Raw genomic sequence first — 57671 nt, forward strand, 5'->3', positions numbered from 1 at the left:
TACCTGTGGCTCCTGTTCCCCCAGTCGCACCAGTAACTCCAGTGCTTCCCGTTACGCCGACTCCCGTGGCTCCGGTTGTACCTGTGGCTCCTGTCTCACCAGTCGCACCAGTAACTCCGGTGCTTCCCGTTATGCCAACTCCCGTGGCTCCGGTTACACCTGTAGCTCCTGTTTCACCAGTAATACCAGTTGCTCCAGTACTTCCCGTTATGCTAACTCCCGTGGCTCCGGTTGTACCTGTCGCTCCTGTTTCCCCAGTCGCACCAGTAACTCCGGTACTTCCCGTTACACCGACTCCCGTGGCTCCGGTTATACCTGTGGCTCCTGTTTCACCAGTCGCACCAGTAACTCCGGTACTTCCCGTTATGCTGACCCCCGTGGCTCCGGTTATACCTGTGGCTCCTGTTTCACCAGTCGCACCAGTAACTCCGGTACTTCCCGTTACGCCCACTCCCGTGGCTCCCGTTACACCTGTGGCTCCGGTTTCACCAGTAATACCAGTTGACCCGGTACTTCCCGTTACGCCGACTCCCGTGGCTCCCGTTATACCTGTCGCTCCGGTTTCCCCTGTGACACCAGTTACTCCAGTACTTCCCGTTATGCCGACTCCCGTTATACCTGTGGCTCCTGTTTCCCCCGTAACACCAGTTGCTCCGGTACTTCCCGTTATGCCGAGTCCTGTTGCTCCCGTTATACCTGTCGCTCCTGTTCCCCCAGTCGCACCAGTTGACCCGGTACTTCCCGTTACGCCAACTCCCGTGGCTCCGGTTTCACCAGTGATACCAGTTGCTCCGGTGGTCCCCGTTACGCCGACTCCTGTTGCTCCCGTTATACCTGTGGCTCCTGTTTCACCAGTGACACCAGTTGACCCGGTACTTCCCGTTACACCGACTCCCGTTGCTCCGGTTGTGCCTGTCGCTCCTGTTTCCCCAGTCGCACCAATTGGCCCGGTACTTCCCGTTATGCCGACTCCTGTTGCACCCGTCACACCTGTCGCTCCTGCTCCAGCGATCAACGTGTAATCTGGTGAAGTCCCCGGCGTTCCGGTTGGGGATGCCACATTCGCAATATACGTACTTCCGTTGAACGTTACAACTTGACCTGCTGGATACGTTGGAGCTACGGCTGGATCGAATGGTACAATGCCGCTCAAACCTACGCCTGTCGCTCCTGTTACGCCGGATGCTCCTGTGACTCCGGTACTTCCTGTCACTCCAACTCCAGTTGCACCCGTTGCTCCCGCGCCAGCAAGCAACGTGTAATCTGGTGAGGTGCCCGGTGTTCCCGTTGGTGATGCCACATTCGCAATATACGTACTGCCGTTGAACGTTACAACTTGACCTGCTGGATACGTTGGGGCTACAGCTGGATCGAATGGTACGATACCACTTAAACCTACGCCTGTCGCTCCTGTTACGCCCGATGTTCCTGTCGCTCCGGTACTTCCTGTCACTCCAACTCCAGTTGCACCCGTCACACCCGTTGCTCCTGCTCCAGCAAGCAACGTGTAATCCGGCGATGTGCCCGGCGTTCCGGTTGGCGAGGCTACATTCGCAATATACGTACTTCCGTTGAACGTTACAACTTGACCCGCTGGATACGTTGGGGCTACGGCTGGATCGAATGGTACAATGCCGCTCAAACCTACGCCTGTCGCTCCTGTTACGCCGGATGCTCCTGTGACTCCGGTACTTCCTGTCACTCCAACTCCAGTTGCACCCGTTGCTCCCGCGCCAGCAAGCAACGTGTAATCTGGTGAGGTGCCCGGTGTTCCCGTTGGTGATGCCACATTCGCAATATACGTACTTCCGTTGAACGTTACAACTTGACCTGCTGGATACGTTGGGGCTACGGCTGGATCGAATGGCACAATGCCGCTCAAACCTACGCCTGTCGCTCCTGTTACGCCGGATGCTCCTGTGACTCCAGTACTTCCTGTCACTCCAACTCCAGTTGCACCCGTAACTCCCGTTGCTCCTGCTCCAGCAAGCAACGTGTAATCCGGCGATGTGCCCGGCGTTCCGGTTGGCGAGGCTACATTCGCAATATACGTACTTCCGTTGAACGTTACAACTTGACCTGCTGGATACGTTGGAGCTACTGCTGGATCGAATGGCACAAGGCCCGACAATCCTGCCCCGGTTGCTCCCGTTACTCCAACGCCGGTCGCACCTGTAACTCCCGCTCCTGCTAACAATGTATAATCTGGCGAACTTCCTGGCGTACCAGTTGGCGAACCGACATTCGTAATGTAAGTACTGCCACCAAACGTGACGATCTGTCCAGCTGGATATGTTGGTGCTAATGCGGGATCGAATGGCACGATGCCACTTAATCCTGCACCTGTGGTTCCAGTTGCACCTGTGGCCCCCGCAGCAGCGATTAATGTGTAATCCGATGAAGATCCCGGTGTTCCTAGAGGACCAGCTACACTCGTAATGTAAGTACTACCGTTAAACGTAATTACTTGACCCGCAGGATAACCCGGGGCGAGCGCTGGATTAAATGCCACAGCTCCCGTCAAACCAGCTCCCGTTGCTCCAGTCGTTCCACCCGACAGCAAAAGGGTGTAGTCTGGAGAACTCCCAGGTGTACCCAAGGGACCGTTTACGTTGGCAACATAAAGACTACCCTCATAGCTTACTACCTGACCTTGAGCATAAGTTGGTCCAAGTGCAGGATCATATGCAGTAATATTGTTCAAGCCAATACCAGGTGCTCCTGCCGGACCCTGTGCTCCCTGTGGACCAACCGGTCCTACTGGTCCGATTCCTCCTGGAACACCAGGTACCCCCGGAACTCCTGGCACTCCCTGTGGGCCAGCTGGTCCGGTAATCCCCCCAGTTCCAAGAGTTGTCGTCGCCCGGCTTAGCGATATGGAGATCGATCGAATTAATCCCACAAGTTTATCTTTTTCTGAAGGAGGTACTTCCAGAAGCAGCGTCACACTTAACAAGTCATCCAGTAAGTTTTGTAAGTTTCCTGCAAGATTAATAAGAGGAACAGGGACAACCTCTGAACCTGCAATCGTCAATTCCAATACGGCTTGTAATTCTGCTTTTACCCCGGCACGAAATCCGGATTGATTTACAAAAGTAAGTAACTGGCGTAATGCGTTCTGCAAAGACAGTATATTAGCTGAAGTCGGCTGACTGATTGCAGCAGGAATAGCCACAGCCAAAGAACGCAGTATGGATTCAAACTGCTCCAGTTCTCTTGTGGTTATTGGAATAAATGGGGAGCCTGCTCTAAAGGATCTGCCTTCCAGAAAAGCTTTAATATTGACCCTTTTTCGATCATCGGACATGCTTAGCTCAATCCTCCTCTATCTTGCTTGCTTTTCAAGCTTATGTAACATAGGAAGGAAAATTATCTTGGACACTCTTTTTAGTCAAAAAAAGACCATTCATGTTCCACGTTGAACAAGATTAAACGGTAGTCTTCAACAAAAAACACCCTGCATAAGAGGGTGTTTCCGCACTTTTTGTATGAAATTCAGGCTATTTCGATGAATCCAAAGGAAATTGCAAAATAAACTCTGTTCCTTCGCCAAGCACACTATTGACGGTAATCATGCCTTGATGCGCATCAACAATATTTTTCACAATCGCTAAACCGAGCCCCGTACCTGCACTTTCTCCCCGAACACGAGCCTTATCTGCTTTGTAGAATCTTTCGAAAATAAATGGCAAGTCGGATGAAGGGATACCTACACCCTGATCCTTCACAGAAACTCTGACAAATGGAGCACGAAGATATGTGACCCGCTCGGCTGAGATCATTACATTTTTGCCAGTAGGCGTATGTCTGAACGCATTATCCAGCAAATTCGTAAATACTTGCTCAAGTCGATCCTCATCCGCCTGTTGAAGTTCAATGGTTGGCTGTTCAAACTCAAAGTGCAGTTGAATTCCCTGTTCTTTGGAACGCACCGAGAACTTCCGATATACACGTTCAAGTAGTTCTCCGAGGTCAACTTCCTTCATCACCATGTCCGTGTGTCCAGCTTCCATCCGGGCAAGATCAAGCAAGTCTTTAACCAATCTGCCCATCCGCAGGGACTCATCATGAATGACCTGGATCAGTTCCTCGCTCTCTTCCGGTGAGGTTGCCATGCCGTCCAAAAGGGCTTCACTGTAGCCTTGCATCATGGATAGCGGAGTTCGTATCTCATGAGATACGTTAGCCACGAAATCACGCCGCATTTTCTCCAGACGCACTTCTTCTGTTACATCTCTCAAGACAGCCACAGCCCCTCTGACAACACTGTCAGCATACAACGGTGCCATCTGAACAGACCAGACACCTTGCTGCACATGAACATTGGAGTTCTGGTCCCCACCTTGCTCCATCACCATTCTGAACAAAGGAAGAAGGGGCTCAGGTACATCACGTGAAGACTTGTCGGACTGCTCGGAATCTTGTCCTTCGTCCATTTTTACCCAATCGAGATCATACCATGTCTGCATGATCTTCTCCCCTGGCGGATTCGTCAGAATAACTTTGCCTTCACCATCAAATGTAACAACCGCATCGGTCATGCTGCGAAGCACACTCGCCAAATGTTCCTTCTCATGGTTAAGGTTTCGAATATTATCTTCCAGTTGGGCAGCCATATGATTAAATGTGTTGGCAAGTTCACCAATCTCATCACTCGTTACCAGGGAGAGACGTGTTCCGTAGTTCCCTTTGCGAATCGCATTGGCTGCCTGAATCAATTGCTGCATGGGCTGCGTTATTTTGGTGAATAGAAACAATGCAAAAAACGTGGTTAAACTGAATCCGATAATACAGATATAGGTGAACAACCGCTTAATATCTCTGGATTCGGATTCTGCAAAGTTCGTATCAATGTAGGGCAGCAAAAAAAGACCCAGCGCTATAAGTACACAACCCACAAGGCAGATAATAGTGATCCATAACTTCCCGACCAGTGATCTCCAGAAACTAAAACTACTTCGGTACTTCCAGTTTATAACCCACACCCCACACCGTCGTAATCATGGCCGCCGATTCAGGCGATACCTTGTTAAGTTTCTCGCGAAGACGCTTCACATGCGTATCCACGGTACGAAGATCGCCAAAGAATTCGTAATTCCATACATCTTTGAGCAATTCTTCTCTGGAGAAAACTTTGTCGGGAGATGTTGCCAGGTAGTGCAGCAATTCATATTCTTTTGGTGTAAGACTAATCTCTTCGCCACCAGCAGTTACCCGGTGGGCATCATGCTCAATAACCAGATGCGGGAACACGATGTTGTTACTTGAATTGCTCTCCTTGGAGAGATAAGCTGTCGCGGAAGATCGACGCAAAATCGCTTTGACGCGATAAATCACTTCACGCGGGCTGAATGGTTTTACAACATAGTCATCAGCCCCAACTTCGAAGCCTTGAACCCGATTAATCTCTTCACCTTTTGCAGTGAGCATCAAAACCGGCGTTGATTTTACCTGACGAAGACGGGTACACACTTCAACACCATCCATACCCGGCAACATCACATCAAGCAAAATCAGACCGTAGTCCCCTGCTGTTGCTTTACGCAGCGCGGTTTCCCCATCCTCGGCTTCATCGATTTCATAACCTTCTTTTTCAAGATACATTTTCAAAAGCCTGCGGATTCTCTCTTCGTCATCCACGACCAGTATTCGATTCTCATGTTCAGCCATGCCACTCCAGCCCCTTTGCAATAACTCCTCATCACTTCTATTATGTTCGATCTGGCGAACAATATTTGAATATCCTTCAATAAAAAGGTACGTTTGTGTTTCCCGCTTCTAAACTCAACCTTTGCAATACGAGTCTGTCCTAGTCAGCTCCAGCATAAGAATGTAATCCGGCAATGATCAGATTCACTCCAACCAGCGTAAACATGACCACCAGGAAGCCAAGTACTGCAAGCCATGCAGACTTCTGACCTTGCCAACCTCTGGATAAACGCAAATGCAGATACACACTATAATATAGCCATGTAATTAATGCCCACACCTCTTTGGGGTCCCAACCCCAAAAACGACTCCAGGCAATCTGAGCCCAGATCATGGCAAAGATTAATGCTCCCAGCGTAAATATCGGAAAACCGATGGCAATCGCACGATAACTTATCTCATCCAGATCATCAGCATCGATTCCATCCATCATTGGTTGTAACGCTTGTCCAAGTGGTCTGCGCACAAGAAGTCGTACAATTCCATACAGTATCAGACCTACAATAAGTGACCACACCACCGTATTCAGCTTACGCCCGGCATTTACCCCGTTCATCCAGGAAGGCGTCTCCAGTAAAGGTTTTTTCATGCCAAGAAACGGTGTCATGCTCTCCACTTCGCTATTATATGGTGCAAAAATCGGAGGCATGCGATAAATGACTTTCTCTATTGTACTATTTTCCTGTACCTCTGTGTCAATGCTGACCGTTTTCTGTACAAAAACCGCCTCGTAACCAGCTGAACGAAAGGCAAATACCGTTCCTATAAATCCGATGACTACAACGATCGTAACTAGGGTGAATTCAACCCATCCTCGTTGACGTCTTGAAGACTTGTCTTTACCACTGAAATCAACAGTACGGAGCAAATACATGAACCCTGCGGCAAAACCCACGGCGAAAAATGCTTCACCAAGCGCGGCCAACGTCACGTGAATTTTCAACCAAATGGACTGAAGCGCCGGGATTAATGGTTGTACCTCCTGAGGAAATACAGCGGCGTACGCCATAATAATAATGGTAAGTGGTAAAGCAAACAAACCCAGTAATGACTTACGGTATATAGCATATACAACAATAAATGCAACCATGATCATCATGGACAGAAAAGACATGAACTCATACATGTTACTAACCGGGATATGACCTGCCCCAGCCCATCGGGTTACAAAAAATACGATATGTGCCGCCAAGGCGACAGTCGAAGCGATGAAAGCTCTTTTGCCCCAACGATTCATATGGTTCAGAGGATCACGATTACTCCATTTTTTGCCCATGACCGCGACAGCATATAACAAGAATGCAGCACAATAGAGAAAGAAAGATACGATAAATGCGTCGCTGCTGAAATCCAATAAATTCATGCCTGGTTCCCCCCGTTATCCAACGACTTCTCTTCCACTTCCAGATTCATCTGTTTCAAGACGGCCGCAACTTCACGCCTGAAGCCAAACCAGTTTTTGTTGGTATGTCCACCCAAGGTGAGCTGTTTATCATCAAAACGAATCCAGATGCGGCGATGATGCCAATAAAAACCCATGACCAGACCCAACATAACAATACCGGCTCCTACCCACACAAAAGGCATTGCCTTATCCACTCTTATATTGAGATAACTTACGGACTGAATAATATCGACCTTGTCCATGCTGTCTACTTCCAGCTGTAAAGGAATATCAGCTCCAATCAACTGTTGGTTAATCGCATCCTGTTGAAACCGTTGTTTATCAATCTGCTTCGCAAAGTATAGATATTGTATCCCCTCTTCGGGCAGATCCGGTCCCTTGATGAGAAAGAGAAAAGCAGGTGCATTAGGTGAAGGCGATTTTGATTTGGGTTGACCATTCTCATCCAATCCAAAGTCCATAAACTTTTCTTTTACCGTGAGGTTATAAGGACCAGCTTCAAATGTTCTTTGGGTATCTACCATATCAATCTTAATTGCCCCGTATACTTCACCCGTCTTTGTATTGACCAGATCAGGCGTTACGGACCGAATGGTGGGTGTTAGATCATAATCAAACTGATAGGCTTTCAGACCGTTATAATTCAATGGATGATTCACGCGTACATCATGTCTGGCCACCTCAGCTAACTGAGGTTTCTTCGAGAGATCCGAACAATCTGCTGTACATTCATACAAAACAACTTTTGTTTCGAACAGTTTCGGAACGGTCTTATTGAGGTTACGGAATTGCTCAGGTACTTCTTCCTCACTGTAGAATTCAACATTAAATTGTTCGTTTTGCAGATACATCGACGTGTTCGGGATCTTTTTGATCTCACCTTCAGGAAAAGCAACGTGCTCGTCCAGATTCAGGCCAGGTAGCCCTCGTGCCAGCACCGCCAGCAGAAAAATAATGAGTCCAATATGGATGACATAAGGACCCCATCGACTGAATCGCTGTTTCTCGGCGAGTAATGCATCCCCCTGGGTGTGCACGCGGTATCCTTTCTTTTTCAACGGGGTAACCGCTTTCTTAATCCAGTCTTCTGGTGCCTCTTCGATCGTGCCTTGGTACACCAGACGCTGTCTTGTCAAAAATTGCGTATGTTTACGTATTCTCTGTTTATTCAGTGCTTTGTAGAGCGGTAGGACGCGATCCAGACTGCATATCACCAATGATGCCCCAATCAGCACCAGCAGTAGGATAAACCACCAGGATTCGTATGTATGGGATAAACCCAACAGATAATAGATATGACCCAACTGACCGTAAGTTTCTTTGTAATACACGGAAGGATCAATATTCAAGAATGTACTTTCTTGCGGATAGATTGTACCAAGCATAGAACCTACAAGCGTAAAAACAATCATATAGACGGCAATTTTGACGGATGAAAAAAAGTTCCATATGCGGTCAATGATGTTGGGATTACTACGCTGTGAACGGCGCGCCATGCCATCATAACGCATTTCCAGCACTTCATCCGATTTAGCTTCAGACTCCAGCAGCGGTTTCCCACATGCTTCACATAGTACAGTGCCTACCGGATTCTGGTGTCCGCACTCACATTTGGTATTTTGGAACACGAATAGACCTCCTGTCAGGGCTGCTTCGCCAGTTGCGAAATTTGAGCGTCAAGTGTGTCCAAATCAAGTTGCCCGATATGAATGGTAGAGATTTTGCCCGTGTCGGAAACAAAGAATGTCGTTGGCATCGGAGAGATTCCGAAATCACGAACCGAGTTTTTCTCCCGGTCAAGCATGATTGGAAACGTAACCCCAACCTGCCGCACAAAATTATCCACGGTCATCTGGTCTTCTCCAACATTAATTCCGACAAATTGTACTCCCTGGTCCTTCCATTTGTCAGCTTGCGCCTGAAGTGCAGGCATTTCTTTAACACAAGGTTCACACCACGTGCCCCAGAAATTGATCACCATTGCTTTTCCTTTGTACTCATCAGACGTATGAACTTGACCATCCAGGCCCAGCAGTTCAAAAGAAGGAGACTTGTCCCCTTCCTTTGGCTTGCCATTCGAGCCGGATACCGATGTGGTAATCGCATATCCGCCCAACACCAGGATCAATAACAAAATGACGATTTGCACCGTTCTTCTTGATTTCCCCATGTGCTGCTCCCCTTTTAAGTGACTGTAACACTCGCATATCATTGCTCTATGACAACTGTGAACATCCTATGAACAATTATAGCGAATTTCGTCACAAAACTGCGGCGGTTTTATGAAAATTATGTGTCCTCACATTACCTTTTTTTCATTTTTTTGGCTGGTTCTGATTGTGCGAGGGTAATCAGGTTGTTGACTTCCTCTTTGGTCAGATTGCGTGTCAGACCACGTTTCAGGTTTTGTAGCAAAATACCACCAAACGAAATCCGTTTCAAACGGGTTACTGGATGGTTGATTGCCTCGAACATACGTCTAACCTGACGGTTACGTCCTTCATAGATGGTAATGGAAATGACCGACTCATTGGCCGCTGTATCCACATCTTTGTACTCCACCTCTGCAGGAGCAGTCATGCCGTCATCCAGCATAATGCCTGTCTTTAATTTCTCCAGAGCTGTACCATGCGGCACACCTTTAACCGTTGCATGATACGTTTTGGGTACGTGATGCTTCGGATGCGTCAGCAAATGTGCAAACTCACCATCATTGGTAAGGATCAATAAGCCCTCTGTGTCATAATCCAGACGACCCACAGGATATACGCGTTCCTTAACACCTTTCAGGTAGTCGGATACAATTTTCCGACCTTCCGGGTCAGATGCACTTGTGATTACGCCTTTTGGCTTGTTCAACATCAAGTACACTTTTTTCTCACTGCGGATTGGTTTTCCATTAACCGTAATCATATCCTCTTCGGGGTTCGCTTTTGTACCCAGTTCGGTTACGACCTCCCCGTTAACTTCTACTTTGCCGGACAGGATCAGTTCCTCGCTCTTGCGGCGGGATGCAATGCCTGCCTGTGCGATAATTTTTTGTAATCTTTCCATGTTTGTCATGTCACCTCACACTAATGATACCCATCACGCAGGGAAATCACAAGGATAATCCAAGGATTTTGTAAACTGGCGACACGAATATGCATTTTAGGCTACCTTCCCCCTTGAGATTGACGCAAAAAAAGCCTGCCTTTACACGACCTGTTGAACACAGATGACGTAAAGATAAGCCTTTTTCTCAAATCATTTAATTGGAAACTTTGCCGGCAACTGCAACCTGTTTGTTGGCAGGTTTAGTGCTCTCTTTAATGAAAGTCTGCAATGTTTTGGAAGTAATATAATAGGTACGTCCACCGTACACAAATGTCATCATACCAATGACCCGGTTGTTCTGATCCAGAACAGGGCCACCTGAATTACCTTGTGCCATGGATTTCACAATACTGCCGATTCCCTTTTTACCTGGAACATCCAAAGCTTGGGAACTGAACACTCTGCTTTTGGCTATCGTATTGTAGGTTGAAGGAAAATCTTCATCCAGGATGACAAGATCACCAGCAGGATTTTTGGGGAAACCAATCGTATAGACAACCTGGTTATCCCTTGCATTTGCAAATGTGACCGGTTGGGCGTCTATTTCCTTGTCCAGCTTCAGCAGCGCCATGTCTGTCACAGGATCTGTCTTAATAATCTTTGCCTTTACAGGCTTACCTAAGGAACCCGGGCTAGCAACAGTCAATGTGCCTTCATCACCATCAGACAGTTCAGCAAAACTCTGAACGACATGGTAATTCGTGAGTACTTCATCCTTCGAGATCAGTATCGAGGTACCAACATCATAATATACCATATCGGGTTCATCCTGCTTGACCAAACGTACATTCACGACTGGAAAAGAATCCGCTGTGAATGCCATTTGTGCACGCAGCTGTTTGTCGAAGTAACCTGTAAAATGTATCGTCTGAACGGCCTGAGCCGCCGCCAGCCCCGTTGACCCTGCAAGCATTGCAATGGCAAGCACACCTGACATTCCGACACGGAGCATTCGTTTCCAACTCTTCTGCATGTCTCACTCTCCTCCGCTATTATTCTAGCATATCTAATATATCGGAAGGAAAGGAGATATCTTTTAACCAAATACGAGCAAACATATGGCGAGGGCAGCAATAAAACCAACGACATCGGAAAACAACCCCACTTTGAGCGCGTACCGACCGTTACGTATGCCTACAGCCCCAAAATAGACGGTCAGCACGTATAACGTGGTATCTGTACTTCCCTGAACTGTAGATGCCATACGTCCGATCATGGAGTCAGGGCCATGAGTTTTGATCAGATCGGTTGTAAACGCAAGGGAGCCTGTCCCGGTCAACGGACGCAGAATCCCGAGTGGTAACACTTCTCCTGGCACACCCATCCATGATACAAGCGGAGCGAATAGACTAATCACAAAATCCAGTGCACCCGAGGCACGAAATACGCTGATTGCGACCATCATGCCCACGAGATGTGGAATGATACTGATTGCAGTAGAGAATCCATCCTTGGCCCCATCAACAAAGGATTCGTAAACCGGGACCTTTTTGGTAAACGCATATAATGGAACAAACGCGATAATAACCGGGATGGCCCAGACGGAGATCCAGTTGATGAAGGTTAACAAAGGTGCTCATCCTTTCATGCCGGGATTGCCACTTTTCGGTATGCGCGGCGGTTTGTGTAAAGCCCTGTTCCGATACCAGCGATCGGCGATTATAGCAGCAAGTGTAGCGATAATGGTAGCCATCAATGTTGTTCCCACAATCTCTGTTGCATTGGCAGAATGATAGTTTAAGCGGATGGCGATCAGCGTTGTCGGAATAATGGTAATACTAGCCGTATTCAGAGCCAATAAGGTGCACATTGCAGGAGAAGCTGTTTGTTTATCTGGATTAAGCTCTTGCAGTTGTTGCATGGCTTTGATTCCCATCGGAGTAGCCGCATTTCCAAGCCCCAGCAGATTCGCACTCATATTGGAGAGAATATAACCCATCGCCGGATGATTTTTGGGCACATCAGGGAACAGAAAGCCAACAACCGGACCGAGCAGCTTGGCAATCCGGGCCAGGAGACCGGCATCCTCGGCCATTTTCATCATGCCCATCCAGAATACGAGCACACTGATCAGTCCAAAACAGACCGTGACTCCCGTTGCCGCTCCATCAAAAGCGGCTTGCGTGACCACTTCGATATTGCCATTAATGGCTGCAAAAGCAAATCCGATTAAAATCATGAGCAGCCAAATTAGATTAATCATGGATTATATCCTCCCTTCAATGGCGATTTAGCTACGGAGACAACAGGTGGCTTAACACGGCACGCCATGCAGCCGCCCAGGAAGAAGCGTCTCCGATCCCACCCAGCGTTGCCTCGGCTGTCTTCGGTTCCGGAGGAATAAAACTACCTTTGCGATACACCGGAATCGAGCCCACAAGTTTGCCATCCAACTGCATGTCAATGCGACCTGCCAATCCAAACGTAGGGTCTGTCGATTGTTTATTGCCTTCCGTTTCCGACTGGGCGCGATTTTCATGCAGAATCAACTTTTTAGTCAATGAACTTTTCTCACTCTCAGCGAGTGGATACCAAAATCCCCGGCCTGTAACGACATCTGTATTTTGCACAGGCTGTTCTTGCTTCGCGATCTCTACCAATGGGAAGTATTCAAACCCGAAATCAAGCATCCGAGCATGATCGTTCCAATCGTTTCCATCATTCAGCGTTACCGCGGCGAGTTGCTGTCCATCGCGTGTAGCAGAGCTGACCAAACATCTGAAAGCTTTCTTTGTATAGCCGGTTTTTACTCCATCCGCACCTTCATACATCCGCAGCATTTTATTTTTGTTGTGCCAGGAGTATTCCCAGCTTTCATTGGGATTCGGTGCGGATTTGTCCTCCGTGGCTACAATGCGTTTGAACACCGGATTGTGCAATGCATATGCCGTTAATCGGGCCAAGTCATTGGCTGTAGAATAGTGACCTTCTGCATCCAGTCCATGAGGGTTCATAAAGTGGGAATGCGTCAGACCGATTTGCTCCGCCTTTTTGTTCATTAACAGAACAAAACCCTCTTCCGAACCCCCCACATGCTCCGCGATCGCAGAAGCCGCGTCATTGCCTGAACGGAGCATTAGCCCGTACAACATGTTTTCGAGTGTCATCTCTTCACCTAACTTCAGATAGAGAGACGATCCTTCTTTGGCAAAAGCCGAGGGAGACACTTTCACTTTTTCATCCAGTTTGCTGTGTTCGATCGCTACGATCGCTGTCATGATTTTGGTCAAGCTGGCAATTCGCAGTTCCTTATCCCCATCCTTGCTGTATAAGATCCGGCCTGATGTGACATCAATGAGAGCAGCGCTTTGCGCATGTGTAGACGGACCTTGAATTGTTGCCTGGGCTTGAGTACCCCCTAATGAAGACAGCAAGAAGACAGGGATAAGCATGCATGCAAGAACTTTCGTTATTTTTCGCATCAATTCATTCCTCCGGGTCACTTGGAATCTTGTACTATCTTATGTTCGGACAACTTGGAGTATGTCCCATAGGGCAAAAACAGCAAAAATCCCTCACGCTTGGATGCGGGAGGGACGTTAAGTATGAGACGTTATATAAGATATGAAGGGCTGTGACGACGCTCACGCCTGACCCGGTTTATCCAGCATTTTAGCTACTTTTCGCATAATTCTAGAGACTCTCATCTGGCTAATGTCTTCCATATCTGCGGTCTGGGTTTGATTAAATCCGTCTACACGATGCTTTAGTACAGTCACTTCTTTCTCACTAAGCTTGCGCTTGACCGAATCAATAACCGCATCAACGTATAACTTGTCCAAAATACCTTCTTCAATGTTCTCCCCACTATAGATGGTATCCATCAACGTCACGGATTGAGTTTGTTGATCATCAGCACCTACAGGCTCGTCCAGGTACTTCACGCCTTTACCCACTTGAAGTGCTTTGTTGATCTTCTCTTCTTCCTCATCCAGCAGCAATGCGATTTCATGTGCTGGTGGCAAGTAGCCCATATCGTGCTCAAGTCGATTGATTCGGATGATTAATTCCGTAGCTGTGCGAGTTGGACGAATAATGCTTGCGCTATCTCTCAGAAAACATCGGATTTCTCTGACAATCGCAGTGACAGCAAACGAACTAAATTTCACGCCACGCCCCGTATCAAATGCCCTAATCGCTTTGATGAATCCCAGACGGCCCAGTTGGAGAATATCATCCTTCTCCACACAATGATTCTTAATTATCATTTCGGGCTTTCCAATATACTTATGAACGGAATGCCAAATCAGGTTCTCATTGACCAGAATACAATCCCCGAGGAAATATTCATCGAGCTTACAACGTTCAATATTTTCTACGTCATCCATTGTGTAATGCTTCTTGTCTACTTTTAAATTCGTGCTAATATGTTCTGGAAATTTTCCCATTTGGATCTCCCTATGTAAAATTGATAAACGATAATATAGTATTCAAAATCTATTGTTAACTGATGTTTATTTGCTTTTTTTGATTATTTCAAGCATCTTGTTATGGTGTTCCTTCACTTGATTGTAGTACCAGGGGCGAGCCTTTCCCTTATCTACATTGCCCTCCCCCTGATTGTACGCAATGGTTGCTGTACGAAGATTTCCGTCGTACTTATCCATAAGATATTTTAAGTATATAATGCTTGTCCTGATATTCGTTTCAGGCTGATGTAGCTCCTGTTTGCTCACTCCAAACGATTTCGCTGTGCTAGGAAGAATCTGAAGTAAACCAATTGCTCCATGGGATGATACACTTTCCTCTAACATCCGGCTCTCTTGCCACATCATAGCCAGAATCCAGACGGAATCGATATCCGTATCCTTCGTATATTGGGCTACCCACTTCACATACTTCAGCAGTTTTTCCCGGCTCACTGTTTTCTCATGATGGAGTTCTATATACTGCTCAAGCATATCCGTCATTTGTATGTGCTCAGAAGCAACCGATTTAACTTGTTTCTGTTGTTTCTGTTGTTTCTGTTGTTTCTGTTGTTTTTCTTGCTTCATTGGTTTTACTGGCTTTACCTGCTCTGCTTCCGTTGCCTGTTTTAATCTCTTGGAGTCAACTATTTTTTCGTCGACCCGTTTGTAATTTCCTGATGCCGATAGACTCCCGTATTGCGAAGCTAATACCACCACCGCAATAACAATACCTATTACTCTTTCTAAAATGAGCAACAGATTCGCCCACCTCCTTACTGAAAGCCTCTATATTATAGAAGGAATAATCTCATACATACGTTAGGATTGGTCTTGTTCACTTGGCTGATATACGATGATTGCTGCAAATTCCAACGTGCTGCTGGATGGATCAACGGTGGAGGTAAACTCCAGTCCGGTAACGAACGTGTGTGGCTTGGATAACATCCATGCGTTGATCAATTCTTCCACACCTGCAGCGCTAGTGGACACAAACGTTTTTACCGCTAAATCCGAGGCGTAGTTTAACGCCTTCATTGCTCTTCACCAAATGTGTCTTGTTCCTCTTCCTTTTTCTCTTCAATGAGTTGATTAAACTCCTCTTCGGTCAGTTCATGAATCTCCAATTCGTAAGCACTTGTCAGAATATAACCCATACCATCCGTTAAATGAACGTTATAAAATGTTTGTGGTTCTTCATGAAAGGTACCCTCTTCGTAGTTGAATCCAATAACGGCTTTTTCGTAACCAGCTACACTACCAGCAAACCATACGTTAGCCTGGGTTGTAGCTCCGGTTGGCGTCTGGACCTCATGCATATTGGTCGGCGCATGGACATACTTGCCAATCATACTTGCTACGATTTCTTCCGTTAATTTATCTTCTTTTGCTTTGATCAGATGTGTCATTGATTTATTCCTCCATTAGTTAAAGTCTAGCGAATATTCTTGCCCTTACATTCTCTATACGTGTTATCGGAGCGGCAGTTAAATTGGAGCCGCAGATGAAGTACTTGTTCCGCTGCTTAGGAGCATATAGTTCGTCCTCATATGGAGTACAGCCGTGTCCAGATCAGTCACTCGTTTGGATACAAATTCTTCAATCACAGGCTCCAACTGCGTGAAGCCTACGCCCAAGATCGGTTTTTTATGTATATAAGCATGATGCATGATTACAATATCAGTAGAGGTCAAATGATCCATATCCAGATTAACCAAGACGGCATCAGCCTGTACGATTACTTTCTCAATAATCAAGGCATACTCCCTGTTGCTTAAATCAGAAGCTGTTGAAGAATCATGACTTGCCCAAACGATATCCGAAAATCCCTCCAGAGGTTCCATCGTAAATCCTAAAACCACCACACTAAGCATCTTGTTCCGCCTTTCTTTCTGTACTAATCTCTCTATACGACATAAAAAAGCACCCAGTTAAGGGTGCTCTCTCTGTTCTATGTAGGTTACTGAATCTATCTTCCATCAAAATTAGGCTATTAATTGCCACTTATAATTACAATGCTTCGTACTTCTCACGAATCGCTTTCCATAACTGGGATATACGTGCCTTGGATACACCTAGCATTCCTGCAATCTCTACAAATTCATACCCCGAAGTCCGAAGTTTAAAGATTTGTTTCTCACGTTCGTTCAGCCTCATATTTTCCATAATATCTGTTACAAACTCAAAATTCTCATAAGCAAACCCAGCATGACCAAGTGCTAATGCGATATCTGAGCCTTCCGATTCATCGGCCCCCCCCTGATCCGTGCACATGATCTGTACAGCGTTAACCACACTGAGATTTTTCTCAGACATGCACTTGCGGTACATGTCCTTGATTTTATTTTCAATAAGATGATCAACAAACGTCGACATTTTGGCTTTTTCTGCATCATACTTGTCCAGGGAGTTAACTAATTTGATCATAATCTCCTGGGTCACATCTTCTTTCTCCATCCCGGCAAATGTTTTCCCTCTAAGCTTGTGACGACACTTCTCCTGAGCTTTGTTCAGGAACATGTCTATATCCCCAATCTCAAATAAATCATCAAAACCCATAGCAGTTGTAGCAGACATTATACATTTCCCCCATTAACTATTTAATTATCAGTAGTTCGTATTCTTTCTTCACAATCTAGTCGCTATCCAGCATGATCTTACTCTACATTCTCGCTATTGCTCCCGAAATCTCATATCCCATATGTAGTCTTGTTACACAGAACTGAAGCTAATAAGCCTAATTACATACAAACGATCAATCTCCCTTTGATCCGCCTCCCCGTTTCCCACCCTATTCATTCAGAATAACAAATACGAACTAGTGTTCGCAACATTTATTTATTTCGTTCGCTTATATACCTTTTACTGACTATATACGAAGTATGCAGTGAAAGGTAAAGAAGCATTTTATACAAACAAAAAGACCAACACAGAGCGCACCACTGGAAAATACCAAAATGGTGGAATGTGTCGGTCTTGGTCTGACATCTATTTCGTCCCAATTACCGAAAATATGGCCTTCAAGTTCTTTAACAAGGTTATAGGCTTCGTCAAGATTATTAATCTATTCAATCGCCATAAGGGTAGTATAAGGAAATATGTAGGATATTGTCAACAAAAAAATAGTTCCTAAGAACCTGTTCAGTATTCAAACATTAGCTAATAGGTCTTAAGGTATTTTTATCTCATCATTTTTCAGCAGCACTTCAACATCCTTGTTCATCTTGAAGACTGTTATCTGTTCTGCAAAATCATGGCCAAAAAATGTTGTTTCGATGTCTTCGATTTTCAGACCCATGTTGATATAGGAGAACACGGGGTTGAAATCTTCTCTCATCATGTGGGCAAGCTTCATCTTGTATTCGGCGAAAATTTGACTTGAGTGTGATTGCATATGTTCCAGCATGAATGCTTCAGGCTTGGTGAATTTTGCTGTAAACTTTAAGATGATAAAATGATTCATGATAGAGACTCTGGTATCTATCGGCCCGCGTTCAGTAAAATCTTTTCTTATTCTGGATGCCAGCTTTGCGAGCTCTCTTTCCAAGTCTTTTATCTCAATGTCCCATCCCTCCTTGCCAATCATCCTGAACCCTTTACTGCCCTTGAACATATGAATTCAACCTAGTTTAATCAAAACTGCTTATACAAGACAAGTTTCAATGGATGCATTAAATCAAGTCACTATCATCTTTTGCATGAAAAAGGAATAGACCCCAGAACTAGGCTTGGGGTATATCACTTTATTAGCTATATTTTATAATTATTCAAATAAATTAGAAGTTGATGCTGAAAAGCTAACATTAGTTAGCATAAAAGCTTAATTAAATCATTTCACTGGTTAGCTCTATTTTGAGCAGGCTAAATGCAACCAGGTTCAGAACGACATTGGCACCATATTCTCTTTCGATCAAATCGAATGCTTCTTCCGTTGCTCCAACCAGATCCTCCTTATCCGAGGTCATCTCGGTAGTGACAATTTCCTCATCATTCAGTGCAAAGGTCAGCCTGTACAGCATCTGTATTCCCCTCCTTAGAGGTCAATTCAATATTTCGCACATCGGTAAGATCAATGATATGAACCACATCGTCTGTATCTTCCAACGTAATCGATTTCCCCTCGTTCTTGTGTTTGGTGAAAAGTCGGCGATATTCTTGCTTAACCTCATCCGCAGTTAACGGGATTTCGCGTACGACCTTATCCGAATCTTTCTCTTTCTGTTGTAACCTAGGATTATCTTCTATCCAGTTCACCGTTTTTTTCTTCCCACTTCCCTTGAAATAGAAATGAGCAGTAAGTTCAATATTCATCGTACACTACCTCCCGAAATAATTACGTTCTCATACTACTTTCTCTATACGCCTTAATCAGCTAAGTGTTAATGCTAATATTCATATGTAGATGTGGGATACACAAATTATTTCGTTGTTAAAAGAAAAAAAGGACAGCATATGCTATCCTTCCGTATTAGTATTTCTTAACCGCTATACGATTGCCGTATGAGTCATATATATATTGGAAGTTGGTTTGAACAGGTGTTGTTCCCATTCTGGTGATGGACTTGGCCACCAATCTTCCCCCATCATCATACTGATAAATGACATCAACCAACGTAGGAAGCTGCACGAATTCCAGACCATCATATCGATAAATCTCACCAATGGAAGTGACCAAGAAGGACTCATCCTGTGTGTAACCTTTTGGAGAAGCTGGCATGGTCAGTACAGGTTCTCTAATCAGCTGCTCGGTGTAGTTGTCTGTAACGACTTGTCGAATAACTCTTCCCTGCATGTCAAAAGCAAAATATGTAACCACATCCGTATAATCTACCAAGTCGCTGATCGATTCCCACGGATCAATGACATTCAGGCGTTTTCGTTCCCCCCAAGTCATGCTCACATGTGTTTCTCCATCACTGATCATATCGGCACTGTGTGTGTCAGGATGCTCATATACCATGACCTCCAACCCGTTAACTGTTAGGATGCCATTGGATTTATAGCTAACATTAGATCCCGTAAGACGTGTATATTCTTCGCCATACATATATAATGTTGGCAAATTTTGATTACTTTCATCCGTGAGTACGGCATAAATAGCTTCCGTTATCCCCTGTGGGGGAAGGTCTGTTTTTGCATTTACTGTTGTTATCGTACCTAATGCAATCTTGTCCAATCGAGCATCTAGAGTCCCGCTGTCTTCCCTGGCTTCCTTGATCTCGTTTGAAAGCTTGACCACTTTACCATAAGTAATGATATCCATGATCGTTGTCTCCTATCTGACCGTCAACCCCGTTACTTCAATGGTAAAACCTGAAGGCACGGAACCTGGATTAATGATTTCAAAATGGAGATGGGATGTACCATCCTTATCGTCATAAGGTAAATCCACATTGTCGTATATCCCGTCTATGAAGTTTCCTGTACTAAATTCTGCTGTATTAAAGTATAAAATTTGGGCTTTCATTTTGTCTGCACTATCAAGTATGTGAAGCTCCACATTCGTCTCCTCGGTTGGGATGACACGTACCGTCTTAATCAGAAAACGCGGGCTTTCCATGGGGAGCGAAACGATTAATGCTTCTCCCCCACCGTTTAGTGCTTCAACCACATGAGACAATTCTACCTGTTTGTACACATCTTTCAGCTCCTGAATAATTCGCCATGTTTTGTTCATTTTTCACTCCTCCTGCGATTTGGAATATAGGTAGCAGGGTACCTTCGTGGCAATATCGTTGTTGGTAGAGTTGGATCTATGTTGCCTCCTTGACCAGAAAGATAGCCTTGAAACTCATTCATTTCGTCTTTGTAAATGTGCTTTACAATATATTGATTTTTTGCACCCTCCAATGAGGCAGGGGTTCTCTGACCTACAATAATTGATCGAAAAACTCCCTTGAATGAATCCTTTGAAGGCAAACCAATCTTGGTAACATGTACCCAGCAACCATTTGCTTGCTTCGTTAAAGAGCCCTGATTACCTGCCATACCGAGATTACCTGTGAATCGAGTTTCTGGCGTGTTATGTACTGGAAGATAACCCACACTATCGTAAATGCTTTTCTCTTTGGTATGGCTTATTATTACACCATGGGTATCAGTCAATATGAAACGGCCTGTATAATAGTGAGGGAGATCCTCCTGATCATACCCCCAAATGGAATAAATATTTTGCTCCGATGGGTTCTCTGAAGTGAGATGATGAAGCTTTCCAACCGTGTACTCGTACTGGACTCCCTTGAGCTTCAGTTGCCCCGTTTTACCAGAGCTTCTGCTCGTATACAGGGACAAAGATTGCGTCGCATTGGAACGATATGGACCCTGAGCGTAAGTGTAAAGTACTCCTGAAATATGTTGTTGGCCTGCCCTCTCAGGGTCATAGCTAGAGCTCGCCTTTGTTCTATTAGAATAATAAGTACTGCTTAGATATGTATAAAGAACTCCTGAATTACGCTTTATCACGGCTTGTGAAGGCGTGTAAATGGATTGCTCTGTCCCTGCTACAGCCATATTCTCCCTCCTCTACTGCATCAATACAGCTACGGTGTTACCCGGTAGGAAGCTTGAACCTCCTGTGGTCAGAGAATATACCTTGTATGTCTTGTTCGCCACTGTAATCTCATCCCCGTGGCTTACACCTGCTGCTGGTGCAAAGTAAATATCATGCAGTTCGCCTCGCGGACCTTCTGCATTATTGGCCATAATACATGGTGAGAGATGGTAGAGCGCGCCCCAACCCGGATTGGTCGGTACCATCGCGGAGTATGACTTGTACACGTTATTGGTCTGAATGTTATCCAGATCCTTAACTGTACGAATACCATTGAATCCCTGGTAGCTCACTCCGATCCCCTGAGCACCGGAGTGATTTTCTTGGGAATAGCGATACATCAGACCGAAATACCCCAAGTTGGATATTCCAGTTACGGAGTTCACATCACCCGCCAACCACATGATGATGCGATCTGCCGTAACGGATACTTGGTAGTCTGTTAAGAGGTTGGAATCTACAACAGATGTATGGCAGTAGAAATTCCGTGCAGTAAACATTTTCCCTTCCGGAATACTCCCGTCAGCAAGTAATATATCTTCCGCTGAAGTTACCGTGATGTAGTTGCCGTTTAATTCCTTGGTATTTCCTTTCTCGAACTTAATAAATAACTTATCTTTTCCTGTTGAGCCCACTGATTTAATGACGAGTATATCCGATGTTTCAAAATAGATCGACCAAGGCGAGGATGCAATTCCCTTGAAACCATTAATTAATGCTTGAAACAACAGATTCATTTTGACTTTACCACTGAAGAATGACATGTATAGGAAACCTCCTTATATTTTAAATAGAATAACCCGTTGCCCACCCATGACGTTATTGCTGCCGAAGAAGCATGGAACGCAGTATCGCAGATTTCCCAAAGAGGTGTACCATCGAGTGTAATTCGGGTTATACGGCATCTGTTGATCCACAACATGAAATACGTAATATTTGTTTTCTCCCAAGTCTAGAATTGAACCATCGGGGTGCTGAGAAGCATCCTTCAGACAAGCAGCAAATACATCTGCAAATTGTCCCCTAACTCCTTCTGCTGGATTAAATACCATAAAGGGGTTTACATAGTACCTTCCCCCTACACCTGGTGAAGTAAGTTGAGCGTCGGTAGTAAAGTTATAATATTCGTACTTCGTACCGTTTCTGGATTTACGCACGACCCCTCGTCCTACATTGTTGTCACCATAAGTAGCTGCATTGTTATTAGTCACATTGGAAGGCATATGTGTAAATATCCCAACAAAATCGTTTGCAATAGCAGGATCTTCAGGCTCCAATGGGGCAATCCTCCCCATGTAGATTCGAATTGGATAAGCACTGTTAATGCTATTTTGATATTCACCATGTATGAAAATTGCTTTGGAAGTAGCAAAGACGGTCCACTTATACATGACGTTAGCATTCCCAGTATCACATGTGAATGGCGTGTCTGTGTTTTGCTTATCCGGAGAATCCAAGTGAACGTCTACTTTTGGTGTTGGATTGCTGTTAATACCCCATCGAATGGTTGCCCCATTGCTGGTTTGGATAGCCATTGTGAATTCAAGGCTTCTATCAGTCAAATTCGTAAAAACTACATTTCCCCAATTACCACCACCGCTAACTGCTCCAGCAGCATATTTTTTCACTTCCCACCATGAGTCCCCTGCCATCTGTAACTCAGCGGTGTTTGAAAACTCGGTTATCGTACTCACCCAAGAATATCGTTTAGGTACTGCCATTACTTGGACACCTCCGTTGGTAATTCGAATAATATGGCTCTCTGTCCATCCCCGAGTAGTGTATTGCTGTCAAAGAAGTAAGGTTGGATAGCCCTTCCTTTTCCATCAAAATCTATCCACGATTTAATACTCGTTGGTTGTTGCTGGTCATTAACATGAAATACATGGTATCTCTTCCCATCAAGATCAATCATCGTACCATCTGGAAATTGCTTAGCATCTTTAAACACAATAGTCCTCATTTGTTGAAACTCTCCTCGTACTCCTTCTGCAGGTTGGAAAACATACCAAGGAGATATAAAATATCGATTACCTAAACCAGGTGAGGTAGCTTGAGCACTTGTGCAAAAATTATAAAGTTCATATTTTTTATTATTGCGTGAAGCTTTGATTATTCCCCTACCAACATTGTAGAGGCTATTATTAGCCCAGTTACTATCACTAGCAACAGGTGCATGAGAGAATATTCCAATAAAATCATTCTCAACCGTAGGGTCTTCTTTTTCATAAGGTAATAATCTCCCTAAGTAAAGCCTAAAAGGATAAGCGTAACCAATATTATTTTGTGCTTCCCCGAAAATAAAGATTGCTTCTTTTAGAGGGAAAACGGTCCATTTATATGTAATATTTAAAGTTGTATTTCCATTTGATGTATGAAAAGGAATATTTGCCTCCTCTCCTAATTCCAAAGAAATATCCGGGTATGGAGATAAATCTACAGTAGATTTAGTCAGTCCACATCTTAGTTGATATCCATATGTGGTCCAAGCATTGGACGAAGAGCTATAAGATACACTTATATTCAAACACAATGAAAAAAACAAATTAGAGTTCCTTAAATTTTCAAATGTTAATGATCCTTGTGGACTGGAGTATGTTCTAGTCTGAGCGTTATGCGCCCTCGGCTGCGAATAAGGGTCATTGGGAAAATATGTCACTTTCCAGTTCACATCTTCATATGGGAAAGTGTTCATTTCTCTCGCCAAAGTGCTTAAGAAATTAGTCACGGTGCTCGTAAATTCATATCTCCTAAATCCCTGCACTACTGTAGCTGTCATGCGCTCACCTCCTTAAATTCCATATCGAACTTTCAATTCCTGAAGCATCGACTCTTTCAATGCTGTCAGAAATACGGTACGGATCTGCATCTGTCTATCTTGCTCTTGACGTTGTGTATCCTGATGTACTAGCTCCTGGTTAATTTCGTCCGTTAACTCAAGAGGAACCACCTGTTCCAAAGCTTCCAGCATCGGAAGGTACTGCTGCCCTGTCCCATCGAAGATAATATCGCTCCGCAGCATAAACATCAGGAGTTCCACCTCTTCCTCTGTAATTGGCGTAAGGTTAGAACCTACCATTTTGTCGAACAAAGGACGAAATCCTGTTTTAATTTTGGTCATTGAGAAATGTGATTCCACTCTATCAGCCTACCTTTCTTTTTTGGACGCCAAGGATATTTCCATGCGAATCGTACTTATATTTTTTTACTATTTTCGAACCATTAAAGTCGACCATCTCGGTATCCACACTACCATCAGAGTTATAAATGTATTCAATAATCTTTATAACTAATGGTTTTATATCGTTGTTATATGTAATCTCTTTGATAATCAGGCCGCTTTGATGATCATACTCAAAATAGACGTCCTGTTCTTCCATATCTTCAAGCACAGACACACGTTGCTTAATAGGGCGGTCATCATAGGCTGAACTACCTTGTAAGTAAAAGTACATTGCCCCATTATTCAACTTGCGTCTAATTCTTCCTTCTTCCCGTTCATAGGTTATCGTCTTAACTTGCCCGTCACTCTCCGTAATGAGTTCCGCTAGAAGATTCCCCTCAAGATCGTACTCATAATCAATAACGCGGTTAATACCTCCAGTAATAATCTCACGCTTCATTCTGCCTTTGGAGTCATACTCATACTCTGAAGTTGAAGACGTATTGATGATCGATCCTCTGCTAAGCAGTGTCACACGTGAATCCACCGGAATATCATAGAGAAAACGAATTTCCGTATCCGTATATTCGATATAATCTTCCCCAGGAGTTACCCTAATGCCATCCAGAAGTACCTCTACACTGTCAGAACCAATACTATACTTTGGACAATAAAAGCTCTTTTGTTCTGAAAGCCTTATATCAGGTGGATACTCAATTCGAAAGATCGATTGATTTTCCATCGTCCCCCTGGATGCAGCAAGCTCCAGCTTGGATTGCATGTGATTTAAACGATCCGGCAGCTTATCAAATTCAAAGCCATTTTTGTCTGTTCTAGCGTCTGAAACTTCAGCCTTAGTCTCACCAAAACCTTCAAGTTGTTTGGACAAGTCTTCGGTACGCTCAAACCACCTATCCACTTCTCCGTCCAATTCATTGATCTGAGATTGAGCGTCTGTGATTCTTGCTTGGAGATCTTGAAAATCTCCTGTAGACACCGTTTTGGTTAGATAATAGCGTTGGTCTTTAAGATATACCGCATCATAGGTGGCACCTGTTGTAACAGATCCCAGAATCATGCCGTTATCGGGTTCATCGGAAACCAACTGATGTACAAAGGTTCCATCATTCTTTAGAAATATATAATATCTGGTATCTTGCTCAGCAATAAAGGAATAGAAAGACTCCTCTTTTTGAACGAGTGTACTGTTAATGCTTGCATAGCCACCGTTGATCTGAACCTTAAGCAGACCATTAGAATCCATAGCTGCCGCTCTTATTGCCAAATCAGATAATGGGATCGTTTTTAGTTCATCAATGGACTGCTCTATATCCGATATAACATCTGCAAGTGATTCACGATTCCCCCGAGTATCTCCTAATTCATTTTCCAAACTCTCCAACCGTTCATTTTGTTCATGAACATCCATGCTGAGATCGGTTACGATTTTCTCAACTTCACCCAACTTGGACTTCTGGTCTTCCAACAATATTCCCTGATTCAATACCCGAGGTTCCAGATCAGCAATACGCAATTCATGACCGCTTATCCCTGTTTCATTCTGTTTGCCTACAAGTTCCATCTGATCCAAACGCTCAGGGAGGCTGACATAAACGCTTCTGGCTTCCTCCATCTCTGAAAGATGCTCATCAATTTCTTGGTGGGATCGGGTCCCTTTGTTTAACAAACTATTGTGGTCAAGCAACTTGCCATTGTTCGTTCCTGAACTTGTCCCGCTAAAGCGGACAGACATATTCTCACCTCCAACTCAACCCTTATTGAATCTATACGTGGTCGAGCACTTAAAGTTTAGAGCTATATATACGTTGAAGAAACGTTGATCCCGAACGTGACCTGGGATTCATAATTGGTGCTGGTATCCAGCCTCTCTACTCTCACCCAGAATTGATAAGGGCTTTCTGGAGTTATCTCGGTTGCGTTCACTTGCATACTCCAGGCTCCTGGTTCTCCCTCAACATCGGGCGCTAACCGAACTACGTTTTGGTACTGATCTCCCCGATAAGAGGCAAGCTCGAAGTTAACATTTTGAAAAACACCTTGGTTCAATGAATTTTTGGCAATAAACAATACATTCTCCGTTACGGATTGACCAGAAGACATATAACCGAGGAAACGTTCCTGGTTGTCTTGTAACCGCATGTCAAGAAATTCTCCATTGTCGCTATACTCACGATAGTAAAGATCCACTCTAGGTTCAAAGTAATATGTATCGCCACCATATATACTTAATATGTCCGACGATTCAAATCTATTGTGGTCAGGCAAAGTCACAGCAAAGCTTCCCGTAAGCGGATATCCATATCGTTGAAGGTCAAACATGACTGATGTATTCTCATATTTACACATCTTAGTTTCAAGAATTTTTCCTGCCTGATCCCGGAGTTCAACCTGATAACCTTGTTTCAGATTATCTACCTTCACCCTGGCACTTCTTTGAATTCGCATATGATTAATGAGTAGTGGTTCACCTTGTGTTCCTGATTCTAAGAAAATCCCGATCTTAGGTACAGAAGAAATGACTTCCTGATTACCAATAAACCGCCATATCTTCCCATCCTCTGACCAGTATGCGGAATATACATTAAAACTTCTTACAAGACGGATCCAAGGATAGCTTCTCGCTATCCCTTTTTCCGCATCAAAATACTCTTCCAGTTTCACCACATTCTCATCGTCTGCATATACAATAAGTCCCCCGGAGTCTCCCTCAACAGTTGGATTATACTCATTCTTGACATCCATCACGAACTCTTCAATTCTGGTTAACTCCGTGAAAAACATATATATTGGGGACTCTCCATGTCTTAGCTCCAGTACCCCATGATTAGCATTGTACCTTCCATGATCGTCAGTCAATACTTCCCACCCTGAGTCAAGTTCGGATTTATTGAAATCATCAAAATAGATTAGCCCTTTTTCCTGACGTTTCACAATTCCCATCCAGATCCTCCTTTCTTTACGTAAACAGCCAGATCCGCTTACCGATCACACACATCTTTGGCCTTGCTTTCCAAACTTCCAGCAGGCATTTAATCAGTGCTTCAACACACTTGTCTCCCCCACCACCTTCGCAGTAAGGAATGACATAGACGTCATCACAGATCCAGTTGGTCAGCTCCATCCAGTCCAGATTAGCGTATTCGTAACTACGCGTACCCACTTCCTGAAGCGAGGTGAAAACCCATTTGAATTCATGTTTGCCCTTGGGCACTGGATGTGAAAATGTATAGTATCCACCCTCATGGGTGAATGTTTTGATCAGCTCATCGTCAATGAAGAAATCCAGCTGACAATCAAACGGTTCAGGTACCCATACCCATCGTTCGTAGGCTTTGAAGTCATGCAGCCGGAAGGTGGTCAGATATCGTTTTCCTGTCCATTCGCTGATCTGCCCTTTCTGATCTGTTGTAATCTCCACTTTATACTTGCTATATGGCTTGGGAGCCAGATCATTCAGTTCGAAGCCACGATACCCATCCCCGTAATACTTTTCATCCCATAACACTTTCCCGTCCTCGCGGGTAATTTTCACACGCATATTACTGTTATCGCAGCCACCCATCCAGATCGGTTTATTATTCCAAACTTCAAAGTGAGTCACCTCAGCCCAGGATGGATCAACTTTGATAATATCATCAATATTCAGTTTCCCTCCCCAGATCATTGCGCCATCTCCCGGGCATCCTCGCTCGAATCGAACGCGCACCTCGTAATTTTTCTTCTGATCTGATGTATTCTCGACTTCAATGGAGATGATCTGATCATTTTCACTTGTCACTTCTTTTATTGGAAGTAGTAATTGGCCGTCCTCAAAAGTTTCAATGACAATCTTTGTGCCAGAACACGCTCTGTGGTTATTCTTGTATAGACGAATAACATCTAGCCACGCATGACTCCCACCATCTGGTGTTGTGGTGTCTGGTGGATTCGATGGCTCTTGGCCTGGGTGAGGAGAATTGCCCTCAAGGAACATGTTTCCACTTGCATCAATACAGTAATTAGGCCATCTCTCGGAAAAACTACCTTCACTTAATGTAAATCCACCTGCATCAAGCCCTGTCGCGTTGGTTGAGGTTTTATCTTTAATAAGTGTGTAAACCACTTTATATTTGTGCCCGGGTATTAATGAGGGGGGGCTATTAATGTAATCGCTAACTTTTTGACCATTTTCAACAGATATTTGAATCGGATTAAATTTGTTTTTTTCGTCTGTTAAATCAAACCACTGCACATTCACATAAGTTGTTCGATCCACTAAGACTGGATTTAGTAGTTTATTTTGATTCACACCATCAGGATCGTCAGTACGAACCACAAGGTCTTTGATGGCTGCGTAATAGTAATTACCTTCTTTTCCTCTTTCACGCCCATTATAAGTATCAGTAAGACCTATAATTAATGTATATTTTCCAGGTTTTTCAACTGAAATTGGAATAGAAAACTTTGCTGCTTTTTTCCATTTTGTTTCATCAATATTTTTGCTATTATATCCTTTTTGATCTCCATAATTATCGTTACAATCAAGAATTGTTACCGCTTGACTTGCTTTATCTTTAGGATAATAAGCAACCCTAAGTCGCCCCGCTTGAATTGAATCTTGCAACAGGTAACACAAATATTTAAATTTAATATCAAATGATTCAACACAATAGAATTCAAAAGTTATCTTCTTGGTATCTGGACCAAATAAACTATATTCAGGACTTTGAGGATTGTTTCCAGAAACATCCAATGAGTAATAGTTCACTGTACCATTTGATTTGTAAATAGTCTCAGCACGATCATACTTAGCACTCTTATTATTTAGTTCTCTTTTCACAAAAACTCTTCTCTTTGTTACTGGATAGACTGTCAGCAATTCAGAGTAATTGAAACTTCCAATCTTAGGGGCCGTAAACGTACGAACAATTGTTGAATTTTGCTTAGTAACACCCAATGCGTACGCTTGACCAGAGGATGAGTAAACTTCACCTCTATTGATTGCATCAAACTTAGCAGCACGTGGCGAATGCCCTCCATATGATTTTTGTGCGTATTGGATGTTATTCGTTTTTGAATCTCCTGTATAACACTTCACTCCATATGGATCTTTCTTTGCACTGCCTTGCTGATCAGTTCCCGTACCTGTTCCAGCGGAATTTTCCGAACCCCCATCTCCGTTACCTGGCGTGTATTTCTTACCGTCCCGGTATCTCCATCGGAATTGATGATTCCCCGAAGGTAGAGGATACATACAATTGGTCCCTTCTCTGTCATTCGACTGACTTCCTGTCCATACAGAGATACCATCAATTTGTAATTCCAATTTTTCTCCTGGATCAAATTGCCCTCCATATTGCCAACAGATGTAGCCCGAATTGTCTAAATGCGCTTCAAAATCACATATGAAATCCTGATCATGGCCCTGTGCCCACATGACTCCATCGCCGTTAACAATTTTTTTCCACACCCAATTTCCAGAGAATCTCAACGATTCATGATACTTGCCTTCCTCATTAAACAATTCTTCAAAAACGTTAAAATCTCTTGTTACCCCCTTGTCTGGATCGTATGACGAGTCCATCGCTGGATAGATACGCATATGCTCTTGAATGCTAAACTTAGCTCCAGGATTTAGCTCTGCATTATATCTAATGGTATCACCATTTTTTTCAGTTCTAGCACCTGCATCTGTTACATCCCATCCACGTGTCACATCAACGTACGAACCTAAATCAGTTACAGTTCGATATGTATTGCCAGTATTGTTCCCGTACGTGAATAATTTTTCTATGTTATCGATGAAAGGCTGCTCAGTGTAATAATCTCGAATATAGAATTGGATAATATTTAAACCTTCCTCTAGCGGAATTCGTATCTGCTCCCCCTGGCTATGCATCGTTGAATAGTATTCAAGCATGCCATTTACAGTCACCTCGAACGATTCCGTAGCTCGTAATTGATGAGAATAATTAAACAAAAACCAACCCTCATCTTGCACGTTCACTTCGGTTTGAGCAATCATATCCCCTTCTATAGGTTCATCCAGCCTTAATACATTCCCTGATCTTACCCATGGTGGGCTGCCCGACATCTGCCACTGATAACTCCCAATCCCTTGACCATGAAGCGATGGTTCCCAATGATCAATCTCGTACGTTGGACATACAACTTCAACTACACCTTTTAGATCCACAGTCGTCTCAGGGCCTGTTATAATTTCATATTCAATCTTGGCTTGATTAGCTGTTGTTTCGGAATATTCCTCATTAAGATTCCACTCTACACCGTGTACAGATTGAGCCTCACTATTATGACTGCTTTTTCCATGCTGAGTTCTGGATTCGAAAATATCATCAAAAAACAGATCATAATCTTTAACTGGATAAGATTCTTTGTCTATTCCCATGTAGTAAGCAAAAGAAACTGTACCGTCACATTCATTATCCAAATTCATTTTCATCGTCTTACTTCGCTCTTCATCTGTAATGAACTGAGCTTGAAAATGGGCTTGTGCAATGCTTTTTGAAGACTTTACATACCAATCACTATCACTTTGTTCCCCATCCAGATCAATATCCAGAGGCGCAGGCGGCTTGCGTGTATCCACAATCTCAACAACTTCAACATCCTTGATATAGATGCCATTGTTCTGCCACACTTCAGGTCTCATTTTACGGATCAGCCAGTCGAACTTGTACATCTGTCCTGGCTGCAACGTAAATGCAGCTTCCTGCCAGCCGCTATTCTCGCTCCATTCGCCCCCAACTTGCTGCCCATTAATATAGAACAGCATGCCATTACCGCGCTTGGCGCTAGCCAGGTACTTGAACCTGATCTGTCCATAACGCTTCACACGCCAGTTAAACGTGATTTTGGATGAGTTTCCAATCTCCAGAAGTCCTAGATCCACTTTCAAAATCATCTCTGAACCAGATTGTTCATTTCGGCCTACGGAGTGAACAACTACCCATTCCTGATCCTCCGTTGATGATACATATCTGAAGAAATCAGGGAATTTATTCGAGAACGGGACGTCCTTTTTCATCGAAAAGAGCGGGATCTCATATACGGTTGCATCAAAATGATTGAAGTAATTCCCACTAAAATGATGGTAGTAGGGTGCCGGACAGATCGGCAATGACACACCGTGATGACTACCGCCAGGCTTCTGGGCGTTTTCAAGAATTTTGTGAATACAATCTTTCACCATTTGCAGTACTCGCTGATATTGTGTTTTATCTGGAGGCTGCTGCTGTTCTACCCACCATTCAATCCTGCGGTACATATTCCACAGTGCTTCACGGCAGCGTACACTCGCATACCACGACTTATCTTTCAGATATTGCTCAATGATTTGATCAATACTATTTTCCAGTGCATCCAATTGAACCGTCTGCCATCGTCCGATCTGACCGTAACCTGGATCACCCAGAATAGGATTATTTTCTTCGCCATGCCGGTCCGTTTCACTCCTCGGTGCATTGGGACTCTCCGGGAGATGCTCTGGATGGTTAGGATTGGCATAATCGTCTTTATCAGCTATCTTAGCTCTCATATTGGCGAACAATACGCCTTTTTGAGACATGGTAAATAATCCAAATGTATGACCCATAAAATCACCTCTACTCGCTCTATACGAAAAAAAGAACACTGAGTTAATCAGTGCCCGTTAAATCGTATTGTAGTTTGGAATCGGTATAGATTTGCAGTTTACCTTTCATGATGGATACTGAGATTGTGTACCATCGATCCCTTTCCCATTTAAAAGGTTGCATCGGAGAACCTACAGACTCTTTTCTACCCGCGACGACATGATACAGTTGCATCGATGTCCTCATATCTAGAGCATTTGTAGAATCACCACCATTGACCATGAACATCCAATAGTTATTGGTATCTTGCATTTTAAAAATAATACCAACGCCATCGTCACCCTTCTCGTTCTCATCTACCTTGAAATCAACGGAGAATTTATACTGATCGCCCAGAAAATTATTCCGGTACCATCCGTTAATTTGAGAAGTTTCATTTTTACTGTAAAACTTGCCGAGGAGCTCATCCCGTTTCCAATCGCCGCCTCCGAATTGAACCCAATCATCCGCCTGAACAAGTTCAAGTGCATCCATCTCTTTGGAGTATGGGAAATAAACGTTGAACGGGTCATGAGGATCATACTCTTCGGGCACGCCAAAACCACCCTCCCAGTCTTCGGGATTCATTCCGTGGTCCAACAGATTATCGGTATAATCGAAAACAAGTCCCTGCGCGGTAGTATCCATAAGAGGCAGATATCCCTCAGTGATCCGATCCCGATAAGCCAACACCGAATCAACTTCAATCTCAGAAGCCCTTCCTTCCACTTTGGCTTCGTGATAGATCTTCATAAGATGTGCTGTTCGTTCAGGCAAAAATGCAAAAAGCTGTTCCAAATACTCTGCCCGCATCTCAGGTCGTTCAGCGAAAATAAAGCCCGTGATCACCTGCGTACATCGTTCCTCAAAGGTTGCGAATGTATCCTCCGGATTCTGCAATTCAGACAAACGAGCATTCGCAAATGTTGCCTCTCGTGTCTGGTTTTCCAGATGAGATATTCGTTTATCCTCTCGTTCTACAATGATGACATCCTGTTGAACAAGCGCCACTCTGCCCTCAAAATCTGCATATGAAAAATCATCGACTTCTTGTCCTGATCCGCTTAATTTGATTGACATGTTAGTAACTTCTGTATTTAATTCACCATTAAGATTATTCTTAAACGCAGTCGTCATTTCGTATTGCCCTGTAGACTCAAGTGGTCCGGCTTCACCGGATAATCCTGCCCCAGCATTAGCGTGGTGCGCTGAGTTCGTGCCTGTCCATGTATAATCGATTAATTCACCATCCACATGTCCTTTCTTTCCTTCTGAACCATCTAGAAGAGAAACATCTTGTTCCAACTTGCTAGCATTTAATTGCTCTCCCACATGCCCATGCTGTTGGATTTTTAATGCTTCAGACATAGTAACAATTGAAGAATAATTGCTCGTCTTGTCACTCATCAAAGATTGCTCCCAATCAGCCTGGGAATTACCTTTTGTGCTTAACAAACCGGATTCAAACGTAGCCGGCAGTGGATTCAGAATTCCAGCTATATCTTCCTCAAGACCTGTGATTCGCTCGCTCTTTGATCCGTTCCATTGTTCTTCAACATACGAATCTCTTACCCGTTTATCTCCATTGTTGGTGAAGTGGTATTCGGAACTTCTACCATCCTTAATTGCGAGAAGATTTTCTTCCAAATTGCCATATTGAGGCTTGGTTGAAAACAGTATTTCTTCAATTTGTCCATACTGAGGTTTAATTCCGAGTAGCTGCTCTTCCAAGTTGCCATACTGGTATTTAGTTGCCTGCAACTCCTCTTCAATCTGCCCATATTTAAGCGGCAAACCTCCAATGGATTCTACTGGCACGTCTGCGTACTTAGGTTTATCCCCGCTGTCAAGATATTGATCCATCAAACCATATTGATATTTGGTAGCAACCCACTGGCTCTCCAGATTTCCCTGTTGCGGCTTATCAGCCACCCACTGCTGTTCCAGATTACCAAGCTTGTATACCTGACCATGAAAATCTTCATTTACCCATGAATCTTTCAATTGTGTAGCATGTTCAACTCGACCTGATTGCTCTGCCAATCGTTCTGAGTTCATGGCCAATTGCATTCCGTCTTTCATGTTTGCCTGTTTTAATTCTATATAACTGTAAAATGATCCTGCTGCTGTTACACCCAGTCGATGATTCGTTTCTCCCATATAACCATCATCCCATTGCATTTCACGCAAATCCTGATATCCAAGGCCATAACCTTCACTAGATAGACCTTGGCGTAAAAGTGGATCTCCTAATTCATATCCCTCAATTGTATTTGCTTGACGAATTCCAGATGTTACGGAGGTATACAACTGAATGACCTGTGCTTTTCTCATTTGTGAAGAAGCTCCTGAGACTATCTCTCCAGTCTGTTGAAGCTCACGACTAACAGGACTGCCTAAGTTATATTCCTCACTCACATGCGCTTGTTGACTGAAACGGGCACCAATGGAGTACTCTTCGCTAATATGCAGTTCTCGCAGATTTGTCGAACCCGCAACGTATGTATTAGAGTGCTCGCCTGACCGAAGGATAGATTCTCCTGTAGCATAATCTTGCTCGTTAAATAATCCATCTCGATCGTGATTAGAGCCATCGACTGTTTCATTCACCATGCCGAACTTTTCCTGTGAGTGAGCAGCGTTCATTTCTGATAGATCCTCATCGAAAACTCCTGGAGATGAATCAACAAAACCAAGTGGAATATCAAAATTAAAAGTAATCGGTTTGGCATCCCAATCCGCATAAGTCACCTCGATGGTTTCTCCGCGCCGATCAAACTTTGAACCCGTATTTTGCTCATTCAGCAACCCTTCTTGATTATACTCACTGTCCTTTTCCTTGAAGGACTCGGACATTTTATCATCTACATTCCCCTGACGGGGTAGGTGATCTGCATCTAGATATGGTGTGTCTGTCCATGCATCATCGGGCTCTTGATATGCTTCTGGCATGTCCATGGCGATGATAACTTGTTTCAATTCTCTAATACCCTCTGAACTGAATGTAACGAGTCCATTATCACTTTGTTTATTTGAACACAAGATACCCACTTCAATTAATGCATCGATTCTCTCTCGAATTCCAGTAAGAAGGTTTTCATCCATAAAGGCGACATCATCGGTCTGATACACCGCATCAATCATCATCTCCAGTACAAGCGCAGGGCGTTCTAATAATTCAGCTGCCAGCAATGAATCTTCTAGATGACCCGGATATAATTTGTTTCCAATCGTTCCACCATCACTGATGAACTTTTTTAGTAAGTCATCCAAGTAAACCATATGCTTCTGCGTCATATTTTTTAGGGATTGCCACAATTTCTCTATATTGAGCTCTTTGCTGCCTTTAAGTGCTACATACATCTCATCGTCAAGAAAAAGGTTTTTACTATCCCTACTCTTCAGCGCCTCGTAGACCGTATCTTCAATTGTCAATGTCTTATCTTCACGTTCTCCACGTAAAGCTTGGGGTAACCAGATTCCTTGCTCAGTCATGCGGTTACCCGCACTTGAGGATTTTAATTCTATCTCATATGTATCCGTTCGCTCGGCATGCACTTCTGTTTTGGGAATATACATGGCTCGCGGACCAACATGACCCGTATCGAATTGGGAAGATACAAATGTTTCAAATTTGTCGACCCTGCGTCCTTCTGAATATTCTCGAAGGAGATGTGCAGCTTCTTTATCTACCCGAGTGCCCTCAGGTTTATCCCTCTCAACATTAGCGAATTCTACTGTATCTCGATGTGCTTCGGGTTTATTTCGCAAGACATATCCGAACTCCGTAGCATCCCTTGATGCAAGAATTTGCTTATTCGTGTCCTCAACCGCTCCAAGTACAACAATAAGTCGGTGAGCCTTGATTTGCGTATTCACATCTTCAATATAAGCAGGATTATGATCTATGATTCTTTTGCCCCATGGAAATTCCTGATCTATTGTTGCCGGATTATGACCTATAATACGTTGTGCTCTTGGAAAAGCATTTTGGATCAACCAGGGATCACTACGAATATCTCTTAACGCAGATGCGGGATGATACCTATTGGCTGAAGATCTGTCCATATAAGTTTGCACACCTATAGCCATGCTTCCCCATAGACCTTCCTTATTAATCAAGGTAGGTGCCGTGAGTCGGCTCCGATCCAAATTTATGATCTCGTTTAAAGAAATAATATCATGCTCTGCGCTTCGTCTATATAACTGTGTTTCCGCTAAAAGCAGTTCTTTATTCGTATCTCTTTCCATTCTGAGAGACTGATGTACCACACTTGGGAATTGTCGTGTTTTCAGTTTAGCCAGAACAGGTGGACGCATGATTAACCCGTTTTCGAAATCTTTGCGTTGCCCCCATTGTTGTACGTACTGCATCTGCGTTTCAAAATCAATATTCCGCAAGGCTTGATTGAACTGAGCCAGTTGCCCTTCGACCTGAAGATTTCTTTCACCCTGATCTGGCTTATGAACACTGATTTCTCTCGTATGATCTATTGAAGAGAGAATTTGCTCATGTACAATTTTCATATATTCTTCTTGTAGGGAACGTGAAGAATTCCCTATTCGTATGTCATGATCTATGCTTGAATCCCGTTTATAGAAACGCTGGGAGTCACTCATAAGCTCCTTGGAGGTGTTCCGATGATGAGCTGTTGTAGCTTTTAGCATGTTTCCATATGAAACATCGAGTTCACGCCGAGTCATCGATGAAGCCAAGTCCAGCTTGGATATCGCAGTATCTTTCAGTCTCTCTTTAACGCTGTCAATTACTCTAACTATGATGCTGCGTCGCTCAGTTTCTTTCAGAGCACCATCCATCACCATTTGCTCCGTGAGCATCGAAACTGTCCGATTGGCTATCGCTAAAACCTCAAGCCGGGTATGCTTCTGATGATCTCTGGCTGACGCCATGATTCGTTCAACAACGGTTTCAACTGCGTCATCTCGCTCGTAATCTCCAAGATAATCCAGAATGACATCCTGATCCGAGAAACGAACACCCCATTGGGATGGATGAATTTTGTCCAGATTTTTCAGCAAGTTGCGTGTCACTGTAACATTCTTGAATATTCTCAATTCTTTGTTATTATCAACACGCCATGCTGCATCTTCCGTATGCAACTGTCCCTGATGCAGCCACTGCATTCGATCAGCAGCCTTTTGCTCAGAGTTATCCATAAGATTGCTATCTCGAAGAGATGTTCGAATTCCTTCAATCGCTTCTAAGGACTCATCGGCACCTAATCGATTACGCATGGCCTTAATGCCTTCTTCGATCTCGCTTTGTACCGTATTTCGTTTGTCTCCAATAGGTATCTCGTTTATCGATACATGATTCCTTGTTCTTCCATCAGACAGAACGATAAATTGTTCTTCTCCTTCCAAGTCTCTTTTGATGGAGTCAATCAATTCATCTTTTATCGTATCATCAGCAGCATTCCTTGCCATGTAGAAGTCCAGCATCAGTATGCTGGCATAACGACTATAAGGAATATATACAAACATATAGTCCAAAGGCCTGCTTCCTGTACTGCCTATCCTGAGCAAATATCCCTGTGATGTCTGAACAATGTCCCGGATGCTAAAATAGTATTCGTTTGTTGTGAGCACTGCATCACCCCCTCCAAATAAAAAGGGAACTCCTGAGCGGAGTCAGGGTTCCCTCTACTGAATCTATACGATTCAGGCCTATGCTTGTTTACTTGAGTAACGTACCTCTTTCAGAATCGCTACGCCCATACGTTGATTAGCTGATAAGTTCATAAAGTTCTGTTGTGTATCTGTATCGAAATAACGATAAACCTCTTGATGCCAAGGCTTTCCTTCCACGTCAATAATCAACTCATCCAGGTGAAGGATATTATGTTTTGTTACCGCAATGCAGTTGTCAAACTGACCACGATATCCCTCATAGGGGTGGACAACATAAATTGGAGACAAGTGATATTTGGACGTCCATTTGGATGCCTGGAAACCCTGTGGTTCAAGTTCAAGTCCCGTATCCCCAAGTTCAGGATCAATAAAGGCTTTGCCTACTGGTGGTGCTTGTGTAATGAAAGAAGGATAATGGCTTTGGAATTCAATACCTGATTTAGTCTTGAGCATCTGCAACGTGTTGTTACCTGCAGAAGTATACTGTCCATAGTAGTATGTACCGTCTTTGGCGATTGTTGCGATATCCGGTTCATCAATAACTGCACCTGCCGTCAGCATAACGTTTCCGTCTACATCATTGAGGTTGTATTTGAATGGCTTCAGCGCACCTACATAGAGGAATGATTTTTTGTAATCCAGGAAATTTACAGCCGGATCTGCAACCAGAACCATAGCCAGACGATTATTCATCACATTGATATACATGTAAACCGGCTTTTCTTTGTTTCGATCCGTTGGCGTATGACTCTCTAGTGCCCACTGGTACAGTACAGGGTGACCCGTTAATTTGAATGTTGGCAGTGTCTTCACTGGCAAAGCAGCAGGCTCTTCTCCTTCCAGTCCTTCAAGCAATTGGACCGTCAAAGTACTATGCTCTACATATTTGGGTGTTGGTGTAATCACTCGTGGAACAATGGCGTGATTCGTGAACTGTACATAATATTTTTTGGTGATTGGTTTTTCTGTTGTTCCGATAGTCATGGTGCCTTGAAGAATCAACAGACTGATACGATTTTCAGCATCCTTTTCCTCATAAAACACCTTCCACGAGTTATTCTCAGCTGTTTCACCCGCTGTTGATTCGAAGGGGAATTTCTCGAAAGCCGTGATCTCCTCCTTCAACTTGTTCAGAAGATCCTGGGATGTTGTAATGGTTTCTACATACTTAAAATTTGCCATGTAATGTTAATCCTCCTTATTTAATTTCCTTGAGTATTGCAATCGTTACCAGGTCAGGAGCAGGCGACTGCTTGAAAAAATTCATCGGTGATTTGATACTGAAGAATTTGTACACTTCCGTCCAATTACCAGCTGCAGGGTTATTATTATCTTTGGGAATCTCTGTATCTACAATCAGTTCGTCCAGATTAACGAGATTCTGATCATATATCGCAACAACCCCATCCATATAACCCCGATAACCTTCCGCCTGGTGCACCAGATAGACTGGACTTGCATGGTATTTCCCGGTCCATAGTGACTTTTGGAAACCATCCTTATCTAACACTAGTTTAGACAGTTCTTTTGGGATACTCCCAACATCGGGATAATTCGGCAACTGGGTAATAAATGCTGGATAATGAGCTTGATAAAGTACATTACCTCGAGTACGGAGAAGAGATACCGAGTCCATTCCGTTTGACGTATACTCTCCGTATTGCGCATACTTGTCCGGATTTAAATCCGTTCGAATATCATTTTTGGTATATCCTGTTAGATCCTGCTTCAAGTCTCCCATACCTACGGTTAAGCCAAAGTTTCCAATGTGATCATGATCATTGAAAGGTACGATTTTCCCAAAATAACCGAAACTACGGTAATAACCATGAATATTTGGAGAAGGATCTCCTTCAATGACAACCGCTGCTCGGTCGTTATTGACCGAAATATGGTAGGCTACCAGGTAATCCGGTCTCCGTTTTTTGTTTGGCAACCATTTCACAGTCGAGTTACGTCCGTAAAAGAAATGGGAAGCCGGGCTGATCAGTTCAGTAACTCCATCAAAATCCTTATCCCATGTGATGGTTGGCGGTGTGTACAATTTAGTTGCTTCAGGATCATTCCATTGCTCGTACATTGCTTCTGCTGCTGTCTGATCCACCACCACAGGTGTTGACCCAGGTGATACGGTTGAAGGATTGCAGATGCCTTTGTATGTAGCTGACGGATCACCCTTGCTTAATTCGCCTACAAATCCTACACCATGCTGGCAGTCAAAGTAATTATAATCTCCACCCGCAAAGTTCTGAGGTTGAGTAAACATGATGAAGTAATCCCGAGAGGAAATCCCCTCTGGTACATCTGGTGTAGCTTTCAACACAACCTTTGGTGTAGTGTAGTTGGTTGGTTCAGCTACGTAATATCGTTCGGTGAAAGTGTAATTTGTTGCAAGAACAGGTTCAGTTCTATGGTAGTAATTACTACTACCAGATGAATATCTTTCATTTTCTACTCTTAGCTTAAAACCGTTTCTATTCAAAGCATATGCCCAATCTCCAGGCATTTCGGTAATCAACTCAAATTCATTCCAATCCGTGCTATCGACCCTCGTTGTATTTTTCTTGGTCTGAGTTTGTTTAACAAAATACACACGGGTACCTTCTACAGAGGTTTCGTCAGGGATAATGACGACCAATGCATTCGGGATATTTAAATAAACAGTTTGACCTTTATCATCAAGATACTCGTGTGTTGTTACAAGAATTTTTTTGTTTGTCTTAATATTGGGAGAACCGAGCACCTCGTATATGTATCCATCCTCATCCATAAGCATTCTTCCATCTTTTGCTGCAGAGATGTTTTGCAGGTTGCTCGCCAATCTCAATACATCATACAACTTACCATCAGTATGCTTATACTTTCCTTGCACGCCTGAACGGGTCATCTCTTTGTAAGTCACCCATACATCTGACATGGACTCGTAGACCTTTTTCCATTTGTTCTCCACATTTGAACTATCAGCGGATGGAATCTTCGCACCTACAATGGCATCGGCCAGATTAAAAATAATATCCTCTGCTTTACTTTCGCCTGACACGAATCCACTGAATTTGGTTAATGGTACTGTCTGTGCCATCGTCACCCTCCTTATCTCAAAAATTTGATGTTGTACCAGACCGACTTGGCTTCAGCCACCGCGTTGAAGAAGTCAAACGTGATGGTCGTTCCCGCCGGAATCGGGTAGACAATTCCGAAACTGTTCCCCATAGAAACTGATTCAGGAAGTTCCTTCGTATAGATGGTACGACATACCTTCTCCGTCCCGATCATCAGCTCCCAGTAATCGCCGACACAGTAGTGGCTCGCCGCAAACGCAATGCTCAGAAACTCTGTGTCATACGCCAAGGTGAACGTATCAGACTTGGTGGTCTTCGCCGCCGGAATGTCCAACATCTGTCCCCGAATGAACGGGATCGTCTTTTTACTGAAGTGTGGGTACGGCAGCTCGCGCACTTTGTCGATGACGCCACCCGCGATGTAAGATACATTAAATGCCATGGAACCACCTCCTACATGTTATATACGACTTACGCTCGTTCCAGTTAAGCGTCCTTCGTCATCATAATTTAGACCAATATTGTAAGTGAACATTGGCTCTCCAGCTGGATCATATGTACGGGCCGTCACCTGCGTTAGCCTGAAATATTTGTAATAATCATAATCCGGGTGGGAATAGCCCACTCCGGAAGGAAAGTCTTCCTCATCCTCTGAGCCAAACTTCATCCAGATCGAAACCTTCCATGCCGATTCATACAAGAGGTCTGCTCCAGTCACCCTGTCCGGGTCTTGCATGTGCTCCCGATATAATGTAACGGAAGGCTCACCTTCAAGAGGAGAAACATTCGAATTGGAGATACTGCTATATTTGCGAAGCTCCCGGTGGATTAGATCCAGCACGGGAAATACAATATTTTCATTCACAATGCCGGCCATTACACCATCACTCCCTTTCTTGCCCACATCATATCAATGACCTGTAACATGCCACGGTCAACCGAATAACTGGTTTTAATACTTTTAATCGTATATACAGCTCGTGTGGTGGTCGTTTTATCCGTCACAATGACGTTGTCGAGCAGATCAAGCGCAGGATTCGCAGGAATGGACACCTGAAGCGTACGGCACATACGTTTCATATCAAAAAAAGCTCGCTCTGCCACCTGTCTCTTGGCTTCAACCGTCTTCGCCCAAGGAACGGCCAGCACCATGGTTCGGATCTCTCCTTTGAGTTCGAGCAAAATCTCCTTGTCCACGAAACTGCTCTGACTACTATTCGAGTCAATAACAACAATGTGGCTTCTTCCTCTGGACCAATCCGTAGATTTCGTAATGGAGATCAGATTGTCATTCTCAGAAAACTCTGCCACGACAGGTTTGTCATAATTCAGGCGTTCCAGTCGGTATGTACCATAACGGTCACAGTAGCTTCGATACGGAATCTCCGAGATCACCTCCTGAACAGCTTCCGTAACTTTGGCAGACCATTGCTCAAACGTCCTGCCATATTCCTCAATAAATGGATTAAGCCATCCATTCGGTGTCAGCACTGTACTTGCGTCCTTAACTTCAAACTCACCTTCTTGACCCGGTACGGGGACAATGACCCTGCCCGTCTTCTGATTCAGCTCAATCAGATAGGTCTCGTCAATCACGTAGTCAGGATAAGCGCGATCCTCACTGGTAGCCCGCCAACCCACCATACCTGCATGTTTAACCAGATCTAGTACAACCGTTGATTTGACCCAGGCCGGCTTTTCAAATTCTACAGGCTGAGCTGGTGTTGGTGTAACTGCGGGAGTGGAAGTGGCTGTAACGGTCCAACTTGCCGGGTCTGCAAGCATCTCCTGATAATAGGTCCATACCTTGTCCACCCAATTCTCCCGATCTTGACTCCAGGTCATGGGAGCAATGTCTCCACCATTATGGAAATAAAGTACATCCGCCTTGGAACTCACTTTTTTCCCTCTGGAAGCCAGCGCCTTGGACATCCGTTCTGCTCCGCGCTTCATTTGCTCCTGAATACCTGCATATTTCTCAGTACACGGTCCCTCACTAGGACAGCCATATCCAAGAATAAAGCTGCCGTTCTCATCTTTACCCTTACCTTGTGTTCCGAGAACGGTCTCGTGCCTGCATATCGCAAGCAAAAACTTATGATCAGGTACACCATACGCTGCCGCTTGGGCCTGTGCAGCCTGAATGATAGATGATGTCCGGTCCGTGCCAACTGCTGCAGGCGGTACCGGATCTGGCACATTGTCAATCTCTTCAACTTCTGGATACGCTTTTTTCTCGGAAATGACTTTCTCAATAATGCGCTTGTACATATCTCGAGCCGTGATCTCCAACGTGGAGCCTTCGCCATTGATGTCCACCTTATCAATCAGTCCCGTAAATACCCGCATCATGTGCTGACCATATCCCATATATATGCGTATCGGTGTGTTTTCACTCAGAACCCCGATATGGAATCCGTTTGCGAAATAAGACCATGGAGACGGTACACCCCCAAGCTCAGGAAAATGAGCAGGATTATAATCGGGGGAGAAAAATCCTCTCGGATTGGAGATGGTCAGCCGAGCCTCCCGGGCTTCAGAATCAAACTGATCATCGATTTCGGCACTAATGATATTGGGAAGAACCTGTGTGTCCATATAGACAAAAGATCCAACCTGAATAACATCCGTCTCGACCCTTCTATTATTGATAAAATCTGTGTAGCTGTTCGTTTGATAATATCCTTTAGATGGATCGAGCCCTTCTTCACTCTTTTGATTCTTCAACGGAGCAGGCAACAACTCTTGGATGCGAATATAATCAATGGCGAATTTTTTATACTTCTTACTCGAAGCAGGAACAGATCCGGCTGGGACAGTGGAGTTTTGTTTGCCCCCATACGTCACCTTAATCTTTATACTCTTGGCTTTTGCAGGGATCACAATATTATTCAATTCCGTCAGTTTGGTCAGATCATATGCCCCGTTAAACTTATTGACATAGGCATACGTTTTACCATCGATCACCACAGCAAAAGAATCCCCTTCCGCATCACTGAAATTAGTTCCCATTCCAATACTAAGCAGCCCTTGCGTCGGCATACTCAGTTTCGTCACGTTAATCTCGAATTCAGCTACGGCGGCTTTGCCTTCAAACGTATACAGCAGCTTGCCTCCTGAATCAAACATAGTCCAGCCCGATTCAATCTTCGCATAATCCGAAAATTTCACTCCGGTTGTATAAACGTTTTTCTCATGCCAGTTTCGCTTGTCGAACTTCTCATTCAGTTTGATCTCTCCGGGATATCCTTCGACCTGAACCGGCTTTACATCAGTAAATGTTGTTTTCGCATTTCCGTGCAACTTGCGCTGTCCCTTGAAATACAATTGAGGATTAACTGCCTTACCACCTTCTCCAGTTCTCGTTGTTGGATTGACTCCTTCCCAGATCTCAAAATGCAGATGTCGTCCCTTGCCCACCGCACGTTCAGCCGCAGACACCTTATGACCACCGGTATATACGCCACCCGTATTGCCTAGTGTTCCAATGACAGCCCCTTGAGCTACTTCATCATCCACCGAACAGAGTATCTCTTTTAAATGAAAATACTTGGTGATTACACCGTTTGCATGTCTTATGTTTACGGCATTACCAGCACCCTTTGTTTTACTATAGGATATTCGAACAACCTTTCCAGCCCATGCAGCCAAAATCGGCGTTCCAATATCATCAAATAAATCAATACCTTTATGAATTCTTGTACCTTTATCACGAGGAGAGCCAAATTTATCTGAAACTGTAATACTATCAATCGTTTTACCCTTAACCGGAAAAAAAATCTCCTGAGCATTTGCTTGAGTCGAACCGTAATATATACCATTACTCGACTCATCCACCCAAACGGATTCTGTACTGATGATGGGTACCTGCTCGGTTACGATATGCCTGAACTCTTCTGTCCGTCCCGGGATAAAGGCCAGCCGATCTACTTCGACCCGGATATTGGGAAGCGCTCCTTCCCCCAGCTTCAGACGTTGGGACAGCACATTCATAACCTCATCCGAAATTGGAATCATATTGTAATCTCCCCCCTTACTTGAATCGCTCGATGGTCCACTTCATGAATCGGTCCAGGAAAGCTGCGGCTTCAGCCCGGGTCATAGCGGAATTCCCAAGGAACCATACCTCTGCCTGTTCTGTGCCATTTGTAGGTCTCCCCATATCTGTTACTATCGCTGCACCATCCAGCTTGTTATTGATCGGAATGCCAGCAATTAGTGGATCATTGTTCGCAAATGTTTCGTCTTCCATTTCCGAGACAGCTATTTTCCAGAAAGCATCCTTGGACTGTTCTACCCGCTCCTTTTTGTCCCGATAATAAATGGCCGAATCTTTGCCAACGTCTGCGAACCTCTCACTCACATCTTTGAGATAATAGAAAGTCACTTCGTCGCCCTCTGAGAAAGGTTGATTAAAAACAACCGTATGGTTGTCAATTTCCGAATAAGCCGGTGTTTCTTGGTCTTTATCTTTTTTTTCGTCTTTAAATTTCACTGTAATTTTAAGTTTCTTTTTACCTGCCGGATAATTGCCATTAAGTCTAAACACCCGTTGACCCTGAAATGCCGTAATAGGCTGATTAATCTCCGTCGTTGGTGCTTTCATGTCCGTAAATCTGGCATAGAACACTTTGCGCAACTTGTTAATCAGATGAAATGCTTCTCCCCGCTGTATAATGGCATTAGGAAAAAAACAATTGTTGTATGCTGGTTTGAGTGTTGTCGCTTTGATATCTTCACTCTTGAATTTGTTATTCTTCGTCCAATAATTGAACTTGCAGGTAACACCGTTAAGATTAAAAGGAAGAAACACCGAGCCCCCTGGGCTGACACAATAAACATCCGTTCGGTAACCAATTGCCTTTGTTGCAATTTTGGTTACCGCCTCTGCATCTCCCATGGTATCTGCCCATACTTCGGAAGGAATACTGAGTCTGCGAAGCGGTTGGCCTGCTGCATACAAATATTCCTGATGATTACGACTAAATGGATCGTAGAAATAGGTCGTCGCTGCGCTAAGTACAGCTCTGGGCAGATCTCCAGTCCAGGACACGGGTGGCCTTTTCCAAGCACTGTCCAGCAATGGTTCACCATAACTACAGAAGGACACCACCTGTCCTGCTTTTACACCCGTATACAACTCCACATCGGTTAATCCCTTACTATTGGTTTCAGCCGTTTGGTAGAGCGTTTGAACACCATCAATAAACACATACAGTGGATTGTCATCTGTTGGTTTAATCAGTACAGGCAGACTAAATGAGGTTTGCCCCGCTTTCCCTTTGATTTCTTCATATACAAAAGGCTTGCCTTCCTCAAACTTGTTATAGTTGATTCCGGCAACAAAGACTTCACCATCTTCCAAAACCATATTCGTAGCTTCCATAACATCGTTATAGAACCAGTCCCCTTCGTTTACATCAACCCATTTTCGTATGATAAACACCTCCTATCTTTAGAATAGACAGAAACGAGAGTAGGTCACCCTACTCTCGAATTGTTCGTTCCAGCAGACGCTTGGTTCGCATCAGGAAAGTAACAAACTCTGCTCTGGTTATGAAGTTTTCCGGTCTGAAATATAGAATGGGTGTGCCATCCAATTGTGTTACAACCGTCAGTCCCAAATCAGCCAAGCGTTCAATGGAATCTCTTGCCCAGTGGTCCTTGCCTTCTGTCGTCTGTAAATCCTGAAACTGTATTGCACTCTTACGGTCATAACCATCTTTTTTGATCAGGGTCATGGTCAATTCGACCTTGTACCCCTTCTGATCCTTATCCATCGTATCCTGATGGTAGAAAATAGGGTCAACTTTGATGGACTCTACAACACCAACATAGATATTGCCCTTCTCATCATAAAATTTGTGTGTCCAGCCTACGTACATGGCGTAGTCGTGATAGGATTGCTTATCTTTAAACAAGATGTTAATGATGGCCTTGTACGAAGACACGCCCATCTGATGAAAATGCGAGGGAGCATTAATCATTTTAATCTCCCTCACTTGCGGATTGGGCGAAGGTGAAGAGTACGGATCAATAATTCTTCCGTTCACTGGCTCGAACTTCATGCCTGTATCTACATACAGCTTTCTTTTATACCGGTCATTAACTAAGCCAAACGGATCTTGCTGAGTCATATCAGATGCCCTCCTAACCTATTTTATCTGGGGATATGATTGCTTCCCATTCTTGCACCTACATTGCTGGCCATTCGGTTTGCAATACCAGGACTGTTCTGCCGTAGTGTCTTGTCCAACGTAGATGTAAGTCTCTCCACATCTTTTGTGCTGCCAGTCATATTATCGATGTTCACATGAACCGTCACATCACCTGAACCAACCATCACACTTTTATGTGTATTGTTCGTGGTCATGTAATCAAAGTAATCCATGACCTTAAGACCTGCTGGAATGTTAAATGTGGATATCGGTTTATCCATTTTTTTGCTAATTTCAGCCAAATTTTTGGACTGTTCTACACCCAATGACTGGATTTGTTTAAAAATCTGCATATATTCATCCGTGCCCGGTTTAAACAATCCACTATTTAATAAATTATTCCAATCTTGCTTGATCGAACTTATTTGTGAGTTCATTTCAGATGCACGCGATTTGTTCAATGCAATTATTTCTGGTGCATCTTCCTTACCCCCATTAGCTGCCAGGAGATCATACATTCGTTTATCATAATCCAACTCCGTCAACTCAAACTGATCATTCATCTTGCGTCTAAGCTCATCAATTTGGCTGTTTTTGACACCATTCAGTTCAAGCTCTGACTGCGCCTTCTGCTGTTTCTTCTCATTGATCTCCAAACCCAGCTCATCTTTCTCTTTTCCTTCAGCCATCTTGTTATACGTCTTCTGTAAACTTGCAATGGCCTTATCGAAGAACTTGATATTCTCTTGCAAATATTTCTCCATTAGCGCACGCATCTGGCCAGAATCTTCACGAACACCACTAATTAACAGACGGGATCGTGTGACTTGGTAATTGGTTTCGTTGTCACTTGTTGATTTGTTAAACTGCCGATTAATCTTGGCGATCATTTCATCAATGCCATTGCTTTGCGGCTGAGGCTTATACCCATTAGCAATGGCCCCGATTCCGCCCGCAGCAGGAATGTACTGCATTTGGGGTGGAATGTATTGTATCTGCGGTTGTTGTTGAGTGTTATCGCCAGGTGGCTTTCCAGACTCTTTATCCATTTGAATCTGGGCTTCTTTTTTCTCCTGCTCGTAGTTATACTCTTTGGCCAGTTTCTTCTCAACCGCATCTCCGCCTTTTTCGGACCATATCGCTTTGAAACCCGCCCAGTAATCCCCCATCTTATTGTTGGTGGCATTGTTTCCGAACAGAGTGCTCATTCCGCCCTTGAAAATCCCATCCATTCCAAGGTTAAGACCTTTCCACACTTTACCTACAAATGAGGATTGCTCCATATCTTTAAAATCCTTGGCCAGTTCCTCTTTATTTGTTGCACGAATACTCTGCTTCTCCGCTTCTGATTTCCCCATATTGCTCAGTGGATCAACTAGACCAGATACGACATCCACTGCGGTCATGGCCATTCCCAGATATGGGACGGCTTTTAGCGGTTTCAGTATCGACTTGCCCAACTTGCCGAGCTTTGCCCATTTCCCTGGAATGTCTCCGTTTTTCTTACGCTCAATCGTAATATCACGCTGGGTAAGAATATCTCCAGGGGTTCCATCAGGTTTATCCGGTCCTCTAAGTACTTTCCCATCCTTGTCACGAATAGGTGCATGACCATTAAAAAATGCTTTTTTACTACCGACTTCCTTCATATCTTCGAATCTCTGTTTAATCCCTCGTCGCTTGGGCTTGTCCTTCTTCTTCTTGTCTGAGCCAAAATCCATAACTTCCTCAATCTTTGATGTAGCCATATCCTTTATTGCGTCATTGATGAGATCTTGATGCCTCTCTAAAAAAGGTTTGTTTGCTGAATCTTCCTTGTCATCCTTAACAGGGGATCCACTGCTTCCTGCTCCTGGAACAACTAGTAATCCTCCTGGACCACTCATCATACTCGCGAGCTGAACTTGTTCAAGTTCCTTCAGTTTGGATATGTATGCTGTAGCATCAATCATGCCCTGTCTAAAAGAAGCATTTAACTCGTTGACTTCGGTTCTCAGTTTAGAGAGAACATCATTCAATAGCGTTGACTGTTTACGCAGTTTCTGAATCTCGGATTCGTAGCGCTGAACATCGGTGGAACCGTATGTAAACTCAGCATTAAGGAAGTACAACTTGTTTCGTAGTTCTACTGCGTCCAGGTCCATGTCGTCCATTGCCATCATCAAAACTCTAGCTTGGTGTTCAAGTTGCATCATTGCTCTACTCGTGTCATCCAGTTCTCGGCCTAGAAACTCAAGACTTCGCTTCGTCTTTGCGATCTGAATATCGAGTGAATGCATTTCTTCTCGCAACAGAAGAAGTTCTCGGCTATACGTTTTGACTCGCTTCTCAGCTTCGTCACGTTTTTCTGCATGAATGGAAGAAGCCGCAGTATCCCCATCTTGTATAGCCTGATTGTACATTTTATGTTGATGATCTCGGTTAGTCCGAGCCTGAAGTACATCATCTTGCTTGGAGGTGACCCTACTTTGAATTTCTGTTCTGCGATGATCCAGAGTCTGTAGACGACTCTGCTGTCTGCCCATTTCCTGCGCTACACCAGCACGTTGCACATCCGTGACTTGTAGTCGCTCGGGAAAATCGCTCCCCGTATTTCCAACTTTCCCTGGATCTGCATTCGTAGCACCATATCGTTTCTGATTACCTTCATTCATCACTTCACCGAACTTATCCCACGCAACCTGAACTCCGACTTCATCCATAATTCGGTTAAGCAGTTCCATATGATCAACAATGCCATCCGTACGATCTCCAATTAACCGCATGACTGCGATCAGATAATCGCCCAGCTCGGTAAATTCCTCTTTCAACCCTTGCATCGCCTCATGTGTCGCAATCTGAAGTGCGATCTCGATCTCTCGTTGTCGGAATTGAAGGTTGTCTCTTCTTCCGGTGCGCTGATGAATCGACGTGTTTGCATCCGTAGCCTTCAATTGTTCAGCAAGAAGATCGAATCTAACTCGATTCGATGCAAAGCCCTGCTGAGGAAAATCTCCTTTTGACTGAACCAACAATCCAGCCTTGCTAATCCAGTTGGCTAATGTATCCTCTTGTGCAAGCGTTCCATCAGGGTTACCGGCCACGGGAAGGGTCTGACGCATCATATCCATCAAGTCCTGAATGCCAACATCCAACAGTGTTGAAGCTCTGATCATCATGTCTGTGACTTGGGACAGATCAAAGCCACTGCTTCCCCATGCCGAAGTAACAGCTTCCAGACCTGTTGCCGTCTGTTCTACATCCATATTGCCCACGGAATGCAGCTTGGCTACTTCTTCAGCAAACGTGACAGCTTCAGATGCATGATCATAATTACGAGAACCAATACGATAGGCAAGACCTACATCTTCCTGATCCATACCATGTTGCAGTGCAATTCGTTGCAGATTTTTGACCGTTCCGGTTTGTGTATATTGCCCACTATCATTCGTTGTCCCAGAAGATCTAAGTTCGAAATTCTGGTCGGCCCGGCCCATCTGTTGATCCATCTGTTGCGACGAGTCAAGGGATTTCTTGAGTAATGTTGATGAATACCCCTTGGCTTCACCTACTGAAATATATTTCATCGTATTCATCACGGAGTCTAACAACCCCTGTGAGCCAGCTGCAGACACATCCTTCATTTGACTGAACGCTCCACGATAAAAGTGCTCCAAATCGGCAGTCAGTGTTTCAATCATTTGCGACTGCATATCACTTCTGACTGTCTCTACACGTCTAACCAATGTATTAACACCAGAAAGGTAGCTTCCTTTCAGCGCTGTATTTTGTCCAGTTAATTGATCCATATTCGTTAATATTTCTTGTGTTAAGGAGTGTTTATCTCCTTGTCCTACTGATTCAGTCATAAGAATCACCGCCTTTATGCATAAATCCCGTTCTACCTTCATTTAGGCAAAACGGGATGTCTCTCTCTTATCCTCCGAGCGCTTGTGCAAGCATACCGATATCATCTTCTGATATCTCCGTGTAATCCTCGTCATTGAAGGTTCTTTTACGTCTGACGGTCCCATCTTCTTCGACTTCCTCGCCCCCACCGCCACCGAACATGCGAAGAGGTGCTGTCATAAGTTCAACCTCAAATTGAATATATTTCTCGGCTGACTTGCACAGCTCCGCAACCTGAGGGAGTGTGTACTCCCAAATCTCCCACTTGTTCAGCCCACAGTGTTTATGGAGGGTGAAGAAGATCTCTCCCCAGTGAACGGGTTCCTGTGTTTCCGTATCACGGATTTCGGTACCCTCCAAAGACTCCCCCTCGGTGCGTTCTACTTTTTTAAACCATTGAGTCCAATAAGCATATCAATGACTTTGCGAGCTGTGTTCAGATCAAGGTACTCATCCAGATATTCTCGATTGATGATATACTCACCATGCTCATCTTTGGTCACGATATGTGGATAGTTTTTGAATGCCATTGCCAATACATCAAATAAATCCTGCTGCCGCTTTTCGTCCAGCTCATCATTCTCAGTCGGAATGAAATTAAGAATAATGGCATCGATATTCACTGTCTTCAGCAATTTCATCAGACGGCGGGCATCCTTCAGGTTACACGGCGGAATGCGATATTTCCGTCGATCCCGCAGGGTAATAATCTCATCATCTTCAAAAAATGCACGCTCAGCCGCTTCCACTTCCTCCGGCGACACTCGTTTGTTCTCCGGATCATCCTTGATTCGTTGCGCCGCTTCCTCATTCAGCTTTTCCGCAAGCTCAAGCTCGGCTTTTTCTCGTTCTGTTTCCATGAATTTAAAGACCTCCCCAGGACATTCTCCCCTATATAATAAAAAACCTGGCAAGGCAAGGCGCTGTGAAGGGGAGGGCACAGATGCCGTTTGATACCTTGCCAGGAGCAATCAACCTTATTCAGATATTAGATCTTGCTTGGTGCGCTGAAGCGTTTGATGCTGCCAATTTTTCCGTCAGCACGTTCAGGATCAAGAATCTGCAAGGAGATTGCAGATGCAGAAGCGGCAGCACGCTGAGCATTGATGCTGAATGTACCTTTTGCACGGCACATGTACAGCTCGGTTTCAACACCTGCATACGAACCATCTTTTTGCTGGAACGTACCGTGATGAATGACAGAGATTGGGAATGGTACCTCGTCAACCAACAGATCAACCATGTCTACAATTTCTTCACGTTTGTAATTCAGTACAACCTCTTTATCGATATGCGCAGCATTCAGGATGACTACACCATTCGCTTCGTCGTAGAAGAACGCATTTGGTTCCACAGCCGTTCCTTTGGAAGTGAGTTGTTTCAGCAAAGTGTTGGAATCTTTGAGACGAACCGTAATGCCACCGTTCTTTTCATAGATTTTACTTGCATGCTTCGGTTTGGCTTCAGCAAATCCAGAATTGGATACGCCTGCAGCCACTGTAGACTGCTCATTCAGCACCCATACATAAGACTTCACTTGCTCTTGTACCGTTGAACCCATCATCAGCTGAATCGCATCCAGATCGAATTTGGCATCTGTTGCCGATACTTCGATCGATTTGGACTTCACCAGTACATCAATGGCGAATAGTCCGTCACCACCAAAGATATCCTCAAGCTCCACGTTAAGGTCAATTTTCAAATCTTGCAGGGTACCCAGGGTAACTACCTCAATTGCGCCCATCGGATCTGCTGGAAGGCGTTTAGCCATGAACGTACCTACACCTTTGATAATCATTTTTTTAGCCATTGAACAGTCCACTCCTTAGATAGTATGTAATTTTAGCTACGGAGACTTGCTTAAGCCGGAATCAGGTTAAATGTCTTGATGATCGGGAGATCCTTCGTTTAACCCGTCTGGCTATTCGCCGCCTCTGCTTTTTATAGTGTAGAACGCTATCTTCATTCCCTAACGATAATGTAAACGAAATATATTGAAGCACGATTAGCCCCGTCATCTTTGCAAAAGAAATAGTCCTGCATATGATCAAAGAAAAGACCCCTACATCAGAGGGGCCGTTCTGTTTGGCAAAGCATCTATAATTTGCGCTACCTGTTCTGCACGTTCTTTGATCTCAAATTCATCGGCAGTAACCAGATGAACATGCGAGCAGTATTTGCCATGCTCATAGATTCTCTCGGGAGTAATAAAGACAACGTCAGCAACAGCTTCCATCTTGTGTTTGTGCTTCTCATATTGATCCGGATCGGTCAACGAATCAAATACGACCAGATCAGGATATGCTGTCTCGACCGAACCTGCCAGCCGGCTATCGTTCACCCAGTAGATTACGCGATCACCCTGAAACAGCGTACGTACATTCTGACCAACACGGGCTACGACAAAGTTTGGAAGCTCCGGATAAGGATACTCCAAGGCATCAACCTGATAGAACTCATCACTCGAGTTGATATATATTACATTGTAGCCCACTTCAGCGAGTGCTTTTAACAAACGCTGTGGTCGACGCCCGAATCGTTCACTATGGAAGTCGATCGCAGGCAGATATACAATCGTTGTATCCGTGTTTGGGGTGTATGTCGTAACATTGAACTCCGTCGCATCAATCTCTATTTCTTCAAGCTCAATTGTCGGTGTAATCAACTGTCTACCAAACATTCGTTTAAATATCTTTTTCATTATTTCTGCCTCCCATGACCTGATTAATCATCTTCACAGCATCCATTGCCCGGCCTTCCCAGCTATTAGACTTAGCCACCTTTACTCGTGCAGCAATTTTGAAAGCACTATTCTCACGAATCGCTTTCTCCAACATCACTCCGCAATTATGCTGATTCATAAAGTAAGTTACATCGCTGTACTTATGAACAATTTCCTCCATACGCGTGGTCAACACGGGCTTGCCCGCAGACAAATATTCGTAATACTTGATCGGATCGCAGCCACGGATCATCTCTGTCAGCTTGAATGGCACGATACAGACATCGAATTGAGCAATGTAGGCGGGAAGTACTTTATAATCTTTGTGCGGAAGACAAGTCACATTGGGATGCACAATATTTTTTTGATAGAGAGCATTGTTTCCAATCAAAACGACACGATAACCTTTATCTGCAATAGCGGTAATCAGCGAATAATCCACCCATGATGCCATTGCCCCGTGGAAACCCACAATCTTTTGCCCATCATGAACATCGGGGAAGTCCGCCGGTTTGGGTAGAATTGCCCGCGCTTTCTCAAAATGTTGGTAATCTGCCCCGTTAGGGCACATAAAGATTGGTTTGCCATCATGTTTATGGGCCTCATACATCACCTTGGCAGTCGTGGCAATAAGATCTGCACGGTCAAAACATTTCGGGATGTAGGATTTCCACACAGCAAACTCATCAGCCGAATTATCCAGGTAATCAAATACGGTAAAATCAAACTTCCGACCATCCGAATAATTGTACTGACCTGGATTCGAGAACCAGAGTACCTTCTTTCCTTTGACCAGGTGATCGTAGTTCACGCCTTTTTGCACAAGGAACAGATCCTCATTTAACTTTTCAATCGGGCGGCTCTGCTTTCTGTACGTTTCTTCATTGATAAAGATAGCCCGTATACCTGGAATATTGGAGAAGGCGGTCATCAATTGCTGAGGACGCTGGAACAAGAGGTTCCAGTCAAGTGCGGGCGGGTAGACAATGGTCATTTCTATACTTTCAAAAACCGGATTTTCTCGTTGTTTTCTACGAAGCAGCCAATTGAGCAATCAAATCCACCCCTTCCGCATAGGCATGAACGGGACGCAACCGAGTATCTACAAACAGTTCAAACCCCAGTCTTCGTGATTGCTCACAGAATGGTGCATCTTCACCTGTTGGATGCGAACCATATCGAACGCCTGCTTCGATCACTTCACGCTTAATCAAATATACGGCACCTGTCAGATCTACCGGGAACAAACCCGCTTTGAATTCAGGTATATGTTTTCCGCCGATCATGGCATTATGAGCCTTCAACTTTGGATGATTCCGTATAAGCATGGAACATACATCCTTGTCATTATCCATTAACTGCTGTAGGCTACCCTCAGGAATAATGATATCCGTATCAATCGAGAACAGATAATCACAGTCCGAATTCAGAAACTCATCCAGAAGCTTATTTCTCAACAACGCCAGGTTGTGATAAGAATATTGCCCACGCATATGACCATATGTTCTCCCCAGATGATGAGTCAGATAAGGAATCTGATGACGATCAAGGATATGCTCCGTCTGATCTTCACTATCATTCAGGATGTACATATAATGCTTCTGCACTGCTTGTTGCTCAAGTGATTGCAAGTGCCGTTCCATAATCCAAGCCCGGTTTCGCACAGGACTACCTATAAATACGTTTTTCACAGTCCATCCCCTCTCCCTTTTTATCTAGTCTAGACTGTTCCTCAATAACCTTCGCACGTGGAACAAAAAAGGAGTGATTCCTCAAAAGAAGAGAGAGAACGAGGCATTTTTCCTATTCTAATACAGAAGGAGTTGATGAATATGTATACTGAAGAAACCATTATTCACACATGGGAAGAAGGTGACATGCATGCTGGGAAGTGTAGATTTAATCCGCAACTGGTTCCAACTGGCCTCTGATGGAGAAGCCCATGCTTCTGTTCGATTTGGGGATGCTTCCAACACCATTCTGGCTCACGACACCGTTCTGACTATGGATTTCATCAAGTCTCATTACGGCTGGTTGAACGATCCTACCTATTGCGGGATAACCTTACCCAATACGAGTGCGAGAGAAATTATCGTACACTGCCTGCGAAAAGCGGATTACGTCGGACATCTGATCCAGACAGATCACTGGTATTTCAAACCGTTATTCGATATGTGCCTTGCATATTACAAGGTTGAACCTCGGGAGACCTTCTATGCTTTTGAGAATAATTACATCGCCCGATTCAAGTTATTCTATGAAACGTTCAAGACCATGCCTATTCTGCTCTGCGGAGCCAAGGCCGAGCAATATCGAGAAGTTCTGGAGCGGAGATACGGGTGGACAAGCATCGTAGGGACGGTGGACTGCCCCTCGTGGTCTCATGTGAGCACAGCATCCAAACAAATGGAACATATCTACCAACAGACACCGTGGAAGCTTGCTCTGGTATGTGCAGGTGCACCCGGCAAGGTACTGGTTATTAAGGCCAAAGAGCTGCAAACCGTAGGTGTTGACTTTGGTTCCGGAGCAGATGTTGCCATTCAGGCCGACAGCGAAAATCTGAACGCCTGGGATTACAACGGATTCCCTGATTATTGGGAAGGCAGACCCAAAAAATGACCCTCTCCGGGTCTTTTTGTCTGGATAAAACGGTGATTCCAATCCGATTTTATTGACTTAGTGGCTGTTGATAAATTAAACTATCTGCCTTATTATTGTTAAGATAACTCCTAATCTAACTTGGTTTAAACTTGCATGAAGAGGAGCTCTGCTAAGATATTCGAACCGTTGGAGGGAAATGTAATGGCGTACTCGCAGTCAAAGACCGAAATAGTAGCAACTCATTTAAGAACAAGATTTATGGAAGGTAACGTGGAGGGACATGAGATCGTGGTTGCCTTGATCAGTATGGTCAAAGCTGAGAAGATTAATTTAGATGAGGTTGCCCCTATTCTCTCTACAGTCTTTTTTGAACAACCGCAAGGTATTCTGCTGGCACTCGAAAAAGCTAGCACTCTGATAGATGATGAATTAATTGATTCCATTCTCCACGAAGTAAACGAAAAAGCTTAATCTTACATACAAGGGGAGAGCTTATCATCAGATTTTAATTTACAACAACCAGTTATTCTCTCCACACATTTAGATTGAATAGATTCATCACTGAGAAATTGGACTTTCTCGTTATTTTCCGTCCTCCTCCGCTTATTCTAGTAGTATTACGAAGGAGGGGACACCAATCGAGACAGTGAATAAAGCCATTTTATTTTTAGCAGTTATTGAAACCATGCTTGAAGCACTCCACCATACAGAAGTAGATCAGACAGAACTTGTGGATTCGCTTGTCATGTTAGGCTTTGATCCCATTGAGATGTTGTACGAGACAAATACCATTAGATCTTTCCAAAAGATATGCAGGGCTTTCGCAGAACTCCATCTTACAGATGAGGCCCTGGACACGTTCTCAAAAGAGTAATTAAATAAGCAGAACCCCACATCACATTCGACGTGGGGTTCTGCTTATTTATATTTATGAATTTTTAACCCGTTGTGAACCGGATCAGCTTAACCTTCTCCATCCTGCCTCGTATAGGTCATCTAGGGACCATGGACATCTCCATCGCCCCTATTGACTCTGACTTAATAAACGAAAGGATGATTGTATGAGTTCACCCACACCAACACATGTGATCGAAACAAATCAACTCCCTGTTATTGGAGTCGTCGATGAATCCTCGATTCAGACCCAATATGAACTTGAGTATCCTGATCATATTGTGATTATACAATATTTTTATTTTTTGAAAGATCCGGCGCACTTTAGCTCCTGGTTAACCAGCAAGCATCCTTAGCCCTTAATCAATATACTCTCGCGGTTAGGCCTTTTTACGTCTGCGCTCATCAATCAAAACCTTCAGCAACAGCAACTCTCCATAAGTTAACTTTTTCTTGCGAACCTTCTCTACCCATGCCCAATCTTCAATCACCTTGTCGTTGTAGGCATCTCCAATGTACTGATCAAGTTCATTCCAGGCCCATTGTGCATAATCCAGAACCGTATTCATATCATCATCCTCCGTGACTGCTATTTCTTGCAGTGGGTTTAATTTTACATGTACTGCTTGCTTATATCTTTCATATTCACCTGGTTGTTTAATCCATGGCAGTGGGCATTCCTTCCATCCAACCACTTCTTTATGTGTGAAGAAGACGGGTGGAAAGCCCCG

At 44.1% G+C, this 57671-nt stretch carries 50 protein-coding genes (1 of these 50 running past the window's edge); 4 read left to right on the forward strand and 46 right to left on the reverse strand.

Annotated elements, in window-relative coordinates; all coding sequences use genetic code 11:
• The 45 genes from QVE09_RS11185 to QVE09_RS11405 form a co-directional block, all read right to left on the reverse strand.
• The coding region (locus tag QVE09_RS11185; RefSeq protein WP_315936897.1) for a collagen-like repeat preface domain-containing protein at positions 1-3307 on the reverse strand (3307 nt) is incomplete at its 3' end.
• Positions 3308-3500: 193 nt separating this feature from the next.
• Positions 3501-4898, reverse strand: a complete 1398-nt coding sequence (locus QVE09_RS11190; RefSeq protein ID WP_315937362.1) for an ATP-binding protein — start codon at positions 4896-4898, stop codon at positions 3501-3503.
• A gap of 55 nt (positions 4899-4953) precedes the next feature.
• Positions 4954-5670: a response regulator transcription factor gene (locus QVE09_RS11195; protein ID WP_017687664.1), complete on the reverse strand. Its 717-nt coding sequence runs from the start codon at positions 5668-5670 to the stop codon at positions 4954-4956.
• Positions 5671-5809: 139 nt separating this feature from the next.
• Complete coding sequence (ccsA, locus tag QVE09_RS11200) at positions 5810-7072, reverse strand: cytochrome c biogenesis protein CcsA (protein ID WP_315936898.1); 1263 nt, start codon at positions 7070-7072, stop codon at positions 5810-5812.
• Positions 7069-8742: a cytochrome c biogenesis protein ResB gene (gene resB, locus QVE09_RS11205; protein ID WP_315936899.1), complete on the reverse strand. Its 1674-nt coding sequence runs from the start codon at positions 8740-8742 to the stop codon at positions 7069-7071. Before resB ends, ccsA begins: the two co-directional genes overlap by 4 nt.
• A 14-nt stretch (positions 8743-8756) precedes the next feature.
• Complete coding sequence (locus QVE09_RS11210) at positions 8757-9284, reverse strand: redoxin family protein (protein WP_017687661.1); 528 nt, start codon at positions 9282-9284, stop codon at positions 8757-8759.
• A gap of 134 nt (positions 9285-9418) precedes the next feature.
• Entirely contained in the window at positions 9419-10168 is a 750-nt protein-coding gene (locus QVE09_RS11215; protein WP_062835222.1) for a pseudouridine synthase, read from the reverse strand.
• Between the two features lie 196 nt (positions 10169-10364).
• Positions 10365-11183, reverse strand: a complete 819-nt coding sequence (locus QVE09_RS11220) for a S1 family peptidase (RefSeq protein WP_315936900.1) — start codon at positions 11181-11183, stop codon at positions 10365-10367.
• 63 nt (positions 11184-11246) lie between these two features.
• Complete coding sequence (locus tag QVE09_RS11225; RefSeq protein ID WP_315936901.1) at positions 11247-11780, reverse strand: spore maturation protein; 534 nt, start codon at positions 11778-11780, stop codon at positions 11247-11249.
• A 6-nt stretch (positions 11781-11786) separates the two neighbouring features.
• Positions 11787-12413: a nucleoside recognition domain-containing protein gene (locus QVE09_RS11230; protein WP_315936902.1), complete on the reverse strand. Its 627-nt coding sequence runs from the start codon at positions 12411-12413 to the stop codon at positions 11787-11789.
• Between the two features lie 31 nt (positions 12414-12444).
• Positions 12445-13632 carry a D-alanyl-D-alanine carboxypeptidase family protein gene (locus QVE09_RS11235; RefSeq protein ID WP_315936903.1) on the reverse strand — a complete coding sequence of 396 codons (1188 nt, stop codon included), beginning with the start codon at positions 13630-13632 and terminating at the stop codon, positions 12445-12447.
• Positions 13633-13794: 162 nt separating this feature from the next.
• Entirely contained in the window at positions 13795-14598 is an 804-nt protein-coding gene (locus tag QVE09_RS11240) for a sigma-70 family RNA polymerase sigma factor (protein ID WP_315936904.1), read from the reverse strand.
• A gap of 66 nt (positions 14599-14664) precedes the next feature.
• Positions 14665-15375: a lytic transglycosylase domain-containing protein gene (locus tag QVE09_RS11245; RefSeq protein ID WP_315936905.1), complete on the reverse strand. Its 711-nt coding sequence runs from the start codon at positions 15373-15375 to the stop codon at positions 14665-14667.
• A 63-nt stretch (positions 15376-15438) separates the two neighbouring features.
• Positions 15439-15654 (reverse strand): hypothetical protein, encoded by a 216-nt coding sequence (locus tag QVE09_RS11250; RefSeq protein WP_315936906.1) that lies wholly within the window; start codon positions 15652-15654, stop codon positions 15439-15441.
• Complete coding sequence (locus tag QVE09_RS11255) at positions 15651-16025, reverse strand: hypothetical protein (protein ID WP_315936907.1); 375 nt, start codon at positions 16023-16025, stop codon at positions 15651-15653. Before QVE09_RS11255 ends, QVE09_RS11250 begins: the two co-directional genes overlap by 4 nt.
• A gap of 78 nt (positions 16026-16103) precedes the next feature.
• Positions 16104-16490 (reverse strand): hypothetical protein, encoded by a 387-nt coding sequence (locus QVE09_RS11260; protein ID WP_315936908.1) that lies wholly within the window; start codon positions 16488-16490, stop codon positions 16104-16106.
• A 136-nt stretch (positions 16491-16626) separates the two neighbouring features.
• Positions 16627-17193 (reverse strand): sigma-70 family RNA polymerase sigma factor, encoded by a 567-nt coding sequence (locus QVE09_RS11265; RefSeq protein ID WP_315936909.1) that lies wholly within the window; start codon positions 17191-17193, stop codon positions 16627-16629.
• Between the two features lie 592 nt (positions 17194-17785).
• Positions 17786-18229, reverse strand: a complete 444-nt coding sequence (locus QVE09_RS11270) for a Na-translocating system protein MpsC family protein (protein ID WP_315936910.1) — start codon at positions 18227-18229, stop codon at positions 17786-17788.
• Positions 18230-18440: 211 nt separating this feature from the next.
• On the reverse strand, positions 18441-18635 hold the full coding sequence (locus QVE09_RS11275) for a hypothetical protein (RefSeq protein ID WP_315936911.1): 195 nt from the start codon (positions 18633-18635) through the stop codon (positions 18441-18443).
• Complete coding sequence (locus QVE09_RS11280) at positions 18604-18927, reverse strand: hypothetical protein (RefSeq protein WP_307410704.1); 324 nt, start codon at positions 18925-18927, stop codon at positions 18604-18606. Before QVE09_RS11280 ends, QVE09_RS11275 begins: the two co-directional genes overlap by 32 nt.
• Before the next feature lie 157 nt (positions 18928-19084).
• Positions 19085-19879: a hypothetical protein gene (locus tag QVE09_RS11285; RefSeq protein ID WP_315936912.1), complete on the reverse strand. Its 795-nt coding sequence runs from the start codon at positions 19877-19879 to the stop codon at positions 19085-19087.
• A 12-nt stretch (positions 19880-19891) separates the two neighbouring features.
• Positions 19892-20293, reverse strand: a complete 402-nt coding sequence (locus QVE09_RS11290) for a hypothetical protein (RefSeq protein WP_315936913.1) — start codon at positions 20291-20293, stop codon at positions 19892-19894.
• Positions 20290-21126 (reverse strand): hypothetical protein, encoded by an 837-nt coding sequence (locus tag QVE09_RS11295; RefSeq protein ID WP_315936914.1) that lies wholly within the window; start codon positions 21124-21126, stop codon positions 20290-20292. Before QVE09_RS11295 ends, QVE09_RS11290 begins: the two co-directional genes overlap by 4 nt.
• A gap of 12 nt (positions 21127-21138) precedes the next feature.
• A complete protein-coding gene (locus QVE09_RS11300) occupies positions 21139-21930 on the reverse strand; it encodes a hypothetical protein (RefSeq protein WP_315936915.1) in 792 nt (263 codons plus the stop codon).
• Between the two features lie 15 nt (positions 21931-21945).
• Positions 21946-22887, reverse strand: coding sequence for a hypothetical protein (locus QVE09_RS11305; protein ID WP_315936916.1), 942 nt, complete (start codon positions 22885-22887; stop codon positions 21946-21948).
• The gene (locus tag QVE09_RS11310) at positions 22887-23945 is read right to left on the reverse strand and encodes a hypothetical protein (protein ID WP_315936917.1); all 1059 of its coding nucleotides are present in this window, start codon (positions 23943-23945) and stop codon (positions 22887-22889) included. Before QVE09_RS11310 ends, QVE09_RS11305 begins: the two co-directional genes overlap by 1 nt.
• A gap of 12 nt (positions 23946-23957) precedes the next feature.
• A complete protein-coding gene (locus tag QVE09_RS11315) occupies positions 23958-24287 on the reverse strand; it encodes a hypothetical protein (RefSeq protein WP_315936918.1) in 330 nt (109 codons plus the stop codon).
• 22 nt (positions 24288-24309) lie between these two features.
• Positions 24310-26082: a hypothetical protein gene (locus tag QVE09_RS11320; RefSeq protein WP_315936919.1), complete on the reverse strand. Its 1773-nt coding sequence runs from the start codon at positions 26080-26082 to the stop codon at positions 24310-24312.
• A 62-nt stretch (positions 26083-26144) separates the two neighbouring features.
• Entirely contained in the window at positions 26145-27290 is a 1146-nt protein-coding gene (locus QVE09_RS11325) for a DUF1349 domain-containing protein (RefSeq protein ID WP_315936920.1), read from the reverse strand.
• Between the two features lie 16 nt (positions 27291-27306).
• A complete protein-coding gene (locus QVE09_RS11330) occupies positions 27307-31944 on the reverse strand; it encodes a hypothetical protein (protein WP_315936921.1) in 4638 nt (1545 codons plus the stop codon).
• A gap of 43 nt (positions 31945-31987) precedes the next feature.
• Positions 31988-37573, reverse strand: coding sequence for a hypothetical protein (locus QVE09_RS11335; RefSeq protein ID WP_315936922.1), 5586 nt, complete (start codon positions 37571-37573; stop codon positions 31988-31990).
• A gap of 78 nt (positions 37574-37651) precedes the next feature.
• Complete coding sequence (locus QVE09_RS11340; protein ID WP_169482058.1) at positions 37652-38797, reverse strand: hypothetical protein; 1146 nt, start codon at positions 38795-38797, stop codon at positions 37652-37654.
• A gap of 16 nt (positions 38798-38813) precedes the next feature.
• Positions 38814-40694: a hypothetical protein gene (locus QVE09_RS11345; RefSeq protein WP_315936923.1), complete on the reverse strand. Its 1881-nt coding sequence runs from the start codon at positions 40692-40694 to the stop codon at positions 38814-38816.
• Positions 40695-40705: 11 nt separating this feature from the next.
• Positions 40706-41116, reverse strand: a complete 411-nt coding sequence (locus tag QVE09_RS11350; RefSeq protein WP_076251166.1) for a hypothetical protein — start codon at positions 41114-41116, stop codon at positions 40706-40708.
• A gap of 18 nt (positions 41117-41134) precedes the next feature.
• A complete protein-coding gene (locus QVE09_RS11355; RefSeq protein WP_315936924.1) occupies positions 41135-41551 on the reverse strand; it encodes a hypothetical protein in 417 nt (138 codons plus the stop codon).
• A complete protein-coding gene (locus QVE09_RS11360) occupies positions 41551-44691 on the reverse strand; it encodes a M23 family metallopeptidase (protein ID WP_315936925.1) in 3141 nt (1046 codons plus the stop codon). Before QVE09_RS11360 ends, QVE09_RS11355 begins: the two co-directional genes overlap by 1 nt.
• Before the next feature lie 16 nt (positions 44692-44707).
• Positions 44708-46045, reverse strand: a complete 1338-nt coding sequence (locus QVE09_RS11365) for a hypothetical protein (protein WP_315936926.1) — start codon at positions 46043-46045, stop codon at positions 44708-44710.
• Between the two features lie 115 nt (positions 46046-46160).
• Positions 46161-46811 carry an S-layer homology domain-containing protein gene (locus QVE09_RS11370; RefSeq protein ID WP_036607803.1) on the reverse strand — a complete coding sequence of 217 codons (651 nt, stop codon included), beginning with the start codon at positions 46809-46811 and terminating at the stop codon, positions 46161-46163.
• A gap of 23 nt (positions 46812-46834) precedes the next feature.
• The gene (locus QVE09_RS11375) at positions 46835-50680 is read right to left on the reverse strand and encodes a coiled-coil domain-containing protein (protein WP_315936927.1); all 3846 of its coding nucleotides are present in this window, start codon (positions 50678-50680) and stop codon (positions 46835-46837) included.
• A gap of 67 nt (positions 50681-50747) precedes the next feature.
• Positions 50748-51080, reverse strand: coding sequence for a hypothetical protein (locus QVE09_RS11380; RefSeq protein ID WP_223199730.1), 333 nt, complete (start codon positions 51078-51080; stop codon positions 50748-50750).
• A 20-nt stretch (positions 51081-51100) separates the two neighbouring features.
• Complete coding sequence (locus tag QVE09_RS11385) at positions 51101-51580, reverse strand: carboxymuconolactone decarboxylase family protein (RefSeq protein ID WP_315936928.1); 480 nt, start codon at positions 51578-51580, stop codon at positions 51101-51103.
• A 128-nt stretch (positions 51581-51708) separates the two neighbouring features.
• A complete protein-coding gene (locus tag QVE09_RS11390; protein WP_315936929.1) occupies positions 51709-52530 on the reverse strand; it encodes a hypothetical protein in 822 nt (273 codons plus the stop codon).
• 252 nt (positions 52531-52782) lie between these two features.
• The gene (locus tag QVE09_RS11395; protein WP_315936930.1) at positions 52783-53421 is read right to left on the reverse strand and encodes a hypothetical protein; all 639 of its coding nucleotides are present in this window, start codon (positions 53419-53421) and stop codon (positions 52783-52785) included.
• Positions 53405-54496: a glycosyltransferase gene (locus tag QVE09_RS11400; RefSeq protein ID WP_315936931.1), complete on the reverse strand. Its 1092-nt coding sequence runs from the start codon at positions 54494-54496 to the stop codon at positions 53405-53407. Before QVE09_RS11400 ends, QVE09_RS11395 begins: the two co-directional genes overlap by 17 nt.
• Complete coding sequence (locus QVE09_RS11405) at positions 54474-55133, reverse strand: glycosyltransferase family 2 protein (RefSeq protein WP_315936932.1); 660 nt, start codon at positions 55131-55133, stop codon at positions 54474-54476. Before QVE09_RS11405 ends, QVE09_RS11400 begins: the two co-directional genes overlap by 23 nt.
• Before the next feature lie 190 nt (positions 55134-55323).
• Here QVE09_RS11405 and QVE09_RS11410 point away from each other — a divergent pair, with 190 nt between their 5' ends.
• The 4 genes from QVE09_RS11410 to QVE09_RS11425 all read left to right on the forward strand — a co-directional run bounded on the left by QVE09_RS11410 (position 55324) and on the right by QVE09_RS11425 (position 57296).
• Positions 55324-56064, forward strand: a complete 741-nt coding sequence (locus tag QVE09_RS11410; protein ID WP_315936933.1) for a GT-D fold domain-containing protein — start codon at positions 55324-55326, stop codon at positions 56062-56064.
• A 183-nt stretch (positions 56065-56247) separates the two neighbouring features.
• Positions 56248-56517, forward strand: a complete 270-nt coding sequence (locus QVE09_RS11415; RefSeq protein WP_036607821.1) for a hypothetical protein — start codon at positions 56248-56250, stop codon at positions 56515-56517.
• A gap of 175 nt (positions 56518-56692) precedes the next feature.
• The gene (locus QVE09_RS11420; protein WP_036607823.1) at positions 56693-56920 is read left to right on the forward strand and encodes a hypothetical protein; all 228 of its coding nucleotides are present in this window, start codon (positions 56693-56695) and stop codon (positions 56918-56920) included.
• Positions 56921-57107: 187 nt separating this feature from the next.
• Positions 57108-57296, forward strand: coding sequence for a hypothetical protein (locus QVE09_RS11425; RefSeq protein WP_315936934.1), 189 nt, complete (start codon positions 57108-57110; stop codon positions 57294-57296).
• A 24-nt stretch (positions 57297-57320) separates the two neighbouring features.
• Here the strand turns inward: QVE09_RS11425 and QVE09_RS11430 are convergent, their stop codons facing one another.
• On the reverse strand, positions 57321-57671 hold the end of the coding sequence (locus QVE09_RS11430) for a peptidoglycan recognition protein family protein (protein WP_315936935.1). Its footprint extends 417 nt past the window's final position; 351 of the gene's 768 nt are visible here — the last part of the coding sequence; the start codon falls outside the window, past its right edge — the gene reads right to left on this strand; the stop codon is at positions 57321-57323.

The organism is Paenibacillus sp. ClWae2A (assembly GCF_032452295.1).
GTDB lineage: Bacteria > Bacillota > Bacilli > Paenibacillales > Paenibacillaceae > Paenibacillus.

Bases quoted from the DNA above. Each gene is read 5' to 3' on its own strand.
- QVE09_RS11195 (WP_017687664.1), bottom strand. From the start codon at position 5,670: ATGGCTGAACATGAGAATCGAATACTGGTCGTGGATGACGAAGAGAGA.
- ccsA (WP_315936898.1), bottom strand. From the start codon at position 7,072: ATGAATTTATTGGATTTCAGCAGCGACGCATTTATCGTATCTTTCTTT.
- QVE09_RS11210 (WP_017687661.1), bottom strand. From the start codon at position 9,284: ATGGGGAAATCAAGAAGAACGGTGCAAATCGTCATTTTGTTATTGATC.
- QVE09_RS11215 (WP_062835222.1), bottom strand. From the start codon at position 10,168: ATGGAAAGATTACAAAAAATTATCGCACAGGCAGGCATTGCATCCCGC.
- QVE09_RS11220 (WP_315936900.1), bottom strand. From the start codon at position 11,183: ATGCAGAAGAGTTGGAAACGAATGCTCCGTGTCGGAATGTCAGGTGTG.
- QVE09_RS11230 (WP_315936902.1), bottom strand. From the start codon at position 12,413: ATGATTAATCTAATTTGGCTGCTCATGATTTTAATCGGATTTGCTTTT.
- QVE09_RS11235 (WP_315936903.1), bottom strand. From the start codon at position 13,632: ATGCGAAAAATAACGAAAGTTCTTGCATGCATGCTTATCCCTGTCTTC.
- QVE09_RS11240 (WP_315936904.1), bottom strand. From the start codon at position 14,598: ATGGGAAAATTTCCAGAACATATTAGCACGAATTTAAAAGTAGACAAG.
- QVE09_RS11250 (WP_315936906.1), bottom strand. From the start codon at position 15,654: ATGAAGGCGTTAAACTACGCCTCGGATTTAGCGGTAAAAACGTTTGTG.
- QVE09_RS11255 (WP_315936907.1), bottom strand. From the start codon at position 16,025: ATGACACATCTGATCAAAGCAAAAGAAGATAAATTAACGGAAGAAATC.
- QVE09_RS11260 (WP_315936908.1), bottom strand. From the start codon at position 16,490: ATGCTTAGTGTGGTGGTTTTAGGATTTACGATGGAACCTCTGGAGGGA.
- QVE09_RS11265 (WP_315936909.1), bottom strand. From the start codon at position 17,193: ATGTCTGCTACAACTGCTATGGGTTTTGATGATTTATTTGAGATTGGG.
- QVE09_RS11270 (WP_315936910.1), bottom strand. From the start codon at position 18,229: ATGTTCAAGGGCAGTAAAGGGTTCAGGATGATTGGCAAGGAGGGATGG.
- QVE09_RS11275 (WP_315936911.1), bottom strand. From the start codon at position 18,635: ATGCTGTACAGGCTGACCTTTGCACTGAATGATGAGGAAATTGTCACT.
- QVE09_RS11280 (WP_307410704.1), bottom strand. From the start codon at position 18,927: ATGAATATTGAACTTACTGCTCATTTCTATTTCAAGGGAAGTGGGAAG.
- QVE09_RS11285 (WP_315936912.1), bottom strand. From the start codon at position 19,879: ATGGATATCATTACTTATGGTAAAGTGGTCAAGCTTTCAAACGAGATC.
- QVE09_RS11290 (WP_315936913.1), bottom strand. From the start codon at position 20,293: ATGAACAAAACATGGCGAATTATTCAGGAGCTGAAAGATGTGTACAAA.
- QVE09_RS11295 (WP_315936914.1), bottom strand. From the start codon at position 21,126: ATGGCTGTAGCAGGGACAGAGCAATCCATTTACACGCCTTCACAAGCC.
- QVE09_RS11300 (WP_315936915.1), bottom strand. From the start codon at position 21,930: ATGTCATTCTTCAGTGGTAAAGTCAAAATGAATCTGTTGTTTCAAGCA.
- QVE09_RS11305 (WP_315936916.1), bottom strand. From the start codon at position 22,887: ATGGCAGTACCTAAACGATATTCTTGGGTGAGTACGATAACCGAGTTT.
- QVE09_RS11310 (WP_315936917.1), bottom strand. From the start codon at position 23,945: ATGACAGCTACAGTAGTGCAGGGATTTAGGAGATATGAATTTACGAGC.
- QVE09_RS11315 (WP_315936918.1), bottom strand. From the start codon at position 24,287: ATGACCAAAATTAAAACAGGATTTCGTCCTTTGTTCGACAAAATGGTA.
- QVE09_RS11320 (WP_315936919.1), bottom strand. From the start codon at position 26,082: ATGTCTGTCCGCTTTAGCGGGACAAGTTCAGGAACGAACAATGGCAAG.
- QVE09_RS11325 (WP_315936920.1), bottom strand. From the start codon at position 27,290: ATGGGAATTGTGAAACGTCAGGAAAAAGGGCTAATCTATTTTGATGAT.
- QVE09_RS11330 (WP_315936921.1), bottom strand. From the start codon at position 31,944: ATGGGTCATACATTTGGATTATTTACCATGTCTCAAAAAGGCGTATTG.
- QVE09_RS11340 (WP_169482058.1), bottom strand. From the start codon at position 38,797: ATGGCAAATTTTAAGTATGTAGAAACCATTACAACATCCCAGGATCTT.
- QVE09_RS11345 (WP_315936923.1), bottom strand. From the start codon at position 40,694: ATGGCACAGACAGTACCATTAACCAAATTCAGTGGATTCGTGTCAGGC.
- QVE09_RS11350 (WP_076251166.1), bottom strand. From the start codon at position 41,116: ATGGCATTTAATGTATCTTACATCGCGGGTGGCGTCATCGACAAAGTG.
- QVE09_RS11355 (WP_315936924.1), bottom strand. From the start codon at position 41,551: ATGGCCGGCATTGTGAATGAAAATATTGTATTTCCCGTGCTGGATCTA.
- QVE09_RS11360 (WP_315936925.1), bottom strand. From the start codon at position 44,691: ATGATTCCAATTTCGGATGAGGTTATGAATGTGCTGTCCCAACGTCTG.
- QVE09_RS11365 (WP_315936926.1), bottom strand. From the start codon at position 46,045: ATGGTTTTGGAAGATGGTGAAGTCTTTGTTGCCGGAATCAACTATAAC.
- QVE09_RS11370 (WP_036607803.1), bottom strand. From the start codon at position 46,811: ATGACTCAGCAAGATCCGTTTGGCTTAGTTAATGACCGGTATAAAAGA.
- QVE09_RS11375 (WP_315936927.1), bottom strand. From the start codon at position 50,680: ATGACTGAATCAGTAGGACAAGGAGATAAACACTCCTTAACACAAGAA.
- QVE09_RS11385 (WP_315936928.1), bottom strand. From the start codon at position 51,580: ATGGAAACAGAACGAGAAAAAGCCGAGCTTGAGCTTGCGGAAAAGCTG.
- QVE09_RS11390 (WP_315936929.1), bottom strand. From the start codon at position 52,530: ATGGCTAAAAAAATGATTATCAAAGGTGTAGGTACGTTCATGGCTAAA.
- QVE09_RS11395 (WP_315936930.1), bottom strand. From the start codon at position 53,421: ATGAAAAAGATATTTAAACGAATGTTTGGTAGACAGTTGATTACACCG.
- QVE09_RS11410 (WP_315936933.1), top strand. From the start codon at position 55,324: ATGCTGGGAAGTGTAGATTTAATCCGCAACTGGTTCCAACTGGCCTCT.
- QVE09_RS11415 (WP_036607821.1), top strand. From the start codon at position 56,248: ATGGCGTACTCGCAGTCAAAGACCGAAATAGTAGCAACTCATTTAAGA.
- QVE09_RS11425 (WP_315936934.1), top strand. From the start codon at position 57,108: ATGAGTTCACCCACACCAACACATGTGATCGAAACAAATCAACTCCCT.